Annotated in this window: 64 protein-coding genes and 1 pseudogene (2 of these 65 running past the window's edge); 12 read left to right on the top strand and 53 right to left on the bottom strand. The window is 57.3% G+C overall.

The window, feature by feature from the left end:
* From ttcA to ACR0KG_RS03095, 10 genes are all read left to right on the top strand, one after another.
* On the top strand, window positions 1-280 hold the final stretch of the coding sequence (gene ttcA, locus ACR0KG_RS03140) for a tRNA 2-thiocytidine(32) synthetase TtcA (protein WP_480501777.1). Its footprint begins 614 nt before the window's first position; only the last 280 of its 894 coding nucleotides appear in the window; its start codon lies off the left edge, out of view; its stop codon occupies window positions 278-280.
* A 64-nt stretch (window positions 281-344) separates the two neighbouring features.
* Window positions 345-1,898 carry a putative bifunctional diguanylate cyclase/phosphodiesterase gene (locus ACR0KG_RS03135; RefSeq protein ID WP_480551585.1) on the top strand — a complete coding sequence of 518 codons (1,554 nt, stop codon included), beginning with the start codon at window positions 345-347 and terminating at the stop codon, window positions 1,896-1,898.
* 111 nt (window positions 1,899-2,009) lie between these two features.
* A complete protein-coding gene (gene yidC, locus ACR0KG_RS03130) occupies window positions 2,010-3,839 on the top strand; it encodes a membrane protein insertase YidC (RefSeq protein WP_480826449.1) in 1,830 nt (609 codons plus the stop codon).
* On the top strand, window positions 3,836-4,573 hold the full coding sequence (locus tag ACR0KG_RS03125; protein ID WP_480826447.1) for an MOSC domain-containing protein: 738 nt from the start codon (window positions 3,836-3,838) through the stop codon (window positions 4,571-4,573). Before yidC ends, ACR0KG_RS03125 begins: the two co-directional genes overlap by 4 nt.
* Window positions 4,570-5,223, top strand: coding sequence for a ribosome biogenesis GTP-binding protein YihA/YsxC (yihA, locus tag ACR0KG_RS03120; RefSeq protein WP_480826446.1), 654 nt, complete (start codon window positions 4,570-4,572; stop codon window positions 5,221-5,223). Before ACR0KG_RS03125 ends, yihA begins: the two co-directional genes overlap by 4 nt.
* Window positions 5,220-5,588 (top strand): DUF2946 domain-containing protein, encoded by a 369-nt coding sequence (locus ACR0KG_RS03115; RefSeq protein ID WP_480826445.1) that lies wholly within the window; start codon window positions 5,220-5,222, stop codon window positions 5,586-5,588. The genes yihA and ACR0KG_RS03115 overlap by 4 nt, the downstream gene beginning before the upstream one ends.
* 67 nt (window positions 5,589-5,655) lie before the next feature.
* Complete coding sequence (locus tag ACR0KG_RS03110; RefSeq protein ID WP_480826444.1) at window positions 5,656-7,059, top strand: PepSY-associated TM helix domain-containing protein; 1,404 nt, start codon at window positions 5,656-5,658, stop codon at window positions 7,057-7,059.
* A 115-nt stretch (window positions 7,060-7,174) separates the two neighbouring features.
* The gene (gene argB / locus ACR0KG_RS03105; protein ID WP_480826442.1) at window positions 7,175-8,038 is read left to right on the top strand and encodes an acetylglutamate kinase; all 864 of its coding nucleotides are present in this window, start codon (window positions 7,175-7,177) and stop codon (window positions 8,036-8,038) included.
* A gap of 18 nt (window positions 8,039-8,056) precedes the next feature.
* Window positions 8,057-8,731, top strand: coding sequence for a ferredoxin (locus ACR0KG_RS03100; protein WP_480545372.1), 675 nt, complete (start codon window positions 8,057-8,059; stop codon window positions 8,729-8,731).
* The gene (locus ACR0KG_RS03095) at window positions 8,728-9,225 is read left to right on the top strand and encodes a SixA phosphatase family protein (RefSeq protein WP_480826441.1); all 498 of its coding nucleotides are present in this window, start codon (window positions 8,728-8,730) and stop codon (window positions 9,223-9,225) included. The genes ACR0KG_RS03100 and ACR0KG_RS03095 overlap by 4 nt, the downstream gene beginning before the upstream one ends.
* A 46-nt stretch (window positions 9,226-9,271) precedes the next feature.
* Here ACR0KG_RS03095 and ACR0KG_RS03090 read toward each other — a convergent pair whose 3' ends face one another.
* From ACR0KG_RS03090 to rpsL, 50 genes and pseudogenes are all read right to left on the bottom strand, one after another.
* Window positions 9,272-10,063: an amino acid ABC transporter ATP-binding protein gene (locus ACR0KG_RS03090; protein ID WP_280922860.1), complete on the bottom strand. Its 792-nt coding sequence runs from the start codon at window positions 10,061-10,063 to the stop codon at window positions 9,272-9,274.
* A 12-nt stretch (window positions 10,064-10,075) separates the two neighbouring features.
* Complete coding sequence (locus ACR0KG_RS03085; RefSeq protein ID WP_480545376.1) at window positions 10,076-11,374, bottom strand: amino acid ABC transporter permease; 1,299 nt, start codon at window positions 11,372-11,374, stop codon at window positions 10,076-10,078.
* Window positions 11,375-11,377: 3 nt separating this feature from the next.
* The gene (locus ACR0KG_RS03080) at window positions 11,378-12,610 is read right to left on the bottom strand and encodes an amino acid ABC transporter permease (protein WP_353010789.1); all 1,233 of its coding nucleotides are present in this window, start codon (window positions 12,608-12,610) and stop codon (window positions 11,378-11,380) included.
* A gap of 122 nt (window positions 12,611-12,732) precedes the next feature.
* On the bottom strand, window positions 12,733-13,749 hold the full coding sequence (locus ACR0KG_RS03075; RefSeq protein ID WP_480545378.1) for an amino acid ABC transporter substrate-binding protein: 1,017 nt from the start codon (window positions 13,747-13,749) through the stop codon (window positions 12,733-12,735).
* A gap of 207 nt (window positions 13,750-13,956) precedes the next feature.
* Window positions 13,957-14,664, bottom strand: a complete 708-nt coding sequence (locus ACR0KG_RS03070) for an ATP12 family chaperone protein (RefSeq protein ID WP_480826440.1) — start codon at window positions 14,662-14,664, stop codon at window positions 13,957-13,959.
* 3 nt (window positions 14,665-14,667) lie between these two features.
* Entirely contained in the window at window positions 14,668-15,339 is a 672-nt protein-coding gene (locus ACR0KG_RS03065; RefSeq protein WP_480826439.1) for an HAD-IA family hydrolase, read from the bottom strand.
* On the bottom strand, window positions 15,336-16,379 hold the full coding sequence (locus ACR0KG_RS03060) for an RluA family pseudouridine synthase (RefSeq protein WP_480826437.1): 1,044 nt from the start codon (window positions 16,377-16,379) through the stop codon (window positions 15,336-15,338). The genes ACR0KG_RS03065 and ACR0KG_RS03060 overlap by 4 nt, the downstream gene beginning before the upstream one ends.
* 181 nt (window positions 16,380-16,560) lie before the next feature.
* Window positions 16,561-17,874, bottom strand: coding sequence for a replication-associated recombination protein A (locus ACR0KG_RS03055; RefSeq protein ID WP_480826436.1), 1,314 nt, complete (start codon window positions 17,872-17,874; stop codon window positions 16,561-16,563).
* A 4-nt stretch (window positions 17,875-17,878) separates the two neighbouring features.
* The gene (locus ACR0KG_RS03050) at window positions 17,879-19,264 is read right to left on the bottom strand and encodes a trypsin-like peptidase domain-containing protein (protein WP_480551599.1); all 1,386 of its coding nucleotides are present in this window, start codon (window positions 19,262-19,264) and stop codon (window positions 17,879-17,881) included.
* 142 nt (window positions 19,265-19,406) lie between these two features.
* Window positions 19,407-19,826, bottom strand: coding sequence for a 50S ribosomal protein L17 (rplQ, locus tag ACR0KG_RS03045; RefSeq protein ID WP_170334079.1), 420 nt, complete (start codon window positions 19,824-19,826; stop codon window positions 19,407-19,409).
* A gap of 130 nt (window positions 19,827-19,956) precedes the next feature.
* Window positions 19,957-20,973 carry a DNA-directed RNA polymerase subunit alpha gene (locus ACR0KG_RS03040; protein ID WP_010437127.1) on the bottom strand — a complete coding sequence of 339 codons (1,017 nt, stop codon included), beginning with the start codon at window positions 20,971-20,973 and terminating at the stop codon, window positions 19,957-19,959.
* A gap of 115 nt (window positions 20,974-21,088) precedes the next feature.
* The gene (gene rpsK / locus ACR0KG_RS03035; protein WP_008757289.1) at window positions 21,089-21,478 is read right to left on the bottom strand and encodes a 30S ribosomal protein S11; all 390 of its coding nucleotides are present in this window, start codon (window positions 21,476-21,478) and stop codon (window positions 21,089-21,091) included.
* A 15-nt stretch (window positions 21,479-21,493) separates the two neighbouring features.
* Complete coding sequence (gene rpsM, locus ACR0KG_RS03030) at window positions 21,494-21,862, bottom strand: 30S ribosomal protein S13 (protein ID WP_008757392.1); 369 nt, start codon at window positions 21,860-21,862, stop codon at window positions 21,494-21,496.
* A 202-nt stretch (window positions 21,863-22,064) separates the two neighbouring features.
* The gene (locus tag ACR0KG_RS03025) at window positions 22,065-22,640 is read right to left on the bottom strand and encodes an adenylate kinase (protein WP_480545392.1); all 576 of its coding nucleotides are present in this window, start codon (window positions 22,638-22,640) and stop codon (window positions 22,065-22,067) included.
* The gene (secY, locus tag ACR0KG_RS03020) at window positions 22,637-24,001 is read right to left on the bottom strand and encodes a preprotein translocase subunit SecY (RefSeq protein ID WP_170531614.1); all 1,365 of its coding nucleotides are present in this window, start codon (window positions 23,999-24,001) and stop codon (window positions 22,637-22,639) included. The genes ACR0KG_RS03025 and secY overlap by 4 nt, the downstream gene beginning before the upstream one ends.
* Before the next feature lie 109 nt (window positions 24,002-24,110).
* Window positions 24,111-24,584 carry a 50S ribosomal protein L15 gene (rplO, locus tag ACR0KG_RS03015; RefSeq protein WP_480501802.1) on the bottom strand — a complete coding sequence of 158 codons (474 nt, stop codon included), beginning with the start codon at window positions 24,582-24,584 and terminating at the stop codon, window positions 24,111-24,113.
* A gap of 202 nt (window positions 24,585-24,786) precedes the next feature.
* Window positions 24,787-25,002, bottom strand: a complete 216-nt coding sequence (locus tag ACR0KG_RS03010; RefSeq protein ID WP_170531617.1) for a DUF1127 domain-containing protein — start codon at window positions 25,000-25,002, stop codon at window positions 24,787-24,789.
* A gap of 244 nt (window positions 25,003-25,246) precedes the next feature.
* Window positions 25,247-26,017: a VOC family protein gene (locus ACR0KG_RS03005; protein ID WP_480826435.1), complete on the bottom strand. Its 771-nt coding sequence runs from the start codon at window positions 26,015-26,017 to the stop codon at window positions 25,247-25,249.
* 192 nt (window positions 26,018-26,209) lie between these two features.
* Entirely contained in the window at window positions 26,210-26,398 is a 189-nt protein-coding gene (rpmD, locus tag ACR0KG_RS03000) for a 50S ribosomal protein L30 (protein WP_008757946.1), read from the bottom strand.
* 13 nt (window positions 26,399-26,411) lie between these two features.
* Window positions 26,412-26,990: a 30S ribosomal protein S5 gene (gene rpsE, locus ACR0KG_RS02995; RefSeq protein ID WP_480545400.1), complete on the bottom strand. Its 579-nt coding sequence runs from the start codon at window positions 26,988-26,990 to the stop codon at window positions 26,412-26,414.
* Window positions 26,991-27,108: 118 nt separating this feature from the next.
* Window positions 27,109-27,468, bottom strand: coding sequence for a 50S ribosomal protein L18 (rplR, locus tag ACR0KG_RS02990; protein ID WP_039523386.1), 360 nt, complete (start codon window positions 27,466-27,468; stop codon window positions 27,109-27,111).
* 11 nt (window positions 27,469-27,479) lie between these two features.
* Window positions 27,480-28,013, bottom strand: coding sequence for a 50S ribosomal protein L6 (gene rplF, locus ACR0KG_RS02985; protein WP_170356679.1), 534 nt, complete (start codon window positions 28,011-28,013; stop codon window positions 27,480-27,482).
* A gap of 11 nt (window positions 28,014-28,024) precedes the next feature.
* Window positions 28,025-28,417, bottom strand: a complete 393-nt coding sequence (gene rpsH, locus ACR0KG_RS02980; protein WP_039523381.1) for a 30S ribosomal protein S8 — start codon at window positions 28,415-28,417, stop codon at window positions 28,025-28,027.
* 13 nt (window positions 28,418-28,430) lie between these two features.
* Window positions 28,431-28,736, bottom strand: a complete 306-nt coding sequence (gene rpsN, locus ACR0KG_RS02975) for a 30S ribosomal protein S14 (RefSeq protein ID WP_010437098.1) — start codon at window positions 28,734-28,736, stop codon at window positions 28,431-28,433.
* Between the two features lie 19 nt (window positions 28,737-28,755).
* Window positions 28,756-29,316 (bottom strand): 50S ribosomal protein L5, encoded by a 561-nt coding sequence (gene rplE, locus ACR0KG_RS02970; protein ID WP_480501807.1) that lies wholly within the window; start codon window positions 29,314-29,316, stop codon window positions 28,756-28,758.
* Window positions 29,309-29,620, bottom strand: a complete 312-nt coding sequence (gene rplX / locus ACR0KG_RS02965; protein ID WP_170531626.1) for a 50S ribosomal protein L24 — start codon at window positions 29,618-29,620, stop codon at window positions 29,309-29,311. Before rplX ends, rplE begins: the two co-directional genes overlap by 8 nt.
* 2 nt (window positions 29,621-29,622) lie before the next feature.
* Window positions 29,623-29,991, bottom strand: coding sequence for a 50S ribosomal protein L14 (rplN, locus tag ACR0KG_RS02960; RefSeq protein WP_039523372.1), 369 nt, complete (start codon window positions 29,989-29,991; stop codon window positions 29,623-29,625).
* A gap of 75 nt (window positions 29,992-30,066) precedes the next feature.
* Window positions 30,067-30,297: a 30S ribosomal protein S17 gene (gene rpsQ / locus ACR0KG_RS02955; RefSeq protein WP_008757253.1), complete on the bottom strand. Its 231-nt coding sequence runs from the start codon at window positions 30,295-30,297 to the stop codon at window positions 30,067-30,069.
* Between the two features lie 4 nt (window positions 30,298-30,301).
* On the bottom strand, window positions 30,302-30,508 hold the full coding sequence (rpmC, locus tag ACR0KG_RS02950) for a 50S ribosomal protein L29 (protein WP_037311745.1): 207 nt from the start codon (window positions 30,506-30,508) through the stop codon (window positions 30,302-30,304).
* Window positions 30,509-30,777: 269 nt separating this feature from the next.
* The gene (locus tag ACR0KG_RS02945) at window positions 30,778-31,560 is read right to left on the bottom strand and encodes an SDR family NAD(P)-dependent oxidoreductase (RefSeq protein WP_480826434.1); all 783 of its coding nucleotides are present in this window, start codon (window positions 31,558-31,560) and stop codon (window positions 30,778-30,780) included.
* 75 nt (window positions 31,561-31,635) lie between these two features.
* Window positions 31,636-32,256, bottom strand: coding sequence for a 2OG-Fe(II) oxygenase family protein (locus ACR0KG_RS02940; RefSeq protein WP_480551607.1), 621 nt, complete (start codon window positions 32,254-32,256; stop codon window positions 31,636-31,638).
* Between the two features lie 92 nt (window positions 32,257-32,348).
* Complete coding sequence (locus tag ACR0KG_RS02935; RefSeq protein WP_480826433.1) at window positions 32,349-32,684, bottom strand: hypothetical protein; 336 nt, start codon at window positions 32,682-32,684, stop codon at window positions 32,349-32,351.
* Between the two features lie 139 nt (window positions 32,685-32,823).
* Window positions 32,824-33,237: a 50S ribosomal protein L16 gene (rplP, locus tag ACR0KG_RS02930; RefSeq protein WP_058283513.1), complete on the bottom strand. Its 414-nt coding sequence runs from the start codon at window positions 33,235-33,237 to the stop codon at window positions 32,824-32,826.
* A 12-nt stretch (window positions 33,238-33,249) separates the two neighbouring features.
* A complete protein-coding gene (gene rpsC, locus ACR0KG_RS02925; protein WP_008758042.1) occupies window positions 33,250-33,960 on the bottom strand; it encodes a 30S ribosomal protein S3 in 711 nt (236 codons plus the stop codon).
* A complete protein-coding gene (gene rplV, locus ACR0KG_RS02920; protein ID WP_039538267.1) occupies window positions 33,960-34,340 on the bottom strand; it encodes a 50S ribosomal protein L22 in 381 nt (126 codons plus the stop codon). Before rplV ends, rpsC begins: the two co-directional genes overlap by 1 nt.
* A gap of 3 nt (window positions 34,341-34,343) precedes the next feature.
* Entirely contained in the window at window positions 34,344-34,622 is a 279-nt protein-coding gene (gene rpsS, locus ACR0KG_RS02915) for a 30S ribosomal protein S19 (protein ID WP_005980699.1), read from the bottom strand.
* Between the two features lie 3 nt (window positions 34,623-34,625).
* Window positions 34,626-35,468, bottom strand: coding sequence for a 50S ribosomal protein L2 (gene rplB / locus ACR0KG_RS02910; RefSeq protein ID WP_120633917.1), 843 nt, complete (start codon window positions 35,466-35,468; stop codon window positions 34,626-34,628).
* 262 nt (window positions 35,469-35,730) lie between these two features.
* Entirely contained in the window at window positions 35,731-36,099 is a 369-nt protein-coding gene (locus ACR0KG_RS02905; protein WP_480826432.1) for a hypothetical protein, read from the bottom strand.
* A 2-nt stretch (window positions 36,100-36,101) separates the two neighbouring features.
* Complete coding sequence (locus ACR0KG_RS02900; RefSeq protein WP_480826431.1) at window positions 36,102-36,647, bottom strand: hypothetical protein; 546 nt, start codon at window positions 36,645-36,647, stop codon at window positions 36,102-36,104.
* Window positions 36,648-36,797: 150 nt separating this feature from the next.
* Window positions 36,798-36,863: pseudogene (locus ACR0KG_RS02895) on the bottom strand (50S ribosomal protein L23); the annotation flags it as partial.
* 184 nt (window positions 36,864-37,047) lie between these two features.
* Window positions 37,048-37,680, bottom strand: a complete 633-nt coding sequence (locus ACR0KG_RS02890) for a hypothetical protein (RefSeq protein ID WP_480826430.1) — start codon at window positions 37,678-37,680, stop codon at window positions 37,048-37,050.
* Entirely contained in the window at window positions 37,677-37,973 is a 297-nt protein-coding gene (locus ACR0KG_RS02885; RefSeq protein ID WP_008757532.1) for a 50S ribosomal protein L23, read from the bottom strand. Before ACR0KG_RS02885 ends, ACR0KG_RS02890 begins: the two co-directional genes overlap by 4 nt.
* Window positions 37,970-38,587, bottom strand: a complete 618-nt coding sequence (gene rplD / locus ACR0KG_RS02880) for a 50S ribosomal protein L4 (RefSeq protein WP_008756644.1) — start codon at window positions 38,585-38,587, stop codon at window positions 37,970-37,972. The genes ACR0KG_RS02885 and rplD overlap by 4 nt, the downstream gene beginning before the upstream one ends.
* Window positions 38,584-39,309, bottom strand: coding sequence for a 50S ribosomal protein L3 (rplC, locus tag ACR0KG_RS02875; protein WP_008758167.1), 726 nt, complete (start codon window positions 39,307-39,309; stop codon window positions 38,584-38,586). Before rplC ends, rplD begins: the two co-directional genes overlap by 4 nt.
* Window positions 39,310-39,327: 18 nt before the next feature.
* A complete protein-coding gene (rpsJ, locus tag ACR0KG_RS02870) occupies window positions 39,328-39,642 on the bottom strand; it encodes a 30S ribosomal protein S10 (RefSeq protein WP_008756422.1) in 315 nt (104 codons plus the stop codon).
* 379 nt (window positions 39,643-40,021) lie between these two features.
* Window positions 40,022-40,201 carry a hypothetical protein gene (locus ACR0KG_RS02865; RefSeq protein ID WP_170642065.1) on the bottom strand — a complete coding sequence of 60 codons (180 nt, stop codon included), beginning with the start codon at window positions 40,199-40,201 and terminating at the stop codon, window positions 40,022-40,024.
* 258 nt (window positions 40,202-40,459) lie between these two features.
* Complete coding sequence (gene tuf / locus ACR0KG_RS02860; RefSeq protein WP_170531293.1) at window positions 40,460-41,635, bottom strand: elongation factor Tu; 1,176 nt, start codon at window positions 41,633-41,635, stop codon at window positions 40,460-40,462.
* Window positions 41,636-41,695: 60 nt separating this feature from the next.
* On the bottom strand, window positions 41,696-43,813 hold the full coding sequence (gene fusA, locus ACR0KG_RS02855) for an elongation factor G (RefSeq protein ID WP_480826429.1): 2,118 nt from the start codon (window positions 43,811-43,813) through the stop codon (window positions 41,696-41,698).
* An 18-nt stretch (window positions 43,814-43,831) separates the two neighbouring features.
* Window positions 43,832-44,302 (bottom strand): 30S ribosomal protein S7, encoded by a 471-nt coding sequence (rpsG, locus tag ACR0KG_RS02850; RefSeq protein WP_039529242.1) that lies wholly within the window; start codon window positions 44,300-44,302, stop codon window positions 43,832-43,834.
* Between the two features lie 15 nt (window positions 44,303-44,317).
* Window positions 44,318-44,689, bottom strand: coding sequence for a 30S ribosomal protein S12 (gene rpsL / locus ACR0KG_RS02845; protein WP_005621086.1), 372 nt, complete (start codon window positions 44,687-44,689; stop codon window positions 44,318-44,320).
* 370 nt (window positions 44,690-45,059) lie between these two features.
* Here rpsL and ACR0KG_RS02840 point away from each other — a divergent pair, with 370 nt between their 5' ends.
* Together ACR0KG_RS02840 and ACR0KG_RS02835 are read left to right on the top strand one after the other, a co-directional pair.
* Window positions 45,060-45,875 carry a putative rhamnosyl transferase gene (locus ACR0KG_RS02840; RefSeq protein WP_480826428.1) on the top strand — a complete coding sequence of 272 codons (816 nt, stop codon included), beginning with the start codon at window positions 45,060-45,062 and terminating at the stop codon, window positions 45,873-45,875.
* Window positions 45,876-45,889: 14 nt separating this feature from the next.
* Window positions 45,890-46,696: a putative rhamnosyl transferase gene (locus tag ACR0KG_RS02835; RefSeq protein WP_480827322.1), complete on the top strand. Its 807-nt coding sequence runs from the start codon at window positions 45,890-45,892 to the stop codon at window positions 46,694-46,696.
* On the opposite strand, the gene ACR0KG_RS02830 is transcribed toward ACR0KG_RS02835, so the two are convergent.
* The 3 genes from ACR0KG_RS02830 to rpoB all read right to left on the bottom strand — a co-directional run.
* Window positions 46,681-47,550 carry a DMT family transporter gene (locus ACR0KG_RS02830; protein ID WP_480550852.1) on the bottom strand — a complete coding sequence of 290 codons (870 nt, stop codon included), beginning with the start codon at window positions 47,548-47,550 and terminating at the stop codon, window positions 46,681-46,683. The two genes, ACR0KG_RS02835 and ACR0KG_RS02830, sit on opposite strands and share 16 nt — an antisense overlap.
* A gap of 329 nt (window positions 47,551-47,879) precedes the next feature.
* Window positions 47,880-52,121 carry a DNA-directed RNA polymerase subunit beta' gene (gene rpoC / locus ACR0KG_RS02825; RefSeq protein WP_480826427.1) on the bottom strand — a complete coding sequence of 1,414 codons (4,242 nt, stop codon included), beginning with the start codon at window positions 52,119-52,121 and terminating at the stop codon, window positions 47,880-47,882.
* A gap of 50 nt (window positions 52,122-52,171) precedes the next feature.
* Window positions 52,172-54,562, bottom strand: the 3' portion of a protein-coding gene (gene rpoB, locus ACR0KG_RS02820) for a DNA-directed RNA polymerase subunit beta (RefSeq protein ID WP_480550848.1). Its footprint extends 1,746 nt past the window's final position; 2,391 of the gene's 4,137 nt are visible here — the last part of the coding sequence; its start codon lies beyond the right edge, outside the window; the stop codon is at window positions 52,172-52,174.

The raw sequence follows: 54,562 nt of genomic DNA, 5'->3' as shown, positions 1-54,562 counted from the left end.
GGCCGAAGCGGATTGCGAGAAATTTGCCAATGCAATGCGCTACCCGATCATCCCCTGCGATCTGTGCGGCAGTCAGGACGGGTTGCAACGCCAACAGGTCAAACAAATTCTCGATCAATGGGAAAAGAACAGCCCCGGTCGGCGGCAGGTCATGTTCCGCGCCCTGACTAATGCCCGACCGTCGCACCTGCTGGACCCCAAACTGTTCGATTTTGCAGGGCTTTCTTTGGATCCGGACAAAAAACCCGAAGATTTGGGTGAAATTCCGCATCTGCGTTAACGGCTGACTCAGATTGGTTTCATACGGTCGGGGCCTGTGATCATCTCTCAGGGCCTGGAAACCGATGCGGAACCTACCTTCTTTTGACCGTCTGTCGCGTAGCCTCGCGTCGCTGCTGAACTCCCCATCTGCTCTCGCCTTCATTCCCGCACTCAGCCTTGGTGCGTTCTGGATCGGGGGTGAACGTGCGCTTGTCGCCGCCGCTTTGGGCCTGCCGTTGATCGCCGCGGCAGTCGGCCGGTTTGGGTCAAAGGCTGGTGGGACGTTTGGAACTCACCAAGCAGGTGGTCTTCTCACCAACGACCGCTTCGATGCAGAGTTGGAGGCGGTCTTTCAAGGTTCAAAACAAAGCGGGGAAATGTCCGCTTGTATTGCCATTGCGCTCGACGATTACACACAGCTTCTTGACCTGCATGGCGAGGCCGCGACGAACCTGATATCGGAGCAGGTCTGCAATCGCATTCTCTCGGTCATTCGCAGCCAGGACTTTGTAACCCGGTTGGCAGGCAACAGGATTCTGATTGCTCTGCGCCCAGCGCAGCACCTGGATCTTGAGGCCTGTATACAAATGGCGGGGCGCATTCAGTCAGCCATCGAAGATCCGATACCGCTGAACGGCACCGGCATCTATGTCTCGTGCTCCATAGGGTTCTGCCTCAGTTCAGGCGAACCTAACGGGACCCCGGAAATGTGGAAGGACGCCGCCAACAACGCCTTGATCGAGGCGCAACAGAATGGCCCATCCACGATTCGCGCCTATTCGTCGGATACACGCCGCCGGTCGCGCATTCGTACCAATCTGAAAAAAGAGTTCGAGACCGCGCTGAACAGCGGCGAAATCCGCCCATGGTTTCAGCCTCAAATCTCTACCGATACCGGCAAGGTCACCGGGTTTGAAGCGCTGGCAAGATGGGAGCATCCGCAAAAAGGCGTATTGGGCCCGCACGTGTTTCTGCCCTTTGCGGAACAGGCCGAGATGATGGAACGTTTCGGACAGACCATCCGCCATCATGCGTTCAAAGCCATGCGTGACTGGGATCGGGCCGGAGTAATCGTGCCGCGGATCGGCATTAATTTCTCATCGGATGAGCTGCGAGACCCCGGCCTGATCGATCGCTTAAAATGGGAGATGGATCAATTCGACCTCACCCCAGACAGGCTGGCGGTTGAAATTCTGGAAACTGTTTTTTCCCGCAGACCCGATGACGTAATCACGCGGAATGTCACCAGCATGGCCGCGCTTGGATGCTGTATTGATCTGGACGATTTTGGCACCGGACATGCCTCAATCGCGTCGATCAAGCGGTTTCAGGTCTCCCGGATCAAGATCGACCGGTCCTTTGTTGCCAAATCCGATCAAGACCCAAGCCAGCAACAGCTTGCAAGCGCGATCCTGACCATGGCGGAGCGCCTGAAGGTTGAAACCCTGGCCGAAGGTGTGGAAACCCCAGGGGAACACGCCTTGATGGCACAGCTTGGTTGCAACCATGTTCAGGGCTTTGGCATTGGGAAACCCATGCCGTTCGAGAAAACACTGGATTGGATTGCCGCGCATCGCAACAAGGTCAACGGTGTTCCGAAGATTGGCCGGCAAACGGGATCACAAGGCGGATTTTAAGCCCTATATGGATGATCCGTGACGAATTGACAGCCGATTCCGCTTGACCTTTGGGCCTGCACTCTGTTGAACCCTGCGGGTGTCTTTCACTGCTCAAGGTGGCTGTCCCAGATGGACGATCAGAATAAGAACCTCATCCTCGCAACCGCGCTCAGCTTTCTGGTGATCCTGGTCTGGTTCGTGCTGTTTCCCCCGCCGGAGCCAAGCACTGTGGCAGAGGATGCTGAGATCGCGGCAATAGATGAGGCCGAGATTCAGACGCCCAGCGCAACTGCAAGTGGCACCGTAGGTGAAGCTACCGCCGCCGCCGAAGACACACTGCCCGAAGAACAGGCCCCGCGCGTCGAAATCGACACGCCCCGCCTAAAAGGCAGCCTGTCACTGTCGGGCGGACGTATCGATGAGCTGTTCCTGAAAGACTACAAAGTCTCGATCGAAGAAGACGCACCGATTGTCGAGCTGCTGTCGCCGGTTGGGTCAAACTCTGCCTACTACGCGCTGTATGGCTGGGCGCCGGGCGCGGGCGTTTCGGGCGAAGACGTCCCCGGCCCCAACACCTTGTGGACACTGGAACAGGGTGAAACCCTGAGCCCGGACAGCCCGGTAACGTTGGCGTGGGAGAACGGCAACGGGCTGACCTTCCGCCGCACCATTTCTGTCGACGACAACTACATGTTCTCGGTGACCCAATCCGTCGAAAACGCCACCGCGTCCGAAGTCAGCATGGCCCCCTACGGCATTCTGGCGCGCCATGGCATTGGCGAGGATGGCGATCTGCCGGGCTTGAAAAACTTCTTCATCCTGCATGAAGGGGCCATGGTCATGGCCGATGGCGTGCTGGATGAGATCGACTACGGCGATGTGCGCGATTTCGACATCGATCCGAACGAACGCGCGCAGGCCGAAGTTTTTCAGGTGAAAGAGGGTGGTTGGGTTGGTTTCACAGACCACTACTGGATGACAACCCTGATCCCTGCCGAAGGCGCGACGTTCAAGGCCGCTGCAAAATACGACGCTCGGCGCAAAATCTACCAGACCGAGACGGTGCTGCCCACAATCGCAGTCGCACCAGGCGCGACCGAACAGACCACAACGCGGTTGTTTGCTGGTGCAAAAGAGTGGGAAACCATTCGCGAGTACCAAGCCGAAGGTGTTCAGAAATTCATCGAAAGCATCGATTGGGGTTGGTTTGCCTTCCTGACCAAACCGATCTTCTGGCTGCTGCACAATATCAACCTGCTGATCGGAAATATGGGCTGGTCGATCATCAGCCTGACGCTGATCATCAAGGCGATCCTGTTCCCGCTGGCGTTCAAATCCTATGTCTCAATGGCGAAGATGAAGGAATTGCAACCGCAGATGGAGGCCCTGAAAGAGGCCGCAGGCGACGACCGTCAGAAGATGCAGCAGGGCATGATGGAGCTGTATAAGAAGGAAAAGGTGAACCCGGCTGCCGGCTGTCTGCCGATCCTGATGCAGATCCCTATCTTCTTCTCGCTCTATAAGGTGATCTTTGTCACCATCGAACTGCGGCAGGCCCCATGGTTCGGCCCGTTCCAAGACCTCAGCGCGCCGGACCCAACCTCGATCTTCAACTTCTTTGGTCTCCTGCCTTGGGCCGCACCTGCGCCCGAAAGCCTTATGGCACTGGTCTTCATTGGCATCCTGCCGTTGCTACTGGGTATCTCGATGTGGATGCAGCAGAAACTGAACCCGGCCCCAACCGACCCGACCCAAGCGATGATCTTTGCCTGGATGCCATGGGTCTTCATGTTCATGCTCGGCGGGTTTGCCAGTGGTCTGGTCGTCTACTGGATCGCGAACAACACCATAACCTTCACGCAGCAATATCTGATCATGCGCAGCCAGGGATATACGCCAGATGTGTTCGGCAATATCAAATCGGGCTTCAAGCGAACGCCAAAGACGGATGACAAATGACCGGCACCGTAACCTGCATATGGCGACACCCCATCAAAAGCCATGGGCGGGAGAGCCTGACTGATGTGACATTGACCCCCGGGCAGACCATGCCCGGGGATCGCGTTTGGGCAGTCGTGCATGAAGCCTCAAAGGCCGATGGATCAAAATGGGTGCCCTGCGCCAATTTCAGCCGTGGATCAAAAGCGCCCAGCCTGATGGCAATATCGGCTCAGCTTGAAGGGGAAACCCTCACCCTCAGCCATCCCGACAGGCCCGATCTGCGCTTTGATCCGGAGAACGAACAAGACGTGTTTCTGGACTGGGTGAAGCCTTTGATGCCCGCTGACCGAGCGGCTTCGGCACGGATCATTCGTGTTCCCGGTCGTGGTATGACCGACAGTGACTACCCCTCAATCAGCCTGTGCAACATGGCCTCGCACCGTGCAGTTTCGCAGAAGCTGGCGCAGGATTTATCGATTGCACGCTGGCGCGGCAATATCTGGTTCGATGGTCTGCCCCTGTGGGAAGAATTCGATTGGCTGGGCAAGGACGTTCAGATTGGCGAAGCCGTGCTGCATGTGCGCGAACGGATCGTGCGCTGTATGGCAACTACTGCCAATCCTGAAACTGGCGAGCGGGATGCAGACACGCTGGGCGCATTGAACAGCTGGGATCATCAGGATTTCGGCGTCTATGCCGAGGTGATCAAAGGCGGCAGGATCAGCCTGGATGACAAGGTTCAGGTGCTATGACCGCCCTGCCCTTTCCCCTAACCGAAGACCCAGATGAAATTTCGCTGGAGCGCGGGCGCAAGCTGTTTGCAGGCCCGTCGGAATTCGTCAAAGGCGTCGTGGCCATGAACGGCCTGCCTGCCCCTGACAGGCTCGAGGTCTGTTTTGCCGGGCGGTCTAACGTCGGCAAATCCAGCCTGATCAACGCGCTGACCGGGACCAAGGGTTTGGCACGCGCCTCAAACACCCCCGGCCGCACGCAAGAGATCAACTTTTTCACCCAAGGACCCGAGCTGTATCTGGTCGACCTTCCCGGCTATGGCTACGCGAACGCACCGATCAAAGCGGTTGAGAAATGGCAGCGGCTGCTCAAACAATATCTGAGCGGGCGACAAACCCTGCGCCGGGCCTTTGTGCTAATCGATTCACGCCACGGGGTAAAACCCGTCGATGATGAGATCATGAAACTGCTGGACACAAGCGCGGTGACTTTTCAATGCGTGATGACCAAGGCCGATAAGGTCAAAGCACAAGATCGGGAAAAGGTTCTGGATCAGGTCCGCACGGCCCTGTCCAAACATCCCGCAGCCTACCCCGAGATTGTGCTGACCTCGTCCGAGAAGGGTGACGGTATCCCAACACTCCGCTCTATAATTGCACATCTCGAATGACCCTGATCCTGCGTGCCATAGGCGCTCTGACGGTACTCGCAGTGCTGACAACCGGCGCAATCCCGCAAGGTTGGATGCCAGCGCAGGACATTGACGGCAAGATCCTGCTGGTGCTCTGCACCGGAGAAGGCACGGTTGAACAATGGGTCGACCTGGACACGGATGAACCGGTTCATGACGATAGCGACACGCGGACAATGTGCCCCTTTGCTGGGCTGACAGCTGGCGTAGATATCCTCGGGATCACCATGATCGTTCCGGCAGACTTCCACATTCAGTCTCGCTGGGATCATTCGGACTTCACCCATCGCAGCGCTGGTTTCTACACGCGCTACGACGCCCGCGGGCCACCCCAAATCTCCTGAAACAGCAAACACTTGTTCACCCTGCGTGCCACGCATGCGGGGCATGTCTGCATATGGAGATTTTCTAATGGCAATCGATAGCCAAAATCCGGGCACGGCCCAAGCGCAGGATACAATTGCGCAAAAATTTTACTTCGCTGCATGGCGGTGGCACTTCTACGCCGGGATTTTCGTGATCCCATTCCTCATCATATTGGCCGTGACCGGTTTGATGATGATGTTTATCACTCAGTTTGACGGACGTGACGGCGAAAAGATCGGCGTCACGATTGACGGCAACGCCCTGCCCGTCTCGCAACAGGCCGAGGTCGCGCTGAATGAAATGCCCGGTCAGGTCGTGGAATGGATCGGTCCCAAGGCAGAAAATCTGGCCACCGTGTTCCGCATCAAGACCGAAGCTGGGCACCGTATGGTTGCCGTCGACCCCTATGCCGGTCAGGTGATCGAGGTCTGGGACCGCCGCGCGGGTTGGTACGATTTGGCGGACAATATCCATTCAACCCTTTTGATCGGCACCACAGGCGACCGTATCCTTGAAATTGCTGCGGGTCTAAGTTTGGTTCTGGTCTTTACCGGCCTTTATCTGTGGTGGCCTCGTGGCAATACACTGGCCGCCCTTGTCCCGAACCTGAAGGCGCGCGGTCGTGCGCTTTGGAAGTCACTGCACGCCATGGTTGGCTTTTGGATGTCGTTTCTGCTGATCGTATTCCTGATCTCGGGCCTATCTTGGGCCGGGGTCTGGGGAGGCATGATTGTCCAACCCTGGAGCAGTTTCCCCGCCGAGAAATGGGACAACGTTCCGCTATCGGACGACACCCACGCCAGCATGAACCATGGGCATCAGAACGATGTCCCTTGGGTGTTAGAACAGACCCCAATGCCCGCCTCGGGTTCGGATGTGGGGATCACAGGCGTGCCAGAGGGCGCAAGCGTCGATATCGACGCATTGGTCGAACTCGGCACGGCTCTGGGCATGGCAGGGCGGTTCCGGGTGGCCTATCCCAGCGGGGAAGCGGGGGTTTGGACGCTGAACCGTGACAGCATGAGCAGTGACTCAACTGACCCGGTGAACGATCGAACCGTACATGTGGATCAGTACACAGGCAAAATCCTGGCCGATGTGCAGTATGCGGACTATTCGCTGATGGGCAAGGCCATGGCTGTTGGCATCCCGTTGCATATGGGGTTGATGGGCATTTGGAACTTTGTTCTGAACCTGGTTTTCTGCCTATCAGTGATCTTTGTCTGCGTCTCGGGCGTGGTGATGTGGGTTAAGCGACGTCCGCAAAAAGCCGGCCGTTTGGCCGCTCCACCCATGCCGGCAGAACTGCCCTTTTGGAAAGGTGCTGTTCTGATCGGGTTGTTCACGGCCATGGCTTTCCCATTGGTTGGTTTGACCCTAATGGCCGTTCTTGCCTTTGACTTGCTCATCCTCAGCAACATTCCCGCGATGAAACGCGCGATGAGCTGAGCTGAACACGGGCCGCGCCAAGCCGGCGCGGCCTCAGATTGCAGCAATTGCCCGGTATGGTCTTGGCAGCCCGGTCCAAACGCCCTAACAGGGTGGATCAAAGGACTGACAGCCAATGAAGACACGAGACATGAACCGGGACTGGATCGCCACTGCTGCAACCCTAAATAGCGCCTTGCCCTATTTGCAGCGCTATGACGGCGCCATCGTTGTTATCAAGCTGGGCGGTCACGCCATGGGCAGCGACGAAGCGATGGAGAGCTTTGCACGCGATGTTGTGCTGATGCGTCAGGTAGGTGTGAACCCGGTCGTCGTGCATGGCGGTGGGCCAATGATCAACGCGATGCTGAAGCAGCTGGATATCCAATCGGATTTCGTGAATGGTAAACGTGTCACGGACAAAGCCACTGTTGAGGTGGTTGAGATGGTCCTGTCTGGCCTGGTCAACAAACGCATCGTTCAAGCGATCAACCGTCAGGGCGGCACCGCAGTGGGCCTGTCGGGCAAGGACGCCAACCTGATGACTTGCGAGCAGACAGATGCCTCACTGGGCTTTGTCGGCACCCCATCCGAGATGAACCCGAAGGTCCTGCACGACCTGTTCTCGCATGATGTGATCCCGGTCATCGCACCGCTGGGCGCTGGCACGGACGGAGAGACATTCAACGTCAATGGCGATACAGCTGCCGGGGCTATCGCCTCTGCCCTGAAAGCGGATCGCCTGTTGCTGCTGACCGACGTATCTGGTGTTAAAAACGCGGCCGGTGACGTGGTCACCGAGTTGAAAGCCGGTCAAATCCGCGAAATGACCCGCGAAGGCACGATTGCAGGCGGTATGATCCCCAAAACCGAAACGGCGCTAGACGCTTTGCACAGTGGCGTTCGCGCGGTGGTCATTCTGGATGGGCGCGCACCTAATGCGGTGCTGCTGGAGCTGTTCACCGAACACGGTGCCGGGTCTTTGATCCGGCCCGATTGATCTGAGCGCGGAGGGGATATGACAGACCAGGCACACTCCGCAGAGGTCACATATGAACGCGTTGAACACGCGGCGCAGCAGGTCAGCCTGATTGTCATGGGCGCACTGCATCCGCATATGACCGACGCAAAGCAGCTTGAAGGGGGAACGTTGATCCTGCTGGGCGCGGGGCCAGAGTTCTGGCCAACGCTCAAAGCTGCGCCGGAATGGCAGGGCGACGATCCGGTAGACAGTTGGTCTCTACGCGTGATTGGGCAATTGGCGCAGCAGATGCAGGCACAGGCACATTTCCCATTCGGTGGCCCGCCCTATGCCCCATTCATCGATTGGGCACTGAAATCCGGGCGAACCTTCAGTAGCCCTGTTGGCGCCTTGGTTCATGATACTATGGGCATGATGATCTCATTTCGCGGCGCGCTGCATTTTGTGCAGGAGTTTGACATCCCCAAAGCCGAAGGGACATCTCCTTGCACCACCTGCCCTGCGCCTTGCGCGCAAACCTGCCCGGTGGGGGCCTTGAACGATCAAACCTTTTACAATGTGGATGCGTGCCACCAACACCTTTCCACCCCTGAAGGCCAGACCTGTATGACAGGTGGCTGTCTTGCGCGGCTGTCCTGCCCGATCAATGCCGGGGCCAAGCGCGACCCGGAACAATCCGCCCATCATATGAAGGCATTTCACCCGTCATGACCTTGACGCTGATCCTGACCCGCCATGCAAAATCCAGTTGGGACAGCCCAATGCTGCCGGATCACGACAGGTCCTTGAACAAACGTGGACGTAAATCCGCACCGGCAATCGCCGAATGGCTGCGCAGCAATGGCTGGGTGCCGGATGAGGTGCTTTGTTCCACCGCAGCTCGTACGCGCGAAACCTGGGACCGGATGGGGCTGCAAGCTGATACGGTGCGTTTTCTGCGCACGCTCTATCACGCGAGCCCGGAGGATATGCTAGACGCGCTATCCGGGGCCACCGAGCCCACCGTTCTGATGCTAGGGCACAACCCCGGCATTGCCGACTTTGCCAACCGCATAACTCGCCAGCCAGCGGATCACCCGCGCTTCTACGACTACCCAACCTGTGCGACGACAGTGATCCGCTTTGAAAGCGATGACTGGGCGCAAGTGAATTGGAACAGCGGGTTGGTTCTGGGCTTTATGATCCCGCGCGAGCTTCTGGCATGAAAAAAGGCGGGGTCAAACCCCGCCTTCTCTATTCGTTTCTCTGGGATCAGTGCCCCAGAATCTGGCTCAGGAACAGCTTGGTCCGTTCGCTCTGCGGATTGTTGAAGAACTCTTCCGGTTCATTCTGCTCAACAATCTGGCCAGCATCCATAAAGATCACGCGGTTGGCGACCTGACGGGCAAAGCCCATCTCGTGGGTCACGCACAGCATGGTCATGCCTTCTTCGGCCAGCTCGATCATGGTGTCTAGCACCTCTTTGATCATCTCAGGGTCAAGCGCCGATGTCGGTTCATCGAACAACATGATCCGTGGCATCATGCAGAGCGAGCGTGCAATCGCCACACGCTGCTGCTGACCTCCTGAAAGCTGACCGGGATATTTCAGCGCCTGATCGGGGATCTTCACCTTCTCAAGGAAATGCATCGCGCGCTCTTCGGCCTCTTTCTTGGGCGTCTTACGCACCCAGATCGGAGCCAGCGTGCAGTTTTCCAGAATGGTCAGGTGCGGGAACAGGTTGAAGTGCTGGAACACCATGCCAACCTCGGACCGGATTTTGTCGATGTTTTTCAGGTCATTCGACAGTTCGATCCCGTCCACCACGATCTTGCCCTGCTGGTGTTCCTCCAGCGCGTTCAGGCAGCGGATCAGGGTGGATTTGCCCGAACCGGACGGGCCCGCGATTACGATCCGCTCGCCTTGGTTGACGGTCAGATTGATGTCACGCAGTACGTGGAAAGACCCGTACCACTTATTCATGCCGTTGATTTCGATGGCGACTTCGTCGCTCACCTGCATCTTCGAGCGGTCGATTTCGCGTTCTACTGCAAGTTCAGACATGTGTTGAACTCCTTAACGATGATCTGTGGCAAGGCGACGCTCGAGCCACTGAGAATATTGAGAGATGCCGTAACAGACGACGAAGAACAGAAGCGCGGCAAAGCCCAGAAGCTCCCAATAGACGCCGTTCCATTCGGTCGACGCCAGGATGGGCCCCCGGATCATGCCCACCAGGTCGAACATCGAGATGACCGAAACCAGTGTGGTGTCCTTGAACAGACCAACGGCCACGTTCACGATACCGGGGATCGAGATCTTCAGAGCCTGCGGCAGGATGATCAGACGCATCGCCTGAGGGTAATCCAAACCAAGGCTGTCTGCTGCCTCGTACTGTCCGCGTGGAAGCGCTGCCAGACCGCCGCGGATCACCTCGGCGATGTAGGCGGCTGAGAACATGGTGATCATGATCACAACGCGCAGGAACAGATCGACCGTGCTGTCAGGCGGGAAGAAGTAGGCCAGCATCACCGAAGCCACAAACAGCAGCGTGATCAGAGGCACGCCACGGATAAACTCGATGAAGATGACACAGACCCACTTGATCAGCGGCATATCGGACTGACGGCCCAGCGCCAAGGCAATGCCCAGCGGCACCGACAGGGACACGCAGGTTACGCCCAGCATCATATTCAGCATGAAGCCACCCAGATCGCGGCTAGGCACATAGGTCAGCCAAGCATCCTCTGACGCCCCTTCCGGGATCAGAGCCCCGCCCACGTTCCAGACGACCAACGCGACAACGATGGCGCCAAAGAATCCAGCGGCAAAGCTGTTCTTACCGAACTTCTGGAACACGGCGCCAGCGGCCACACAGCCGACCAATGCCACCAACGGGGCCAGGATCGTACCGCCCCAGATCAGCCAGAAGGCAATGAAGGGATAGAGGCCGGTAAAGATCAGCATCTTGCGCGGCAGGTCGAAGAACAGCACAGGCGCGAATGCAACCAGCATCAGCACAAACGCCAGATTTGGGCGCCAATAGGCATCAGCAGGGTATTTGAACCCATAGATCAGCTGCGGCCAGCGTTCCGTCAGAACGGCGAAACACGCCCCTGTCTTACCCGCCAGAATCTCCCGGCATTCGGCCAGAGAGTTCGCGTTCCAGACTCCGTTCAGGATCCACGGCAGAGTGTTCTTCAGCAACAAGTAGATCAGGATCAGCGACAGAACGGTCAGGACTGTGTTTGCAACACCCGAGAACAGGTTATCCCGCAGCCATTTGACGGCGCCGGTTTGGTTGGCCGGAGGTGGCGATTCAGGAATATTCCCGTCTGCCACGAAAGCGATCGGATTTGTTGATTGATCAGCCATGGCTCAGCGCTCCTTCAACTTGACGGATGCGTTGTAGAGGTTCATCACCATCGAGATCAGCAACGAGGCTGTCAGGTAGAACAGCATCAGCAGCAGAACGCACTCGATCGCGCGACCTGTCTGGTTCAGCGTGATACCGCCCAAGGTTGCGGTGATATCCGCGTAACCCACGGCAATCGCCAGCGACGAGTTCTTGGTGATGTTGAGGTACTGCGAAATCAGCGGCGGGATGATCACCCGTAAGGCCTGAGGCAGAACCACAAGGTTCATGATCCGACCCGGGCGCAAACCCAGTGCCGCTGCGGCCTCGGTCTGGCCTTTGTTGATCGCCTGAATACCCGCCCGCACGTTTTCGGCGATGAAGGCACCGGTGTAGATCGACAAGGCAAACCATAGGGCGATCAGCGGACCACCAACTTTGATACCGCCACTGAAGTTAAAGCCCTTGAGCTCTGGAATATTCCAGGTCAGCCCCATCAGGACCATCAGAACCACAAAAGGAACAAGCCAAACGCCCAGTTTCACCAGAAGCGTCTGCGGTCGTTCACCTGTTTGTTCCTGCTTCAACGCCGCGCGTTTTTCAATCTCACGTGAGGCAAACCAGGACCCGACAAGGCCCGCTATCACCAGAAGCCAGCTTAGCAATGTTGAGCCAAACAACGCATTCGTGAATTCCGGCCGCGGAACATAGACACCCCGGTTGGTGAAGGCAAACGCGTCAAACAGCATCGTCGACGTTGGATCTTCACCCCGGAAGGCGCGTGGCCCCGGCAGCACGGCTGTCATGATGGTGAAAATGATGATGATCCAGATCAGAACCGGAATGTTCCGGAAAATCTCGACATACACCGCCATCAGTTTTGAAACGAGCCAGTTGTTGGACAGGCGCAAAACACCCGCGATCACACCGAATACCGTGGCCGTGATACAGGCCAGAAAGGCCACCAGCAGCGTGTTCAGGATCCCAACGACAGCAGCACGGCCATGCGAGGCCTGGCTGTCATATTCGATCAGACGCTGGTTGATGTCATACCCGGCGGCATCGCCAAGGAACGTGTATGAGATATTGAGCCCTGCGGCCCGAAGGTTCTGGATCAGGTTGTTGCCCAGATACCAAATGGATAGCGCAATAGCGATGGCCGCAATCACCTGGAATGTGAGTGATCTGTAGCGGGTATCGTTAATGAGCATCGACAACCGAAAATCAGCTTTCGGTGGGTCAGTCATAGTCGACATATATGGAATCCCCGTGGCTTGCGGACTTTTAACCCCGGCGAGGTATTCCCCGCTCTGCAGCGTCCGCAGCAGTTATGAAAGAAAAGGGCGCAGGTTTCCCCACGCCCTTTCCCATGGATGTCTTAGCGGAAAGGCGGCGAGTACAGCAGGCCGCCTTCGGTCCACTGTGCGTTCAGGCCGCGTGCCAGACCGATCGGAGTTTCTTCACCGATGTTCTTGGCAAACACTTCGCCGTAGTTGCCGTCCGCCTTGATGGCGCGCATGGCCCACTGTGCGTCCAGACCCAGCATCTCGCCCAGGGTACCTTCGGTGCCCAGCAGACGGTTCACTTCCGGGTTGTCGGTGCCAGCTGCCAGCTCGTCGATGTTCGCCGAGGTCACGCCCAGCTCTTCAGCCGAAACCAGCGCGTTCAGGGTCCAGCGGACAACATCGCCCCACTCGTGATCGCCGTGACGGACCAGCGGGCCCAGCGGCTCTTTCGAGATGATTTCGGGCAGCAGGACGTGGTCACCAGGGTTTTCGAACGTGGCGCGGGTTGCGGCCAGGCCCGAAGCGTCGGTGGTGTAAACGTCACATGCGCCAGCCAGGTATTGCTGCTGCGCTTCGGCGTTGGTTTCGATCGGAACCGGCTCGTAGCTGATGTTGTTGGCACGGAAGAAATCGGCCAGGTTCAGCTCGGTTGTGGTGCCGGTCTGGATGCAGACGGTTGCGCCGTCCAGTTCCTTGGCCGAGCTTACGCCCAGTGCCTTGGGAACCATGAAGCCCTGACCGTCATAGTAGTTCACACCGGTGAATTCGAATTTCAGGTCAACGTCGCGGCTGAAGGTCCATGTGGTGTTACGGGCCAGCATGTCGATCTCGCCCGATGCAAGCGCGGTAAAGCGCGTCTTGCCGGTGGTCGGCACGAATTCAACAGCGCTGGCATCGCCCAGAACTGCGGCTGCAACCGCACGGCACAGCGAGACGTCAAAGCCTTTCCATTCGCCATTCGCATCTGGTGCCGCAAAGCCAACCAGACCGGTGGTCACACCACAGTTCAGAGTACCGCGCGCCTTGACGTCATCGATAGTACCCGCCACTGCAGCGCTTGCGGCCAGACCGGCAACTGTTGCCGCGCCCAAGATTACGGATTTTTTCATTTTTACCTCTTCCTGATTTTCCGCCCCTTTGCGGGACGGCTCTATCCGGCAAAGTGGATGCCGGTAAGGTTACCCCAAAGGTGTCTCCCCTTTAGTGGGCACGAGTTTGGTCGCATTCATAAACAAACGTCAAGTGCCCGATCATGGAAATCGATTTATCACACCCTACGACAGCGTTAACACGGCCAGTTTTTTAGCCAAGAGCGATCAAAACGATAGATCAAAGAAGGATTTAGCATGCAGAAAGGCCGCTTTCTTGGTCTCGGCTGCGGCGTGGGCCTCGTCATCGTGGCCCCATTGTTCGATCTGCCAGTCTTCGTCCAGACGCGAAATGCGCCAAATCTCATCCGGTTCGCGCCAATTCAAGGCAGCTGCAAAGCCCAGAATCAACGATCCCGACAGACTCACCAGGTCATGGAATGCAGCCAATTGAAACGCATCCATCCCATGAACCCGTTCCCGCAGCCGCGCCAGCGCGTCTTCGGATTGCGGTTTGTGCAAGACGCCTGACATCGGGACCAACCGGGCTGACAGGGTTTCAGCGGCCCAATCCAAGGCCGGGTCCCATTCGGCCACTTGACGGTCTTGCAGCGCCTGAGGATGCGTTGCGCGATAGCAGAGCAGATCGGAATCCCCATAGTCGGACAACATCGCAGCCACTTCGCCATGCTGGGTTCGAACCTTATCAATAGCAGCATTGGCTGAACGCGTGTAAGGCATGGTGGCGGGATCCAACTCTTTCTCTTGCGCGTCCCATTCGGCGGCGATCTCCTTGGCCATGGCCTCTGTGGGCAGGATCAACGCCTGTTTTGCAGGGGTTTTGACCCGGCGGCCATCCAGCTCAACCGTATGCCCACCATCGACCTTGACCACCGCACTGTGCGTCCAAAAGCGTTTCGGTTTCCAATCGCTCATGTGTCAGTTCCAGATATGGGCCAGCGCCTCAGGCAACTGGTCGAAGGTTTCAATAACGCAGGCACCCGCGTTCAATGCAGATCGATCATGGTAACCCCAATCGACACCGATCCCGGCCACCCCTGCTGCGGCAGCCATATCCATGTCATAGCTGGTATCCCCGATCATCACAGCATTCACGGCCTCAACCCCAGTTTCGGCCAACGCGGTCTGAACCATCGAAGGATGCGGTTTCGACGGGTGATGATCGGCAACCTGACGAGTGACGAAATACCCTTGGAGCCCATGCGCCTCGATCAACGCATCCAATCCCCGCTTTGACTTGCCCGTCGCCACACCCAGCAGGATGTCCGGTGCCGCATGCAGGGCCTCGATCGCCGCGCGCGCACCGGGATAAAGCGGCGAACTGGCCGCCCCAAGGTTCAATCGATACGCGTGGAAGGCCTGCTTGTAGCCCTCGACCAACTGCGCCTGCACCGTGTCGGACTGATCCGGCGCAAGCCGCGCAATCGCTTGTGGCAGCGATAGGCCCACAATCGACAGGATCGCCTCACGCGACGGAGCTGGGACTGATGCGTCCTGAAAACTCGTGGTCATGCAATGAACGATACTGCCCTGACTGTCGACCAGTGTGCCATCGACATCGAACAGCACCAGCCGCAAGGGTGTACTCATTGCAGTTCCTCAAACGGGTCATCCAAGGCCAGATCCTCGGTCCAGCCAAACGTGTCCCAGCTGTGTTTCATATGCTCGGGCAATGGTGCTTCGATTGTGATCGGCTTGCGCGTCACTGGATGCTGGAACGACGCGCTGCGTGCGTGCAGATGCAGTTTCTTGCTGATAATCCCGCCCAGTTGCGCGCCCCAGCCATCACCAAGGTTCTCCTGACCAGATCCGCCATATTTGCCATCTCCGATGATCGGATGCCCGATCGCAGCCATATGTGCGCGCAGTTGATGGGTTCTGCCTGTAATTGGCTCCATTGCGACCCAGGCGGCACGACCTGCAACACGATAGAGCGTGGCGTAAAGCGTGTGGGCACGTTTCGCACCAGGTGTGCTGTCGATGTCGCCCATATGGACGGGGATCATCTTTTCACCCTCGCCCCGCTTGCCATGCCCCGATGCCTTAACCAAACCCGTCTTAATCTCGCCCAGATAAGGCGTCGGCACCCCAGCAACCAATGCCCAATAGATTTTGCGTGTGTCGCGGTGGCGGAACGCAGCAGTCAGCCCCTTGGCGGCCTCGCGCGTGCGGGCCAGCAGCAAAACACCCGAGGTGTCCTTGTCCAACCGATGGACAAGTCGAGGATTCTCCTCATAGCCAAAGCGCAGAGCCTCAGACAGGCTGTCCACGTGGCGCATCTGGCCGCTGCCACCCTGGACCGGCAGGCCGTGCGGCTTGTTCAGCGCCAAGACGTGATCGTCGCGATAGATCACGCACGACTGGATCATTTTTGCATCCGCATCGGAAACGCGTCGTTTCACCTCAACCGGTTTGTGATCCGCATCAGGCAAAGGCGGCACGCGCACAACTTGCCCCACCTCCAGCCGGGTCGAGGCCTTGGCGCGGCTGCCATCCACGCGCAGTTCACCCTTGCGGCACATTTTTTCTATGCGCCCCTGGCTGACATGCGGAAACAGACGGCGCAACCAACGGTCGACCCGCTGATCTCCGTCGCCCTCAGCGACCGTAATCATCTGAACACCGCTCATGTCATTGCCTCTTGCGCCGCGCGGCTGAACCGCCCGGTTTGTGCTGTTGCCACTTCCCTCGAAAACATGCGCGTCTGTCGCCTGCGGCGGCACAAGAGTCAAGCAATCAGCGGAACAACAGGTTTTAGAGGAATGCCCACTTTGCTGACTCTGTTGCGGAAGCATCCGATCTTATTCTGCACTACCCACTGTTCCGCTGCGCCCGGAGCTTGGCGAAATAGTCCAGCCGCTTCTTCAACTCACGCTCGAACCCGCGTTCGACCGGTTGATAAAGCGACTCTCGCTCCACGCCGTCGGGAAAGTAGTTCTGGCCAGAAAACCCATCCTCGGCGTCATGATCATAAGCGTAGCCAGCCCCGTATCCCTGATCCTTCATAAGTGATGTCGGCGCATTCAGGATATGTTTGGGCGGTGGCCTGCTGCCGGTTTTCTTGGCCAATCGCATCGCCGCCTTGTAGCCCACATAGGCCCCGTTCGATTTTGGTGCGAGCGCCAGATAGACCAGCGCCTGCGCCAGCGCCAATTCACCCTCGGGTGAACCGAGCCGTTCGTAGGTTTCCCAAGACTGCAGGCAAACGGCCTGCGCCTGTGGATCGGCCAGCCCGATATCTTCGACCGCCATTCGGGTGATGCGCCGCGCCAAGAAGCGCGGGTCCTCGCCCCCTGTCAGCATCCGGGCAAACCAATACAGCGCTGCGTCCGGGTCCGAGCCCCGCACGGATTTATGCAACGCCGAAATCAGATTATAATGCTCATCGCCCGATTTGTCGTATTTCGCCGCCCGGCGCATCAGGCGCGTCGCCAGCGCATTCGGGTCCAGCGGTGCATCCACCGTCCAGGCGGCCACCTGTTCGATCAGGTTCAGCAGGGCCCGCCCGTCCCCGTCTGCCATTTCCTGCAACGCATCCCGCGCAGCGGGCGTCAAAGGCAGCGCGTTGCCCAGTTCCTTTTCCGCGCGCTGTGTCAACCGCTCCAAATCAGCCAAACCCAGCCGCTCAAGCACCAGCACCTGAGACCGGCTGAGCACAGCGGCATTCAGTTCGAACGAAGGGTTCTCGGTCGTTGCCCCAACCAACAGGATGGTTCCATCCTCCATATGGGGCAGAAACCCGTCCTGTTGGGCTTTGTTGAACCGATGAATCTCATCAACGAACAACAACGTGCCCTGCCCATTCTGACGCCGGATCTTGGCAGCTTCGAACACCTTTTTCAGGTCCGGAACCCCGGTGAATATTGCGCTGATCTGAACAAAGTGCAGGTCGGTTTCCTGCGCCAGCAATCGGGCAATCGTTGTCTTACCAACACCCGGCGGCCCCCAGAAGATGAGGCTGGATAGGCTGCCTGAGGTCAGCATCACCCCAAGGGGCGCCTCCGGTCCCAGCACCTGTTTCTGCCCAATGACCTCGGCCAGTGTCTGCGGCCGCAGCCTGTCTGCCAGCGGACGGTGCTTGGCCGACGCGGGGTCTGAACCTGCAGTATCGAACAGATCGCTCATGCGCCTAGAGCCTGAACCGCAAGGATAAAGAGCGCCCATCACGCTCTAGCGTGATTTGCACCCGACGTCCGGGATCGGTCAGGGCACGAACCGCATCGCGCGGGCGCTCAATCCTGTCACCGTTGATTTCCCCCAAGATGTCACCGGTGCGCAGACCGGCACGCGCACCATACAGGCCGGGGTCAACAACAACGACTCCCGTTTGCGACATGCGCAAGCCCAGATCGGATGCCACCGCTGGATTGACCCGTGCAATCGTCAATTCGGGCAACACAGTAGTATCATTCAAAGTGGTCTCTTCCGCATCCGGTGTTTCGGGCGCCCGAATCAGCGCAACTTCAACCTCGGCACTCTCATCGCCGCGTAGCCGGGTCAGGATCGATGTCCCGCCAACACCCGCAACGGCCATGCGGAACTTCATTTCAGCGGGAGAGTTCACCTCATCCCCGTCCACATGGGTCACGACATCGCCAACCCTCAATCCGGCTTCTGCCAAAGGACTAAGCTCATGCAGGTGTGAGATCACGACACCCAATGGGATGGCTAGACCCAACGACTCGGCGATATCGGCACTCATGTGCTGGCCGGTTATCCCGGCCCAGGGGCTGATGAAACTGTCATTGCCTTCTTGCGCTTGCCGCAGGAATTCAGCCACCAGATTGGCCGGTATCGCAAATCCGATCCCGTTCGAGCCACCCGACCGGGTCAAAATCGAGGTATTGATTCCGATCAGGTCGCCATTCACATCGATCAGCGCGCCGCCCGAGTTGCCCGGATTGATCGCCGCGTCAGTCTGAATGAAATAGCCCCGTGCGTTACCCGTGGCCGTGCCTGTGCGGGCCAACCCTGAGATTATGCCCGATGATACGGTCTGCCCAACCCCGAAAGGGTTACCAATAGCCAACGCCAGTTCACCCACCTCAACTTGATCGGAATCCCGCAAGCTCAGGTGGGGTAAATCGGCAGCCTCTTCAAGACGCAGGATCGCGATGTCGCTTTCCTCATGCCCCAGAACAACGGTTGCTGAAAACTCCCTCCGGTCAGTGGTGACCACTCGGATTTCTGTTGCCGAGCCCACCACATGGAAATTCGACACAACATACCCGTCACCAGATAGGATAACGCCAGAACCCAGAGAATTCTGCACGCGCGGCTGTGGCGCCCCAAATCCACCGCCGAAGAAATCCTGAAAGAACGGATCCGAGAACAAGGAATTGCTGCGCCCCTGCCGAATGATCTTGGCATAAATGTTCACCACCGCCGGGGCTGCCTGTTTCACAACAGGTGCGAAGCCCAGGCTGATTTCGGCCTGAGATTGCGGAACCCGTGTTTCGGCCGTGGCAAAGGATGCCGACAAAATGGAGAAAGCTAATACTGTGGCGCGAAGCATTCCGACCTCAATCTTCAGAGACCCGTAGGATATGCGGCCAGACAGCCGGTATTGCAAGCGCAGGACCCTTGGCGGCCCCCGGGAAAAAGAAAACCCCCACGTCCGGGACGCAGGGGTTTGTCAGTCAGATCGATGGATCGACTTATTCTTCTGCAGCTTCTTCGGCGGCAACGCGGGCTTTGTCAGCTGCGCCTTTGGCGTCGACGTCACGATCAACAAATTCGATGATCGCCATCGGGGCCATGTCACCATAGCGGAAGCCGGCTTTCAGGATACGGACGTAACCACCCTGACGCTCGGCGTAGCGGGGGCCCAGAACTTCGAACAGCTTGGCGACGTCTTTGTCTTCTTTCAGCTGTGCGGCGGCCTGACGACGGGCGTGCAGGTCGCCGCGCTTACCCAGAGTGACAAGCTTTTCGATGATCGGGCGCAGTTCTTTTGCCTTGGGCAGAGTTGTTTTGATTTGTTCATGCTCGATGAGCGAGCCAGCCATATTCGCAAACAGAGCCTTGCGGTGCTCATGAGTACGGTTCAGGCGGCGGTAACCACGTGCGTGACGCATTTTCTAGTTCCTTCTTTCGCGTTTTGCTTTGTCTGGCCGGCGATGCGTGTCACCGGCTCTCCTTGGGGCGGAAGTGCCCATATGATCCCCGGATAGTCCCAATTCGGGCCGGGCATTGGGGAAGACGCGCTTAGAACGCGTCTTCGAATTTCTTCGCCAGATCTTCGATGTTGTCGGGCGGCCAGTCCTCGACATCCATGCCGAGGTGCAGACCCATGCCGGACAGCACTTCTTTGATCTCGTTCAGCGACTTGCGGCCGAAGTTCGGGGTGCGCAGCATCTCGGCTTCGGTTTTCTGGATCAAATCGCCGATGTAAACGATGTTGTCGTTCTTCAGGCAGTTTGCCGAACGGACCGACAGCTCCAGCTCGTCGACTTTCTTCAGCAGCAGCGGGTTGAACTCCAGACCATCGTCTTCGTCCTGGCGGCCAGCCGATTCCGGCTCGTCGAAGTTGACGAAGATCGACAGCTGATCCTGCAGGATACGTGCGGCAAAGGCCAGCGCATCCTCGGGTGTGATCGAACCGTCGGTGTCGATCTTCAGGGTCAGCTTGTCATAGTCCAGAACCTGACCTTCGCGGGTCGGCTGAACGTCATAGGCAACCTTTTTGACCGGCGAATAGATCGCGTCGATCGGGATCAGGCCGATGGGTGCGTCTTCGGGCTTGTTCTTCTCAGCCGAGACATAGCCTTTGCCGGTGTTGACGGTCAGTTCCATGAACAGATCGGCGCCATCGTCCAGGTGGCAGATGACGTGATCGCGGTTCAGAACCTCGATACCGGCGCTTTCGCTGATGTCGCCAGCGGTGACAACTGCGGGGCCTTTGGCATTGATCGACAGGCGTTTGGGGCCTTCGACTTCCATGCGCAGCGACACGCCTTTGAGGTTCAGGATGATGTCGGTGACATCTTCACGCACGCCCGCCACGCTCGAGAACTCGTGCAGGACGTTGTCGATTTGAACACTGGTGATGGCCGCACCTTGCAGGCTGCTCATCAGAACGCGGCGCAGCGCGTTGCCCAGGGTCAGACCAAAGCCACGCTCCAGCGGTTCAGCAACCAAGGTTGCCTGACGTGCGGGATCATTGCCCGGCTTGCCGTCAAGCTGGGTCGGCTTGATCAATTCTGCCCAATTCTTATGGATCATGTAATCCCTCCATTCCTGTCCGCGCCCCATGACCAACAAGGTGCAGACGCCCGAGGTTCAAAATGACATGCTGGGGCCGCGCAAAAAACGCAGCCCCAGCTGAATTCAAAATCGCTTAGACGCGGCGACGCTTCGGCGGGCGGCAGCCGTTGTGAGCGATCGGCGTCACGTCGCGGATCGACGTGATGTTGAAGCCCACGGCAGCCAGCGCACGCAGAGCCGATTCACGACCCGAACCGGGGCCCTGAACTTCGACTTCCAGCGTCTTGACGCCATGTTCCTGCGCCTTCTTGCCTGCATCTTCTGCAGCCATCTGAGCGGCGTAGGGTGTCGATTTCCGCGACCCTTTGAAGCCCATGGTACCGGCAGACGACCACGAAATGGCGTTGCCCTGCACGTCCGAGATCAGGATCTTGGTGTTGTTGAAGGTCGAGTTCACATGGGCGACGCCCGATGCGATGTTCTTACGCTCTTTGCGCTTAACGCGAGTCTTGTCACGTGCCATCAGTCAGACCCTCCCTTATTTCTTCTTACCAGCGATGGCCTTTGCGGGGCCTTTGCGGGTACGAGCGTTGGTGTGGGTGCGCTGACCGCGAACCGGCAGGTTGCGGCGGTGACGCAGACCGCGGTAGCAGCCCAGGTCCATCAGGCGCTTGACGTTCATTTGAACTTCACGACGCAAGTCACCTTCGACGGTGAAGTTTGCATCGATGTGCTCGCGGATGGCCAGAACTTCGGCGTCGGACAGTTCGTTGACGCGACGGTGCGCTTCAATGCCTACGGCTTCGCAGATCGCTTTGGCCGAAGTGTTTCCGATACCGGTGATATATGTGAGGGCGATAGGTACCCGCTTTGCAGTCGGGATGTTTACGCCGGCAATACGTGCCACGTTTCACTTTCCTTTTTTGTTGCGGTTCCGTAGCTCCAGAACCTTTTTTCACAACACTTGACCGTGGCAGTGAGGCCAGAGGGTCCAGCATTTGTACGAGGTATTAGATGCGACAGGGACGAATCCCGCACGCGATTGTGATTCCCATAGGGATGTGGGTCGATATGGGGTTTTGAAGGGGCCGTCAAGCCCCTTGATTCAATCAACCCAGCACGGCCTCGATTGAGGCTGTGACATCGCCGATATCCGCGAGACCATCCACCGGGCGCAAATCGCCCTTGGCGTGATAGTAGCCAATCAACGGAGCGGTCTTTTTGTAGTATTCCATCAGGCGTATGCGTACGCTGTCTTCGTTGTCATCTGCGCGTACAGGCTGACCAGCGGCGCGGGCTTCTTCGGCGCGGTTGACGATGCGCTGCACCAGCGTTTCGTCATCTACTTGAAGCTCGATCACGAAATCCAGTGTCTCACCCTTCTCGGCCAGCAATGCACCCAGTGCATCTGCTTGCGCCAGGGTCCGGGGAAAGCCGTCGAAGATAAAACCACCTTCGGCACCCTGCTCCAGCTTTTCGCGGATCAGGCCGATCACGATCTCATCCGTAACCAGTTCGCCCTTGTCCATCACTTCGGCGACGCGCTTACCCATTTCGGTACCGCTGCTTTTGGCTTCGCGCAGCATATCGCCGGTGCTCAGCTGAACCATGCCGCGTGTATTGACCAGATGGGAGGCTTGCGTCCCTTTACCCGCCCCCGGGGGGCCAAGAAGAATAATGTTCATCGACGAGAGGGTCCCTTCCTTCCGCGTTTCTTGCTTTTACCGCGCAATTGGGACTTTTCGATAAGACCTTCGTATTGGTGCGCGAGAAGATGGCTCTGCACCTGTTGGATGGTATCCATGGTCACAGAGACGATAATCAGAACCGAGGTGCCGCCAAAATAGAACGGAATGGCAAACTGGTTCCGCAGAATTTCCGGCAGCAAACAAACCGCTGCCAGATAGGCCGAGCCCAGAACCAGCACGCGATTGACCACGTATTCCAGATACTCGGCGGTCTTTTTGCCCGGACGGATACCCGGCACAAATCCGTTTTGCTTCTTCAGGTTGTCCGCCACATCATCCGGTTTGAACGACACGTTGAACGTATAGAAATAGGCGAAGAACACGATCATCGCGGCAAAGAACAGCAGATAAAGCGGCTGACCCGGGCCGAAATTGGCCAGCAGCCACGACATGATCGGACCGTTGGTCGCCCCGGCCGAGAAGGTCGATATGGTGACCGGCAGCAACAGCAGCGAGCTTGCGAAGATGGCTGGAATCACACCCGCTGGGTTGACCTTGACAGGAAGGTGGCTGGAGCCGCCCTCGTATACTTTCATACCGGCCTGACGGCGCGGGTACTGAATGTGGATCTTGCGCAAGGCGCGTTCCATGAACACGACAAAGGTGATCACGGCGATCACCATGACAATCACGCCAACGATAACAGCAGGGCTGATTGCGCCCGAACGGCCAGAGGCAAAGAACTGAGCCAGGGCAGCCGGAACCTCGGCGATGATGCCGACGAAGATGATCAGAGAGATACCGTTACCGATGCCACGTGCGGTGATCTGTTCGCCCAGCCACATCAGGAACATGGTGCCCCCAACCAGCGTGATCATGGTGGACATGCGGAAGAACAGGCCCGGATCGGTCGCCAGATCGCCCGATTCCAGCGAAACGGCCAGACCATAGGCCTGAACGGTGGCCAGTGCCACGGTACCAAAACGGGTGTATTGGTTGATCTTCTTGCGCCCCTGCTCACCCTCTTTCTTGAGTTGTTCGAGCGCGGGAACCATCGATGTCAGCAGCTGCACGATGATCGAGGCCGAGATGTAAGGCATGATGCCGAGGGCAAAGATACCCATCCGCCCCAGCGCCCCGCCGGTGAACATCGAAACCATGCCGCCGATGCCCTGCCCCGCCTGTTCCATGAACTCGCGCAGCGCTTGCCCGTCAATCCCCGGCACCGGAATGAAAGTGCCCAGGCGATAGACGATCAACAAACCCAGCGTGAACAGGATGCGGTTGCGCAGATCGGTGGCTTTGCCCAAAGCAGCCCAGCTTGTGTTGGCTGCCATTTGTTCTGCTGCTGATACCATAAATCGGTCTCTCTTATGCAAACGCCGCCCGGAACCGTTTTCCGGCTCGGACGGCGTCTTGGAAAACTCTGACGTCTATGTAAGCGGGTCTTGGCCCGCTCACAAGCGCTTACTCTGCCGCAGCAGCTTTTGTGACTTTCAGTGAACCGCCCGCTTTTTCGACTGCCTCGATGGCAGTTTTCGAAGCACCGGTCACTTCCAGGTTCACCTTGGCGGTGATTTCACCTTTGGCCAGAACGCGCACGCCATCCAATTTGCGGCGAACTAGACCGGATGCAACAAGCACGTCTTCGGTGATCGCGGCTTTGGCATCCAGCTTCTTGGCGTCGATGAATTTCTGGATCAGACCCAGGTTGATAACAGCAAATGCCTTGCGGTTCGGCTTGTTAAAGCCGCGCTTGGGCAGGCGCTGGTACAGGGGCATCTGGCCGCCTTCGTAGCCATTGATAGCTACACCCGAACGGGATTTCTGGCCTTTGATACCGCGGCCACCCATTTTACCTTTGCCGGAACCCGGACCACGGCCAACGCGAGTGCGTTTCGGGCTTGCGCCGGGGTTGTCGCGCAATTCATTCAGTTTCATTTCGCTTCTCCTTAGCCGGATGTGACCCCCGAAGCGTGATGGGCCAACCACGGCATTTCTTGGTTTTGATTCTCGTGGACGGAAATCCACCGGAGCGCTCTACAGCGTTGCGGCCTTTGATGCAAGGTTTGATATCAGTTGGGGCGCAATGCAAAAGAGGCGCTCGAATGGCGCCTCTTTCACTGTGAGTGGTGGGGTATTGTTAGGAGCAGTACGCATGCTCACGCGCGATATCCGCGATGTCGCAACGGCGGACGCCAATATCGTCCAGCTCACGGTTGGTGAGACGCTGCAGTTCAGTGTAAGTGCGCTGATATTCCGCCGCGCGTGCGCGGGCCGCTTTAACGCGCTCAACCAGGTTCGCGAAACGGGCGCTCAGGTTGAAGCCGCCATGTGTCAGTGTAGCTGTATGTGCCATATCTTTATTCCTTTCTGTGCCGAGGCGTATTCCCCGGTTGTTTCCATTTGTTCCTTTGTGGACAAGGCTCAGATAGGCATAGTCGATACCGCTAACAACGCGCGTTTTGGTCTAGCCGCTATGCGTGTTGCGAATAACTTTCGCTGGTTGGCTTGTTCCTAGCCTGGTTGCTATTCGTTTTGGCACGTAACTTGCAGCTGACCTGCTGATCAGCTCGATGGCCATCTGCGTTTTTTGAAGACCGCTAGCCTGTTGCTAGAATTGGGCCCACCTGCTGAAGTGCAAAGTAAAGTCCCGTCGGGTCATGAAACACACGCGGCACCTGCTGAGCACTTTGCCGTGATCGAACACGCGTTTCAGACGCTCCAAGCGTCAAAGCATCACGAACCGCCTTCTCGATTGCAACCACTTTGATCACAGGCAACCAGGCGCATCTTTCGCGCATCTCAATATCTGGCAAAGTAACCACAAGAATTTGCGAAAGCCACCGGCTTGGCTCGGCCCTCTCACTGCCATCCCTATTCGAATATGTGCGATCAAACAGCGCCTGGTAGAATTCAACTGGAAACTCTGAGCCTCCGCCTGAATAAACCTCTGCTGCAAACTGCTGCGTAGGTATTGGGTATTCGTGTTGTGAAACGGAGATGCCAAATCTGGCGCCCCTGGGGTCCGCCAATAGGCAGTTTCGCCCAACCCCAGGCACATCAAAGGGTCGCCGAATTATACGTGCGCCCAGCTTCTCAGCACGCCCTGAATACTCATCAACATCGGGAACCTCGAAATAGGGAAGCCATCCGGCATCAAAGCCCGTTGGAGTTTCGGTCAATCCGCTTCCGGCTTCCCCGTTTAGAAGAGCAAGAGTAAATTCCCCTTTCCCTTGGCCCCAGACGTATTCATCTGTGCTTTCCTTGATGAAATCCCACGACGCTACACTGCCATAGAACGTCTCAGAAGCGCTCAGATCAGGCGTGAAGAGGTCATGCCATACGATCTGACCGGTGCTATCCGCATTCATTTCAAAAAACCTCCTGCGTCACACGCGCTGGGTAGTCCAACGCAATCCAAATGGTCGTTGATACAAATCAATCAGAACATGGCACCTCGGAGGCCCGGGCTAGAAGAAGAGTTCCTCAACAAGCTAGAGTGCGAACAAAAAAACGCCCCCGACAATGTCGAGGGCGTTTCAAATTCTTCAATGAGCTCGCGCTTAGCCGCGCTCTTCGATGATCTCAACCAGATGCGGGATCTTGTTGACCATGCCGCGGACCGAAGGGGTATCTTCCAGCTCACGGGTCTTGTGCATTTTGTTCAGGCCCAGACCGATCAGGGTTGCGCGCTGTTCGGCGGGGCGGCGGATCGGGGAACCGATTTGCTTGACGACGATGGTTTTTGCCATTGCTCGCTACTCCTTACGCTTCGGCTTCAGCAGGCGCTTCGGCCGCAGGGGCTTCGTCCCGCTTGGGCAGGATGTCGGCAACTTTCTTACCACGACGCTGTGCAACCGAACGCGGGCTCTGCTCTTTCTGCAGGCCGTTGATGGTGGCGCGGATCATGTTGTACGGGTTCTGCGAGCCGATCGACTTGGACACAACGTCCTTTACGCCCAGCATTTCGAACACGGCACGCATCGGACCACCGGCGATGATACCAGTACCTTCAGGTGCGGTGCGCATAACCACTTTACCAGCGCCGTGACGGCCCTCGATGTCGTGGTGCAGGGTACGACCTTCGCGCAGTTGCACGCGGATCATCTGACGCTTGGCTTGCTCAGTCGCCTTACGGATGGCTTCAGGTACTTCTTTCGCTTTACCCTTACCAAAGCCGACGCGGCCTTTCTGATCGCCGACAACCACCAGAGCGGCGAAGCCAAAGCGCTTACCACCTTTTACGGTTTTCGACACGCGGTTGATTGCGACCAGACGATCTGCAAATTCCGGTGCTTCCTCACGGTCGCGGCCACGGCCCCGACGGTTTTCACGTTCTGCCATTTGGCATCCCTTTTCTCAATGTGGCGCTTGCGACGCCGTTTTATTCAATCCAAGTGAGCCCCGACTGCTGCCGAGGCCCCCGGATCATCGGGGTGGCCGTGAAGCCACCCGCAAGGTCTTAGATCTTCAGACCGCCTTCACGCGCGGCGTCGGCAACTGCCTTCACCTTGCCGTGGAACAGGAAGCCACCACGATCGAAATAGGCCTCTTCGACGCCTGCCTTCTTGGCACGCTCGGCGATGGCCGCGCCCACTTTGGTGGCCGCTTCGACGTTGTTCTTGCCAACAACACCCAGATCTTTTTCCAGGGTCGAGGCCGATGCCAGGGTCACACCACGAACGTCGTCGATCAGCTGAACGCTGATGTTCTTGTTCGAACGGTGAACCGACAGGCGTACACGGCCCGCGTTGACTTTGCGAAGTTTGTTCCGAACGCGCAGGCGGCGCTTCAGAAACAGGGTTCTTTTGCTGTTTGCCATTATTTGCGTCCTTACTTCTTCTTGCCTTCCTTGCGGAAGATGAACTCGCCCTTATAGCGGATGCCCTTGCCTTTGTACGGCTCGGGACGGCGCCATTCGCGGATTTTGGCCGCGACTTCGCCCACCTGCTGCTGGTCGATACCTTCCACAACGATCTCGGTCTGCTTCGGTGCGGTGATGGTGACACCTTCCGGAGCAGTGAAATCAACATCGTGGCTGTAACCCAGGTTCAGCTTCAGGGTGTTGCCCTGCATCTGCGCCCGGTAACCAACACCCTGGATCTCCAGCTCTTTTTTGAAGCCTTGGGTCACACCGGTTACCAGGTTGGCAACCATGGTGCGGCTCATGCCCCACTGCTGGCGCGCGCGCTTGGACATCCCACGAGGGTTGATCTGCACAACGTTGTCTTCGACCGACAGCGTTACGTCATCAGTCGCGGTGAAGCTCCGGGTGCCTTTCGGACCTTTGACTTCGATGGTCTGACCCGACACAGAGGCGGAAACGCCGCTGGGCAGCTCGACCGGTTTTTTACCAATACGAGACATTGCAGACCTCCTTAGAAGACGGTGCAGAGCACTTCGCCGCCAACATTGTTGGAGCGTGCGTTCTGGTCCGACATCACACCTTTCGGAGTGCTGACAATCGACACGCCCAGACCCTGACGGACCTGCGGGATGTCATTGACGCCCATGTACACGCGACGACCGGGTTTCGAGACCCGCTTCAGTTCGCGAATAACAGGGGTGCCTTCGTAGTATTTCAGGCTGATTTCGATGGCCGGATGACCGTTTTCACCGGTCGTCTTTTCATAGCCACGGATGTAGCCTTCGTCCGCCAGCACGTCCAGAACCCAACCGCGCAGCTTGGACGCCGGGGTGGAAACGGTGGACTTGCCGCGCATTTGCGCGTTGCGGATACGGGTGAGCATATCGCCGATAGGATCATTCATATCTATGTCTCCCTTACCAGCTCGATTTCACCATGCCGGGGATCTGACCAGCAGAACCCAGCTCGCGCAGCGCGATACGGCTGACCTTCAGCTTACGGTAGTAAGCGTGGGGACGACCGGTCAGCTGACAACGGTTGTGAAGACGGGTAGCCGAGCTGTTGCGCGGCAGTTTCGCCAGTTTCAGACGCGCTTTGAAACGCTCTTCCATCGGCTTGCTCTCGTCATTCGCGATTTCTTTCAGCTCGGCACGCTTTGCGGCATATTTGGCCACCAGGCGTTCGCGCTTCTTCTCGCGTTCGATCATTGCTTTTTTAGCCATGTCTCAATCCTCCCGGCGCTTATGCGTTGAACGGCATGTTGAACGCTTTCAACAATGCCTTAGCTTCAGCGTCGGTTTTCGCTGTGGTGGCAATTACGATATCCAGGCCCCAGACCTCGTCGACCTTGTCGAAGTCGATTTCCGGGAACACGATGTGCTCTTTCATGCCCATGGCAAAGTTGCCCTGACCATCAAAAGACGGTTTCACACCGCGGAAGTCACGAATACGCGGCATCGCGATCGTGATCAGACGATCCAGGAATTCGTACATCCGGTCACCGCGCAGGGTTACTTTCGCACCCAGCGGCATGTCCTCACGAACACGGAAACCCGCGATCGACTTCTTTGCCTTGGTTGCAACGGCCTGCTGACCGGCAATCGCAGTCAGATCCTCGACAGCAGCTTTCGCTTTCTTCGAGTCTTTGACCGCCTCAGCACCACAACCGATGTTCAGAACGATTTTTTCCAGCTTGGGCAGCTGCATGTCGTTCTTGTAGCCGAACTCTTCTTTCAGAGCGGCACGGATGGTTTCAGCGTACTGAGCCTTCAGACGCGGGGTATAGGTTGCGTTATCAAGCATCGATCACGTCCCCTGTGGTCTTGGCGAAGCGCACCTTCTTGTCGCCTTCCATGCGGAAGCCAACGCGGGTTGCTTTGCCGTTTTTGTCCAGCAGTGCCAGGTTCGATAGCTGGATCGGGTTTGCCTGAGGCAGACGACCACCTTGCGAAGCTTGCGACTGACGGGTGTGACGGATGGCAATGTTGATGCCTTCGACAACAGCTTTGCCGGCTTTCGGGTCAACCGAGGAAATGGTTCCCTCTTTGCCCTTGTCCTTACCGGCCAGCACGACGACCTTGTCGCCTTTGCGGAGTTTAGCAGCCATGATTACAGCACCTCCGGCGCCAGCGAGATGATTTTCATGAAGTTCTTGCCGCGCAGTTCACGCACAACGGGGCCAAAGATACGGGTACCGATCGGCTCGTTGTTGTTGTTCAGGATGACGGCGGCGTTCCGATCAAAACGGATCGCGGTGCCGTCTTCGCGACGGACTTCCTTGGCGGTGCGTACGACGACGGCCTTACGGACGTCACCTTTCTTCACGCGGCCGCGCGGGATGGCTTCCTTCACCGAGACGACAATGATGTCGCCGACGGAGGCGTATTTACGCTTGGAACCACCCAGGACCTTGATGCACTGAACTCGGCGTGCGCCGGAGTTGTCAGCGACATCCAGATTGGTCTGCATCTGGATCATGTGGTTTCTCCCGACCTGTGGGGGCTGGTCTAGTTAAATCCCCCAGGGTTTCGACAAATGGAAAATCCTGGGGGCTTACGCCTCCAGAACCTCCCAACGTTTCGTCTTCGATTTCGGCGCGCATTCGATGATGCGGACTGTGTCGCCGACCTTGAAGGCGTTCTTTTCATCGTGAGCCCGGTATTTCTTGGACTTACGGATGGTTTTCTTCAGAACCGGATGCGTAAAGCGGCGCTCGACGGATACGGTTACGGTCTGTTCGTTGGCGTCGCTGGTTACGGTGCCGGACAGGATACGCTTGGGCATCTGATTACTCCTCGGATGCCGCAGCAGCGGCCTTTTCGTTCAGAATGGTTTTGACACGGGCAGCGTTGCGGCGGGCCGCTTTGATGCCGGCTGTGCTTTCCAGCTGACCGGTGGCCTGTTGAAAGCGCAGGTTAAAGCTTTCTTTCTTCAGGTTGGCCAGTTCCTCGCGGAGCTGGTCCGGGGTCTTGTCACGCAGTTCTTGGGCGTTCATCGCCTTTTTCCTTTGCTCAAAACACCAGAAGGCCCCGTACACGGGTCACCTTTGACCTGGTGGATGAATGATAGACATACGAATCGCCCGACAACGCCGGGAGATCGTAGGATGCCGCCGTATAAGGGTTTGGGGGATGGGTGGCAAGGGAAAGTTTGGCACTGTCTTTGCAGCGGCTTCCGACAAATTTTGGCAATAGCCGAAAGCAGCACCGCGAATTAGCTCCGCTCGGGCAATCCAGTTTGATTCAAACCAGAACGACCTTCTGTTCAGGTCCCTTTCTCCTGCATCTTCCGAACCATCTTCAGACGAGTCCTGCGTGGCAGGAATGGAATGATCCAGCCCGTCATAAATGCGAGAGTCCTGTCATTTATCACGGCCAGCTTTCCATCAATCATGGCGTCATAGCCAAACTTGGCGACAGCTTCAGCAGTTGTCCCTTTCTGGGATACGAGTTTAGTACCCTCAAGATCAGCTGAAGCGGCGAACTCAGTTGCCACATAGCCGGGTTCCAGGGCTGTAACGGAGACACCTTTGTCTTTCAGTTCATCGGCCAAAGCCTGACTGAAACTAGAAACATAGGCCTTCGTGGCAAAATAAGTGGCTTGCAGCGGACCCGGCACATACGCCGCGGTCGAACTGACATTTAGTATCTTGCCACCGCCACTGCTAACCATATCCCTGCCAAACAAGTGACACAGGGAGACAAGCGCTTCAACGTTCAGGCGGATCATGCTCAGGTCCTCTGAAAGATCACGATCAAGAAAGGCACCGTGCCCGCCAAACCCGGCATTGTTGATAAGATAATCAACCTTCAGACCCTCGGCGTTGACAACCTCATATAGTTTTTCTGCCCCACTTTGTGCGCCCAGATCGAGCGCAATTGCAGTGACAGTAATACTGTAGGCAGCTTCAAGCTCTACCTTCAAAGCGTCTAACACGTCGGCACGCCGCGCAGTGATAATGACATTTCCGCCTTGCGACGCGTGATATCGGGCTATTTCACGACCAATTCCCGAAGATGCGCCGGTGACGAGTGCGGTTTTCGGCATGGTGTTCTCCGATCAATTCAGATTGAAATGATAATACTCCAGAACCGCGCGGTTTTCTTCAGGAGATTTACAAGCTCACTCCCACTTGTAGTTAAAACTCACTGAAATACGCTCTTCTTCCGCCATGTTCATCGGCACCTCATGGCGCAGCCAGCTTTCCCATAGAAGCACATCTCCAACTTTCGGCTTCATATAGATGAACGGCTGCAAATCGCGCCGCCCGCCCTTCATCCGCGTTGGTGCAGCCATCATGCGGCCTGAGCGGGGGTCTTCCAGTTTTAATGCACTCGCACCTTCGGGCATGGCCACATAAGTCGTGCCCGAGATCACGCTGTGCGGGTGTAAGTGGCTGGAATGCATGCCGCCCTCCGGCAGGATGTTGATCCACAGGTCTTCCAGCTTCAACTCGCCCTCGCCCAGATCGAACTCCAGGTCCTTTGCAAAGGCGGCCACGTGCTGATCCAGGGCCTTGACCAGATCGGCGAAGATCGGAAACCGCCAGGGCAGATCGGTCAGCGAGGCATAGCTGGTATAACCGGGATAGCCGTTCTCCTCACACCATTCCTGCCCGGCCTCATCATCCTCGGCGATGACAAGACAAGAGCTTTCCAACTCACCCGCGTCGATCTTGGGGTCGAATTCGGACAAAGAGGCACGATAAAGGCGGGTGACGAAGAGTGATTCAATCTGTGGCATGAGCGCGTTCTTATCCAAATCGATCACTAACTGCGAGAGACAAAATCCAGACGTTTCTTTGGCTGCGAGACCCCATCGCCACCCATATTCAGTCACTTGGACAATCTGACCTTTAGCTCCCACAGGAGGAGCAGAACAAGGATGGGCGGCGCCCAGAAAAGATAAGCCACCATGTTAATAACGTTCATGTGGCTGAATATCTCTGCAATGGTTTGCGGAAGGACACTACAACGGTAGTATAGAAACTTGTCTGTTTTACAGTCGGCCGCAAACAGCCAGCTCAGGTTCAACGCTAAGCCAAAATAGATACCGCCATAGCGCAAAAACAGTTTCAGGACTTTACTATGAACAAAGAAGCTCAAGGTGATTGCAGCTAGGGGTACCACGCCCAAAATTACCGTTTCCGCCAGAACTGTGCCTAGTGACATATGCGGTGAAGCCTCGACCGAGAAACTATTTTTTGACTATGTCTTAGGTAGTTATCAACTGAGTGGTCTTCAAACGGAGAACCCCCGCCGGTATCCCGACGGGGGTCAATCTTGTCACGAACGGGGTTACCCCAATCGCTTACCAGTCTTCGCGAACCACGACGCGAGTCTTGATCGGCAGCTTCATCGCGGCCAGGCGCAGGGCCTCGCGGGCGATGTCGTCATTGACGCCGTCGATCTCGAACATCACGCGGCCAGGCTTGACTTTGCAGGCCCAGCGGTCGACCGAACCTTTACCTTTACCCATGCGAACTTCGATCGGCTTAGCCGTGACCGGAGTGTCGGGGAAGATGCGGATCCAGACGCGGCCCTGACGCTTCATGTGACGCGTCATGGCACGACGTGCAGCTTCGATCTGGCGTGCGGTTACACGCTCAGGCTCAAGAGCTTTCAGGCCGTAAGTGCCAAAGTTCAGATCAGAGCCGCCTTTGGCGAGACCCTTGATCCGGCCTTTGTGCATCTTGCGGAATTTAGTACGCTTTGGTTGAAGCATATCTTTCCCTCCTTAGCGACGACCGCCACCAGCACCACGAGGTGCAGGGCCGTCCTGGAGTTCCTGTGCTTTACGGTCACGTGCCTGTGGATCATGCTCCATGATCTCACCTTTGAAGATCCAGACCTTGATCCCGATGATCCCGTAAGGGGTCATCGCTTCGGCATGTGCGTAATCGATGTCGGCGCGCAGGGTGTGCAGAGGCACGCGGCCTTCGCGGTACCACTCGGTCCGTGCGATTTCAGCGCCGCCCAGACGACCAGCGACGTTCACCCGAATACCCAGGGCGCCCATGCGCATGGCGTTCTGAACCGAGCGCTTCATTGCGCGACGGAACGAAACACGACGTTCCAGCTGCTGAGCGATGGACTCGGCAACCAGCTGCGCGTCAAGCTCGGGCTTGCGCACTTCGACGATGTTCAAGTGCAGTTCGCTGTCGGTCATCCGCGCAAGCTTTTTGCGCAGAACTTCGATGTCTGCACCTTTCTTGCCGATGATGACACCGGGACGAGCTGTGTGGATCGTGACGCGGCACTTTTTGTGCGGACGTTCGATGATCACACGGGCAACACCGGCCTGCTTGCACTCTTTGTTGATGAACTCACGGATCTTGAGGTCTTCCAGCAGAAGATCACCGTAGTCCTTGGTGTCGGCGTACCAGCGGCTGTCCCAGGTGCGGTTGACCTGCAGGCGCATGCCGATCGGATTTACTTTATGACCCATTAGGCTTGCTCCTCAACTTGACGCACCTTGATGGTGATCTCCGAGAACGGCTTCATGATCTTGCCGAAACGGCCACGGGCACGCGGGCGACCGCGTTTCATGACCAGGTTCTTGCCAACCCATGCTTCGGCGACGATCAGCTCGTCAACGTCCAGGTTGTGGTTGTTTTCGGCATTCGCGATTGCGGACTGCAGGCACTTCTTGACGTCCTGCGCGACACGCTTGTTGCTGAAAGTCAGGTCGGTCAGAGCCTTCTCAACTTTCTTGCCGCGGATCATTTGCGCAACCAGATTCAGTTTTTGCGGGCTGGTGCGAAGCATGCGGGTTTTCGCCATTGCTTCGTTTTCAGCCACGCGGCGGGGGTTCTTTTCCTTGCCCATGACTTACTTCCGCTTCGCTTTTTTGTCAGCGGCGTGGCCATAATAGGTCCGGGTCGGCGAGTATTCACCGAACTTCTGACCGATCATGTCTTCCGAGACGTTGACGGGAATGTGCTTCTGGCCGTTGTACACACCAAAGGTCAGACCCACGAACTGGGGCAGAATGGTGGAACGACGCGACCAGATTTTGATGACTTCGTTGCGGCCCGACTCGCGCGCTGCTTCGGCTTTTTTCAGCACGTAAGCATCGACGAAAGGACCCTTCCAAACAGAGCGAGACATAGATTAACGTCCCTTCTTCTTGGCGTGCCGCGAGCGGATGATCAGCTTCTGGGACGCTTTGTTCTTGTTGCGGGTACGCTTACCCTTGGTGTCCTTACCCCACGGTGTAACCGGTGTACGGCCACCCGAGGTACGACCTTCACCACCACCATGCGGGTGATCGATCGGGTTCATTGCAACACCACGAACCGACGGACGCACGCCCTTGTGGCGCATACGACCGGCTTTACCGAGGTTTTGGTTGCTGTTGTCGGGGTTGGACACGGCACCGATGGTGGCCATGCATTCCTGACGGACCATGCGCAGCTCGCCCGAGCTCAGACGGATCTGAGCGTAGCCGCCATCGCGACCAACGAACTGAGCGTAAGTACCGGCCGCACGTGCGATCTGACCGCCTTTGCCAGGCTTCATCTCGATGTTGTGGACAATGGTACCAATGGGCATGCCCGAGAACGGCATTGCGTTGCCCGGCTTGATGTCGGCCTTGGCGGATGCCACAACCTTGTCACCAACAGCCAGACGCTGCGGAGCCAGGATATACGCCTGCTCGCCGTCTTCGTATTTTACCAGTGCGATGAATGCGGTCCGGTTCGGGTCATATTCGATCCGCTCGACGGTTGCCGCGACATCAAATTTGTTCCGTTTGAAGTCAACGATCCGGTAGAGACGCTTTGCGCCACCGCCGCGGCGGCGTGAAGTGATCCGTCCGGTGTTGTTCCGGCCGCCCGATTTGGTCAAACCCTCAGTGAGAGACTTGACCGGACGTCCTTTCCAAAGCTCCGAACGGTCGATCAGCACCAGCCCGCGCTGGCCCGGCGTCGTCGGCTTGTACGACTTGAGTGCCATGCTTTCTGTCTTCCGTTTAGCAAGTGCGAGGGGGTTCCCCGCTATGTGAGAGGCCCCCGTAGGTGCCAAGGGTATAGGGCCCCGAAGGTCCCCGGTTACAAATATCAGAGGCCCCGGAACGAATCCGAGGCCGCAAGATTGGGAGCGTGTAACAGGGTTGGGGGTGGGTGTCTATAGGGTGCGAACAGATTCCACAGCGTCCTTAGATCAATGCCTTCGCATCCAGAGCATACAAAGCGTGAAAACATTCAACGCCAAAAAATCACTCGAGTAAATCACCTAAAGCATCGCTTTCAAACGCATAACTATCCTCAGCCGCTTCAAATAGGTTCCGCAAGATGCTCAACTCGCGTGGCGCAGAAGCCAGTCTCTCATCATCGTGGGACAACTTAAATACACTGAAATCATACCCTCCCTCCCAGACAAAATCCTCTTCATTAATAAAGTGCTTTTGCTTGGTTTCCGACACCACGTAAATCTTGCCACTCAAAACACACTCGAAGGAACGAGTAACGTCCAGCCACGCGTCACCTTGAAACATTCGCGACGGCGACCAAGTGGCTTCACCTTTTGAGGTTTTCTTAAGCAGATTTGTAATGGCATTGCGCCAATCTTGGGGTTTGTAGGACATACTCATAAGCTAGCCTTATTAGCTTGTTGAAATGCGTGGATTTCATCAGAAATCTCACTAAGTGAGGTGTACAAGTCCCAGAACTCCCCCAAGTCGTTTACTGCAAATTCGGTGCTTTCGTTTTCCTTCACCTTCTTTTCCACCTCTTTGCACAGTTTCTTCGTTCTTTTAACAACCTCAGAGAACCCTGGGGAACCGGCAATATTCAACTGCTTGGTTAGAACTCTCACTTCGCCCAAAAACCCGTCAGCTCGCAGTTCCATTAGTTTCAGATCCTTGAGTTCATCCATTCGCTTCCGAACACTTTGGATTTGCTTCTTTAGTTCTGGCAATCTCTGCTTTGCAAAGTACCGCTGAGAAAGTCGCCTAACTTCGATCAACGCGTAAGCCGAAAAAACGCAACCGACGTAGCCCAATACGATCCCTAGAAATCCCCAGAAACTTGGAACGTCAAGCTCGCCACCAACAACAAACAGCTCTGGCTCTAGTCGAAAGGATATCACTCCCAACACAATCGGCGTCAAAACAATAAAGAAGAGTATTTTCATTGGAATTTACTATTTCAATCAAAGTCATATGACGGCCATATATTCGCCATCTCCACCTCTCTGACAAGCAGGTTTATTTGATTGTCACATCGACAACAAAAAAAACCCGCTTACGCGGGGGCCTTTATCTCTCTCCTAGGACGGGTCCGATCAGAGACCGGTGCTCACGTCGATGGTGTTACCCTCCTCCAGGGTCACATATGTTTTTTTGACATCTGTAAAGCCCCAAGCGCGGGACAAGGCCGAAGGCCGCCGCGCCAGCGACTGCCCGTCCCGGCGGGCTGGCGCTTTGGGGACATTTGCGCCTCGCTATGATTTCGGATGTAATTGGCACCATAAAGCGCACTGATCAGGCGTGACAGCGCCATCCCACAGGCAGTCGCTGGCGCGGCTTGTGCTCTTATCCGAGGGAGCGCCTGCGGCATAGCGGCTCAGACTCCACAGCGGTCCTCTGCTTGAGTTTGATATGGCCCAGCACCTCGCGAAATGCGCGGTGTTTGGGTTTGCCTTCCAGATAGTCCGCCAGTTTGAGCAGGTTGATCGGGTGCTTCGCGATCAACGCCTCGATCCGCTGCACGGCCTCGTCCAACTCATAGTGATCCACGTACTGACAGGCCACCTGCGTGGGCGTCAGCAGGCAGTAATCCTGCGGGCGTTTCTCAGTATAGCGCGCGATGTCGAAGGGCGACGCGCCGAGGGCGTGGAACTTGGGGATGTGCACCCGCATATCGGCCTCGGCGTGCTCCAACACCGTGCCCGAGGTCTGGCGAAACCCCAGCAGACCAAGCTTGCCCACTACATGCTTGCGCATCGCCGGAGAAATCATGTCCACATCCGCCCGGTCATATTTCAAATCATCAAAAACCGACAACAAACCCAGCTTTTCATCGGCGATCTGAAAATAAGGCTCAGCGCTGAACGCCCGCATTTGATCCAGAACCTGCGCACGCACCGCTTCAGGGTCCGAAACGAAATCGGCCCCGGCGGGTTGAACCGCCGAGGCCGTGAATGCTCGCAGTAAGCGTCGAATCAAAGACCGGTGCTCACGTCGATTGTGTTGCCCTCTTCCAGGGTCACATATGCTTTTTTGACGTCTTTCCGACGGCCCAGCTGGCCGCGGAACCGCTTGACTTTGCCTTTGGTCACGGTGGTGTTCACCGCTTTGACCTTCACACCAAACAGCGCCTCAACGGCCTCTTTGATCTGCGGCTTGTTGCTGTCGATCGCCACTTCAAAGACAACCGCGCCGTTTTCGGACGCCATGGTCGACTTTTCGGTGATGATCGGCTTGCGGATCACGTCGTAGTGTTCTGCCTTCGCGCTCATTTCAGACGAGCCTCCAGTGCTTCGACAGCCGCTTTGGTGAGCACCAGGGTGTCACGCTTGAGGATGTCATAGACGTTTGCGCCCATCGACGGCAGGATATCCAGGCCTTCGATGTTCTTGGACGCTTTCAGGAACCCTTCGTTCACGGTCGCGCCGTCGATGACCAGAGCGCGTTTCCAGCCCAGGTTTGCAACCTGTTTGGCCAGAGCGGCGGTCTTGCCTTCGGCTTCGGCGTTCTCGATCACAACCAGTTCACCTGCCTTGGCTTTAGCCGACAGAGCGTGGCGCAGGCCGAGCTTGCGGAACTTCTTGGGCAGGTCGTGGCCGTGCGAGCGCACGACGGGGCCTTTGTAGATACCACCACCACGGAAGATCGGCGCGTTGCGGTCACCATGGCGTGCGCCACCGGTGCCCTTCTGGCGATAGATCTTCTTGGTCGAGTAGCTGGTTTCCGAGCGGGTCTTCACCTTGTGGGTGCCGGCCTGCGCGTTGTTGCGCTGCCAACGGACCACACGGTGCAGGATGTCCGCGCGCGGCTCGAGACCGAACAGATCGGCGTTCAGCTCGATGTCGCCGGCTTTGCCGCCGTCCAGTTTGATTACATCAAGTTTCATGCTTCACCACCTTCCGCGGGAGCTTCTTCCGCAGGTGCTTCGGTTGCAGCCGATTTCACAGCAGCCGGGAAAGGCAGGCCTTCCGGTGCTTTCTTCTTCACGGCGTCCTTGACGGTGACCCAGCCCGATTTCGGTCCAGGAACGGCGCCTTTGATGAAGACCAGGTTCCGGTCGGCGTCGGTTTTGACAACTTCCAGGTTCTGAGTGGTAACACGGGCAGCACCCATGTGACCGGCCATCTTCTTGCCTTTGAACACTTTGCCCGGGTCCTGACACTGACCGGTCGAACCGTGCGAACGGTGGCTGATCGAAACACCGTGCGAGGCGCGCAGACCACCAAAGTTCCAACGCTTCATCGCACCGGCAAAGCCTTTGCCGATCGAGGTGCCCGAAACGTCAACCTTCTGACCTTCCAGGAAGTGTTCTGCCGAAATCTCGGCGCCCACATCAATCAGGCCATCTTCGGAGACGCGGAACTCGGCCAGCTTACGCTTGGGCTCAACCTTCGCAGCGGCATAGTGACCGCGCATGGCTTTCGAGGTGCGTTTTGCCTTGGCAGCACCGGCGCCCAGCTGAACGGCTGTGTAGCCGTCTTTGTCAGCAGTACGCTGTGCAACAACCTGCAGGTTGTCCAGGTGAAGAACGGTTACAGGGATCTGTTTGCCGTCTTCCATGAACAGGCGGGTCATGCCAACTTTTTTTGCGATAATACCAGAGCGCATAATCTATACCCTCCGATCTTACGACTGCAGCTTGATCTCGACGTCCACACCAGCTGCGAGGTCGAGCTTCATCAGCGCGTCAACGGTCTGGGGGGTCGGATCAACGATGTCCAAGAGACGCTTGTGCGTGCGGATCTCGAACTGGTCGCGGGATTTCTTGTCAACGTGAGGGCCACGGAGAACCGTGAACTTCTCAATCTTGTTCGGCAGCGGGATCGGGCCGCGCACGTTCGCGCCGGTCCGCTTGGCAGTGTTGACGATCTCTTGCGTGCTGGCATCCAGAACGCGATAGTCAAATGCCTTCAGCCGAATACGGATATTTTGGCTTTGCATATTAACAGCCTTTTATCAGGCGTTGAGGTTGAGAGGAGGACAGACGCGCATCGCCAACCCTCTTCGAACCCAAAAGGCGGGAATCACCCCGCCTTGACGTTCTTGTCGAGAACTCGCGCGTATTAGTGGGGTTGTTGGGGTTTGGCAAGGGGTTTGTTGGCTTTGTCCCACCTCAAAGAGCGACACGACCCAGTACCAAAAACTAATCTTCAGGACCAACTTCGCAACAAGAATGCGCTAAAGAACTATGGGCGAGGTGTACAGCCTACACGCGACAATTGAGCATTCAGAGAAAACCGACTTGGTCTGGAAGGTTTTCACCCCACGCTACAGTGAATACGCTGGTTGACGACACAGGTTCTGGACGTGCTTTAGCGCTTCAGATTCTGTTAGGCTGCTCGGCAAGCCGGACGTCAAACCGCTTACGCTCGCGGCTAAACTCACTGATATCACAGTCGACTTCCTGGTCGTCGTCACTAAGGATCGCAGCACGCATGTCCTCCAGATCCTTGCTGTGAAGGATTTGCGTTCCATAGTTCAAGAATTCAAAACCTAACATGATTTCCTCCTGATTGCGTCAACGGATCGGCCTGAGTACGCCCCGCTTTTTGTTTCAGATCACATGTGGGTTTCCTGTCTTTGGGTGAGGTGGAGTTTGGATTAAGAAACCTCAATCCGTTTTGCCCTTAACGACAGCGAACTTTCCAAGCGTCATCTCGGTTCGAACACGTTTAGGCCCACCTCGGAACCGTATTGCTCAAACGAAAAAGGGCGTCCCGAGGGACGCCCTTTCCGTCTGATCATTCGCTTGCGCGAGTTATTCAGTGATTTTCGACACAACGCCGGCGCCGACGGTGCGGCCGCCTTCGCGGATCGCGAAGCGCAGGCCCTGCTCCATCGCGATCGGTGCGATCAGCTCAACGCCGAACGACACGTTGTCGCCAGGCATGACCATCTCGGTGCCTTCCGCCAGGGTCACGGTGCCGGTCACGTCAGTTGTACGGAAGTAGAACTGCGGACGGTAGTTCGCGAAGAACGGGGTGTGACGACCGCCTTCTTCCTTGGTCAGGATATAGGCTTCAGCTTCGAACTTGGTGTGCGGTGTAACCGAACCCGGCTTACACAGAACCTGGCCACGCTCAACGCCGTCACGGTCAACACCACGCAGCAGGGCACCGATGTTGTCGCCTGCTTCACCGCGGTCCAGCAGCTTGCGGAACATTTCAACGCCGGTGCAGGTGGTTTTAGAAGTGTCACGGATGCCGACGATTTCAATCTCGTCGCCAACATTGATCACGCCACGCTCAACACGACCGGTCACAACGGTACCACGGCCCGAAATCGAGAACACGTCTTCGATCGGCATCAGGAACGGCTGGTCAACAGCACGCTCGGGGGTGTCGATATACTCATCAACAGCCGCCATCAGTTCCTTGATTTTCTCTTCGCCGATTTCCGGGTTGTTGCCTTCCATCGCGGCCAGAGCCGAACCTGCGATGATCGGAATATCGTCGCCGGGGTATTCATACGAAGACAGCAGCTCGCGGATTTCCATTTCCACCAGTTCCAGCAGCTCTTCGTCGTCAACCTGGTCCACTTTGTTCATGAACACGACCATCTTCGGGATGCCAACCTGGCGGCCCAGCAGGATGTGCTCACGCGTCTGCGGCATCGGGCCGTCAGCGGCGTTCACAACCAGGATCGCACCGTCCATCTGGGCAGCACCGGTGATCATGTTCTTGACGTAGTCGGCGTGGCCGGGGCAGTCGACATGCGCATAGTGGCGGTTGTCGGTCTCGTATTCCACGTGGGCGGTCGAGATGGTGATGCCGCGCGCTTTCTCTTCCGGCGCACCGTCAATCTGGTCATACGCTTTGAAGTCACCGAAATACTTGGTGATTGCTGCGGTCAGCGTCGTCTTGCCGTGGTCAACGTGGCCAATCGTGCCGATGTTGACGTGCGGTTTTGTACGCTCAAACTTTTCCTTTGCCATGATGGCCTCCTTTTTCGGTAATGAAGGGAGCCCCTGACCGGAGCTCCCTCAAATCTTCGCTTATGCGTATTTCGCCTGGATCTCGTCCGAGATGTTCTGCGGAACCGGATCGTAGTGGTCGAACTGCATGGTGAACTGGGCACGGCCCGACGACATCGAACGCAGAGTGTTGATGTAGCCGAACATGTTCGCCAGCGGAACGAACGCGTCGATCGCGATCGCGTTGCCGCGCGGTTCCTGACCAGACACCTGGCCACGACGCGAGGTCAGATCGCCGATGATACCGCCGGTGTATTCTTCCGGGGTGATCACTTCGACCTTCATGATCGGTTCCAGCAGTTTCGCGCCAGCTTTGCGCATGCCTTCACGCATACACATACGGGCCGCGATTTCGAACGCCAGAACGCTCGAGTCAACGTCGTGGAACTTACCGTCCAGCAGGGCAACCTTGAAGTCGATCACAGGGAAGCCAGCCAGCGGGCCGCTATCCATGACCGAGTTGATGCCTTTTTCAACACCTGGGATGTATTCCTTCGGAACGGCACCACCAACGATGCGGCTTTCGAACGAATACCCTTCGCCCGGCTCGGTCGGCTGGATTTCCAGCTTAACTTCGCCGAATTGACCCGAACCACCCGACTGTTTCTTGTGGGTGTAGGTGTGCTCGACCGGCATCGAGATGGTTTCGCGATAGGCCACCTGCGGTGCACCAATGTTCGCTTCAACCTTGAACTCACGCTTCAGACGGTCAACCAGGATGTCCAGGTGAAGTTCGCCCATGCCCTTCATGATGGTCTGACCCGATTCCAGGTCAGTTTCCACGCGGAAGGACGGGTCTTCAGCGGCCAGACGGGCCAGACCCTGGGACATCTTCTCTTGGTCGCCCTTGGTTTTGGGCTCCACCGCGATCTCGATCACCGGATCGGGGAAGGTCATGGTTTCCAGAACCACAGGCTCTTTCGCATCACACAGGGTGTCACCGGTGGTGGTGTCTTTCAGACCCGCCAGCGCGATGATGTCGCCTGCAAACGCTTCTTCGATCTCTTCCCGGTTGTTCGAGTGCATCATCATCATACGACCGATGCGCTCTTTCTTGCCTTTGGTCGAGTTCAGGATCGAGTCACCCTTGTTCATGGTGCCTGAGTAGATCCGGGTGAAGGTCAGCGAGCCAACGAAGGGGTCGTTCATGATTTTGAACGCCAGACCCGAGAAGGCCATGTTGTCATCGGCACGACGGGCGATGTCACGAACTTCGTCCTCGTCGCCAGGCTTAAAGCCCATGTAATCAACAACGTCCAGCGGGCTGGGCAGATAGTCGATCACAGCGTTGAGCAGCGGCTGAACGCCTTTGTTCTTGAACGCCGAACCACCCAGAACCGGAACGAACGCGATGTCCAAGGTGCCTTTGCGCAGCAGGGCGCGCAGGGTCTCAACGTCGGGCTCATTGCCTTCCAGGTATTCCATCATCGCGTCGTCGTCCATTTCGACGGCCGCTTCGATCATCTTGCCACGCCATTCGTCAGCCATGTCTTTCAGGCTGTCGCGGATCGGAGCTTTGATCCAGCTTGCGCCCAGATCTTCGCCCTGCCACAGCCACTCTTCCATGGTGACCAGGTCGATCAGACCTTCCAACTCGGACTCGGCGCCGATCGGAATACCAACCGGAACAGCGCGTGCGCCGGTGCGGTCTTCGATCATGCGAACGCAGTTGAAGAAGTCTGCGCCGATCTTGTCCATCTTGTTGACGAAAACCATACGCGGAACCTTGTAACGATCAGCCTGACGCCACACGGTTTCGGTCTGGGGTTCAACACCGGCGTTTGCGTCCAGAACGCAGACGGCACCGTCGAGAACCGCCAGCGAGCGTTCGACTTCGATGGTGAAGTCAACGTGGCCGGGGGTGTCGATGATGTTCAGGCGGTGCTTGGGGGTATCGGCGGTCTGACCGTCTTCGGTGCGTTCCCAGAAGGTGGTGGTCGCAGCCGAAGTGATGGTGATGCCGCGTTCCTGCTCCTGCTCCATCCAGTCCATGGTGGCTGCACCATCGTGCACCTCACCGATGTTGTGGGATTTACCAGTGTAATACAGGATACGCTCCGAGCAGGTGGTCTTACCTGCGTCGATGTGCGCCATGATACCGAAGTTACGGTATAGTTCTAGCGGATATTCGCGTGCCATTTTTGATAAGCCTCTGAATTACCAACGGTAGTGGCTGAAGGCTTTGTTCGCCTCGGCCATCTTGTGGGTGTCTTCGCGCTTCTTCACGGCGGTACCGCGGGACTGTACAGCGTCCAGCAGCTCACCGGCGAGGCGTTCTTCCATGGTGTTTTCGTTACGGCCACGGGCAGCAGTGATCAGCCAGCGGATGGCCAGTGCTTCGCGGCGCTCGGGGCGGACTTCGACCGGAACCTGATAGGTCGCACCACCAACCCGGCGCGAGCGAACCTCGACCGACGGTTTGATGTTGTCGAGCGCTTCGTGGAACACTTCGACAGGGGCGCGCTTGATCTTGTTCTCAACGCGGTCAAAGGCGTTGTAAACGATGCGCTCTGCGACCGACTTCTTGCCGTCGATCATCAGGTTGTTCATGAATTTGGTCAGTACCTTGTCGCCAAATTTGGCGTCAGGCAGGACTTCGCGTTTTTCGGCGGCGTGACGACGTGACATATCAGCCTCTCCTTCTTACTTGGGACGCTTCGCGCCGTATTTCGAACGGCGTTGCTTACGGTCTTTGACGCCCTGAGTATCCAGAACACCGCGCAGGATGTGGTAACGCACACCGGGAAGGTCTTTCACACGGCCGCCACGGATCAGAACAACCGAGTGTTCCTGCAGGTTGTGGCTTTCACCGGGGATGTACGAGATCACCTCGAACCCGTTGGTCAGGCGCACCTTGGCAACCTTACGCATAGCCGAGTTCGGTTTCTTCGGTGTGGTGGTGTACACGCGGGTGCAGACGCCGCGTTTCTGCGGGCACTGCTCCAGGTGCATGGACTTCGAGCGTTTTACTTTGGGCTGCCGCGGCTTGCGGATCAGCTGTTGAATAGTTGGCATTCCGGTTTCTTCCCCGTTTTGCAACACACATGACATGCACGCGGGTTGCGTGCGGTTAAATTTGCTGCACTCATGCGTCCACAAGCGCAAAATCCGCGAGCGTTCCCATTCCGAGGTGAACGTCGCGGTTGGTTATCAGAGGGCGCGAACGGCAAAATTGTCCGGGCCTTGACCAGTTCATTACTGAAATCGGTTTTGGGGCGGCCCCCGGTACCGAGATGACGCGCGTAATAGGGGGAGTCGGGGCAAGTGTCAACAGCCCGGCATTTACAGGGTAGTCCCCACCAGCTCGTACCCTGCGCGTCTTTCGGTTGCCGCGAGTCTAAAGCAACGCCATAGTGGCCGGAAGAGCGAAAATAACAGGTTCTCAATGCAAGTCATCGGACTGTGCCGTTTCTCGTTTCCGGCCTTGGGCAGCTTTCAGATCGAACATGAAACGATCGAAGAGCGGCGGCACCATCTGTACAATCCAGACCGGCTGGAAGAACGGTTCCGCCTGTTCGAATCCTCGACCCTGCCGTGTTTCCGCGAACAGACGGATGAGGATTTTGTGCTTCTGATCGTGACAGGCGACTGTCTGCCCAAACAGGCGCGCGACCGGCTGCATGATCTGACAGCAGATGTGAAACAGGTTCAGATTATTTCCAAGCCTGCCGATAGCGGGTTGAAGACGCGGCAAGTGATGCGTGAGGTCCTGAACAAGGCCCGCACAGACCCGGATCAGCCCTGCATTCAGTTCCGGCATGATGATGACGATGCCGTATCCGTTGATCTGGTTGAACGCCTGCGCATCGCCATCCACGAAGGCCGCGGCCTGGTCCAAACTCATTCAACTGTTGCCGTGGATTTTTGCCAAGGGTTTCTGGCGCGTTGTGATGCAGATGGTATTCAAGCCGCGCGTGTTTTTATCAATCAATTGGGCGTCGGACTGGGTATGTATGTTGCTGGCGGCTGCGACAAAGCAATCATTAGCTATACCCATAACAAGATCGGGCGGTCGATGCCCGTGATCTCATACGGGGACGCGCCGATGTGGGTGCGGACGCTGCATGGATTTAATGACTCTCCTCACGCCCGCAAGAACAAGGTCGACCTGCAGCCTCTGACCCCCGAGATGGAAGGTGAGTTTATCGCCCGCTACGCCATTGATCAGGAGGTCGTGCGCAAGGTGCATGGCGCAGCATGACGCGCCCGACCTCCATGCCGGTCATTGGCCTGTGCCGGTTTTCCTACCCCGCCATTGGTGGTTTTCAGGTCCAGCATGAGACAACCGAGGATCGGCGGCGCTACCTCTATGCTCCTGCACGTCTTGAAGAGAGGTTTCGTTTGTTCGAAGCCTCGACCCTGCCCTGTTTCCGAAACCAAACGGATCAAGAGTTTCAACTGCTGATCCTGATCGGGGACTGCCTGCCCAAACCCGCCCATGATCGTCTGCGTGATCTGACCGCTGGAATGTCGCAAGTGCGGATCATACAAAAACCCCCTGCCCGACACCGGCGTTTGATGAAAGAGCTTCTAAACAACGCCCGCACCGACCCGAACCAAGCGTGCCTGCAATTTCGCCATGACGACGATGATGCCGTCTCGGTAGATTTTGTGGAGCGTCTGCGCCAAGCCGCTCAGGATTGCGCCGGTTTGATGCAAACTCATGAGACTGTGGGGATCGACTTCAATTGCGGGTATCTTGCGCGCATGAGTGCGGATGGCGTGCAGGCCGCAATGGTGCATCGGCCTCTGGTCACTGCTGGCTTGGGTATGTATGTGCGCGGTCGAAGCTCTGCCACCATCATGAGCTATACCCATAACCGGCTGGGTCGCATCATGTCGGTCGTCAGCTATCCGGACGCTCCAATGTGGGTGCGCAGCCTGAACGGGTTCAACGATTCACCTGCCACACGCAATGCGCAGATCGAATTGAAACCTTTGGACACGGCCCACGAAGCAGAGTTTCGCACCCGCTTTGCCATCGACATACAGACCGTGCGGCGCGTTCACACCTCGGGCTGACGCGCACGCGTCCGAAACAGCGTAAACAGGCCCGAGCCAACCACAAGCATCGCACCCATCATGGTAATCGCATCCGGCCAGTCCCCAAAGACCAGCCAGCCCAACCCAAGCGCCCACAGTAAACCGGTATAACGAAACGGCGCGACGAATCCGACCTCACCGACCCGCATCACCATGACACTGCACAAATAGGCAACCAGAACGAAAATTGAAGCCGAAACAACCAATCCACCCGTGGCGACAGAGACCGGCACCCATCCTTCAAAGATCGATACAATCGCGGCCGTCGCCGTGATCGAGAATGACGTCGCAAGCGTAACGACCATCGAAGGCACCTCGGCCGACATTCGGCGCGTAATTAGGTCTCGCGCAGTGACCGAAAGCACCGCAACCAACGCATAGATCGCGTAAAGGTCAAACCCCTCGGGGCCGGGCCGAACGATCAGCAGCATCCCGGCAAACCCCATCGCAATCGCCACCATGCGCCGCCAGCCGATTGCTTCGTGAAAGAACAACGCGGCCCCAAGCGTTACCGTGAGGGGCAAGACCTGCAAAACCGCCGTCACATTCGCCAAAGGCATATGTTTCAACGCAGTCAAAAAGAAGAAGGTTGCTGACAGCTCCGCCACACAGCGCAGGGCAATCAACCATCTGTCATGCCGTGGAAATCGTAGATGAAACGCGCCCAGATGCCGGGCCAACAGATAGACAAGCGACGTCGCCAACAATCCACGTAAGGCAATCAACTGAAACAGCGGCAGATCCTGCAAGGCGACCTTCACCAGCGTGTCATTGATGGTAAAGGCCATCATGCTGCCCATCATCAGCAGCGCGCCTTTCAGGTTCGGGGTCATGAAAAACTGTCCAGTCTCGATTCAATCTCGCTATTGGCTCAGCAGCCCGAAAAAATGTCAATTCCCAGCAATATCTTGGAGGGTACCCAGGTCCTTTTCAAAGATGTCTGGAAGGCCTCCAAGCCAGTCCTTGAGCCGGCATTCCTAATTTCAAAGACCAGTGCATTGGGCCAAGGGCTACACGAGCGAGCACTGGCGTTGAACAATTTGTTTTCGATATCTTTGCTGTATTGCCCCCTTAAACCTGCAAAGTGCCGAACGCTCATCGCATGAAAACAAAAAAGGCCCCGCGAAACTGCGGGGCCCCTCCTATTCGTAAACTGCAAGCCTTACTCGCGGCTTTCCGGGGTTTCCACCAGAACGTCCAACTCGTCGCCCACCATGTCGTCGTCGAAGGTCGGAGCTGCCAGGGCAGCGGCGGCTTCGGCCTCTTCCCGGCGGGCTTCGATCACGACGTTGTCGCGCGATTGCGCCACCTGACGCACGGCCTGAGTTGCCCCACCTGTACCGGCGGGGATCAGACGACCGACGATGACGTTCTCTTTCAGGCCAACCAGCTTGTCCTTCTTGCCCTGCACGGACGCTTCGGTCAGCACGCGGGTGGTTTCCTGGAACGACGCCGCCGAGATGAACGAACGCGTTTGCAGCGAGGCTTTGGTGATCCCCAGAAGGATCGGCTCGCCCTGTGCCGGACGACCACCGCGGGCGATGGTCTTCTCGTTGGCCGCGTCGAACTCCTGCTTGTCCACATGCTCGCCTTTCAGCAGGGTGGTGTCGCCTGAATCCAGGATCTCCCACTTCTGCAGCATCTGGCGCACGATGACCTCGATGTGCTTGTCGTTGATCTTCACGCCCTGCAAACGATAGACGTCCTGCACCTCGTCAATCATGTAATCCGCCAGCGCTTCGACACCCATGATGGACAGGATGTCATGCGGAGCCGGGTTGCCGTCCATCAGGTATTCACCCTTCTGGATGAAGTCCCCTTCGGCGACCGGGATGTGCTTGCCCTTGGGCACCATGTACTCGATGGTCTCCATGGACTCGTCCGCCGGTTCGATGCTGATGCGGCGCTTGTTCTTGTAGTCGCGGCCAAAGCGCACGTAACCATCGGCTTCTGCGATGATCGCGTGATCTTTCGGACGACGCGCTTCGAACAGTTCGGCCACACGCGGCAGACCACCGGTGATGTCCTTGGTCTTGGCACCTTCACGCGGGATACGCGCGACAACGTCACCGGCTTCGACGGTTTGACCGTCTTCAACCGACAGGATCGCATCCACCGACATCGGATAGTGAACCGGGTTGCCCGCATCGTTGCGGACTGGCTCGCCATCTTCACCGACCAGAATGATCTCGGGCTTGAGGTCGCTGCCTTTGGGGGCCGCGCGCCAGTCGATCACGATCTTCTGGGTCATACCAGTTGCGTCGTCGGTCTCGTCACGGACAGCAAGGCCCGAAACAAGGTCGACATATTTCGCGGTACCGGCTTTCTCGGCGATGATCGGCAGAGTGTAGGGATCCCATTCGAACAGCTTGTCGCCACGGGCAACCTTGGTGCCGTCCTTGACGAACAGCTTCGAGCCGTAGCCCAGCTTGTGGTTGGCACGCTCTTCGCCGTGTTCGTCCTTGATCACCAGCTTCATGTTTCGGCCCATGACCAGGCTTTCGCCTGCGGCATTGACCAGAATCTGCGGGTTCTCGAAGGAAACGACACCGTCCTGGCTGGCTTCCTGGAACGACTGCTGACCACCTTGCGCAACACCACCAATGTGGAAGGTCCGCATGGTCAGCTGTGTACCGGGTTCACCGATCGACTGCGCGGCGATGATGCCGACAGCTTCACCTGTGTTCACCATGGTACCGCGGGCTAGGTCACGACCGTAGCAGGTTGCACAGACGCCTTCCTCGGACTCACAGGTCAGAGGCGAGCGGATGCGCATCGACGCAACACCGGCTTCGTCGATGGTGTCCGCCATACGTTCGTCGATCAGCTGACCTGCAGCCACGATCACCTCATCGGTGCCCGGACGCAGAACATCATCAGCCGCGACACGACCCAGCACCCGCTCAGCCAGCGAGGCGACAACCTCACCGTCGTTCACGGCTGCTTCGGCAGTGATCGCACGCTCGGTGCCACAGTCGATCTCACGAACGATACAGTCTTGTGCCACGTCCACCAGACGACGGGTCAGGTAACCCGAGTTCGCCGTTTTCAGAGCGGTATCCGACAGACCCTTACGAGCACCGTGGGTCGAGTTGAAGTACTCGAGAACGGTCAGACCTTCTTTAAAGTTCGAGATGATCGGCGTCTCGATGATGTCACCGTTCGGCTTGGCCATCAGGCCGCGCATGCCGCCCAGCTGTTTCATCTGAGTGACCGAGCCACGCGCACCGGAGTGGGCCATCATGTAGACCGAGTTTGGTTCCTGTTCGGAGCCGTCCTCGGCCCGATCTGACGAAGAGATCGTGCTCATCATCGCATCAGTGACGCGGTCGTTACACTTCGACCAGGCATCGACAACTTTGTTGTACTTTTCGCCCTGAGTGATCAGGCCGTCCATGTACTGCTGTTCAAAGTCTTTCACCTGACCGCGGGTGTCATCAACGATGCCCCACTTGTCGTCCGGAATGACCATGTCGTCCTTACCGAACGAGATGCCCGCCTTGAACGCTTCTTTGAAGCCCATCGACATGATCTGGTCACAGAAAATGACTGACTCTTTCTGACCGCAGTAGCGGTAGACGGTGTCGATCACCTGCTGCACTTCTTTCTTCCGCAGCAGGCGGTTGACCAACTCGAACGGCGCTTTGTTGTTCATCGGCAGCAAGGCACCCAGACGCAGACGGCCCGGAGTGGTTTCATACCGCTTTTGAACTTCGTTGCCTTCGTCGTCGATCTGCGTGATCCGCGCAGTGATTTTCGAGTGCAGGTGCACCTCACCGGCGTCCAGCGCGTGCTGAACTTCTTCGATCGACCCAAAGACCTTGCCTTCGCCCGGCATGCCTTCGCGTTCCAGGGTCACATAGTAGAGACCCAGGATCATATCCTGCGACGGAACGATAATCGGCGCGCCGTTTGCAGGCGACAGCACGTTATTGGTCGACATCATCAGAACACGCGCTTCCAGCTGGGCCTCAAGGCTCAGCGGGACGTGAACGGCCATCTGGTCCCCGTCGAAGTCGGCGTTAAAGGCCGAACAGACCAGCGGGTGCAGCTGGATGGCTTTACCTTCGATCAGGACCGGCTCGAACGCCTGAATGCCAAGACGGTGCAGCGTCGGCGCACGGTTCAGCATGACAGGATGTTCGCGGATCACCTCGTCGAGGATATCCCACACTTCGGGACGCTCTTTTTCGACCAGTTTCTTCGCCTGTTTCACGGTCGAAGACAGACCCTTGGCTTCAAGGCGCGAATAGATGAACGGCTTGAACAGCTCCAGCGCCATCTTCTTGGGCAAGCCACACTGGTGCAGCTTGAGTTCCGGACCAGTCACAATGACCGAACGGCCCGAGAAGTCGACGCGCTTACCCAGAAGGTTCTGACGGAAGCGACCCTGTTTCCCTTTCAGCATGTCCGACAGCGATTTAAGCGGGCGCTTGTTAGCGCCGGTGATCACGCGGCCACGACGGCCGTTGTCGAACAGAGCATCCACGGATTCCTGCAGCATCCGCTTTTCGTTGCGGACGATGATGTCAGGCGCGCGCAGCTCGATCAGACGCTTCAGACGGTTGTTCCGGTTGATGACGCGGCGATACAGATCGTTCAGATCCGAGGTCGCGAAACGGCCACCATCCAGCGGAACCAGCGGACGCAGTTCCGGCGGAATGACCGGGATCACGGTCATCACCATCCATTCGGGCCGGTTGCCCGACTCGAGGAAGGATTCAACAACCTTCAGACGCTTGATGATCTTCTTGGGCTTCAGCTCGCCGGTTGCTTCGGCCAGATCAGCGCGCAGCTGCTCGGCTTCGGCTTCCAGATCGATCTGGGCAAGCATCTCACGGATGGCTTCGGCACCGATATTCGCGGTGAACGCGTCCATGCCATAGGCATCCTGAGCGTCCATGTACTCTTCTTCGGTCAGCATCTGGCCATAGGTCAGGTCGGTCAGACCCGGCTCGATGACGACATAGTTTTCAAAGTACAGAACGCGTTCCAGATCGCGCAGCGTCATGTCCAGCATCAGACCGATCCGGGACGGCAGCGATTTCAGGAACCAGATATGCGCAACGGGCGCGGCCAGTTCGATGTGGCCCATACGCTCACGGCGAACTTTCTGCAGAGTGACTTCCACACCGCATTTCTCGCAGACAACGCCGCGATACTTCATCCGCTTATATTTGCCGCACAGACATTCGTAATCTTTGATCGGGCCAAAGATACGAGCGCAGAACAGACCGTCACGTTCGGGCTTGAACGTCCGGTAGTTGATGGTTTCGGGTTTCTTGATCTCGCCATAGGACCAAGACAGAATCCGCTCGGGCGACGCCAGCGAGACCTTGATCTCGTCGAAGACCTTCGGGGGCGTCAGCGGGTTAAACGGGTTGTTGGTGATTTCCTGGTTCATTTGTTACCTCAAATCTTGCGGAAGGGGGGACGGGAGAAAGGGCAGCGCCCTCACTCCTCAACCTCCGCATCCAGGAGTTCCATATTCAGGCCGAGGCCACGGACTTCTTTAACCAGAACGTTGAACGATTCCGGTACGCCCGCTTCAAAGTTATCCTCGCCCTTGACGATCGACTCATAGACCTTGGTCCGGCCGGCGACGTCATCCGATTTCACCGTCAGCATCTCCTGCAGGGTGTAGGCGGCGCCATAAGCTTCCAGAGCCCAGACTTCCATCTCACCAAAGCGCTGACCACCGAACTGCGCCTTACCGCCCAGCGGCTGCTGGGTCACCAGGCTGTACGGCCCGGTCGAACGCGCGTGGATTTTGTCGTCCACCAGGTGGTGCAGTTTCAGCAGGTACTTGATGCCCACGGTCACCGGACGCGCGAATTGCTCACCGGTACGACCGTCGAACAGAACCGACTGACCGCTTTCCGAGAAGCCTGCACGCACCAGCGCGTCGTTGACGTCCGCCTCTTTGGCGCCGTCGAAGACCGGGGTTGCGATCGGAACACCGCGGGTCACGTTGCCCGCAGCCTCGATCAGGCCATCCTCGTCCAGACCGGTGATGCCTTCTTCGTAGACATTCTCACCGTAAGCCAGCTTCATCGCTTCGCGCACCGGGGTCAGGTCGCCAGAGCGGCGGTATTCACCCAGAGCGTCATCGATGTTCAGACCCAGACCGCGCGCGGCCCAACCCATATGGGTTTCAAGGATCTGACCAACGTTCATACGCGAAGGCACACCCAGCGGGTTCAGACAGAAGTCGACCGGAGTACCATCGGCCAGGAACGGCATGTCTTCCATCGGAACAACCTTGGAGATCACACCTTTGTTCCCGTGACGACCGGCCATCTTGTCGCCCGGCTGCAGCTTGCGCTTCACGGCGATGAAGACTTTGACCATCTTCATCACACCCGGCGGCAGGTCGTCGCCACGGCGGACCTTTTCGACCTTGTCTTCAAAACGGGCGTCCAGAGCACGCTTTTGCACTTCGTACTGCTCGTTCAGAGCTTCGACGATCTGTGCGTCCTGCTCACCTTCCAGCGCCAGCTGCCACCACTGTCCACGGGTCAGGGTTTCCAGCAGGTCCTCGGTGATCACCGACCCTGCCTTGACGCCTTTCGGGCCTTTCACAGCGGTTTTACCCAGGATCAGGCCCTGTAGACGCGCATAGATGTTGCGGTCAAGGATTGCCAGCTCGTCGTCCCGGTCACGGGCCAGACGTTCAACTTCCTCACGCTCGATCTGCAGCGCACGTTCGTCTTTCTCGACGCCGTGACGGTTGAAGACGCGGACCTCAACGACCGTACCGTAGTCGCCCGGCTTCACGCGCAGCGAGGTGTCGCGCACGTCAGATGCTTTCTCACCAAAGATGGCGCGCAGCAGCTTTTCTTCCGGGGTCATCGGGCTTTCGCCCTTCGGAGTGATCTTGCCGACCAGAATATCGCCCGGCTCAACATCCGCACCGATGTAAACGATGCCCGCCTCGTCGAGGTTGCGCAGCGCTTCTTCACCAACGTTCGGGATGTCGCGGGTGATCTCTTCCGGGCCCAGCTTGGTATCACGGGCGGCGACTTCAAACTCCTCGATATGGACCGAAGTAAAGACGTCATCACGCGCGATACGTTCCGAAATCAGGATCGAGTCTTCGTAGTTGTAACCGTTCCACGGCATGAACGCGACAACCACGTTCTTACCCAGGGCCAGTTCACCCATATCAGTCGACGGACCGTCGGCAATGACCTCGCCCTTCTGGACGGTGTCACCCACCTTGATCAGCGGACGCTGGTTGATGCAGGTGTTCTGGTTCGAACGCTGGAACTTGCGCAGACGATAGATGTCAACGCCAGCGTCGCCCAGTTCCAGATCTTCGGTGGCGCGGATAACGATACGCTGGGCATCGACCTGGTCGATGATACCGGCGCGTTTCGCCTGAATCGCAGCACCCGAGTCGATCGCAACCTTTTCCTCGATCCCGGTACCGACCAGCGGTGCCTCGGCCCGCAGCAGCGGAACCGCCTGACGTTGCATGTTCGAGCCCATCAGAGCGCGGTTGGCGTCGTCATTTTCAAGGAACGGGATCAGCGATGCAGCGACCGATACCAGCTGTTTCGGGCTTACGTCGATCAGGTCCACATTCTCGCGCGGGGCGAGGGTGTAGTCACCGGCCTGACGGGTCGACACCAGATCGTTGATGAACTTGCCATCCGCATCCAGCGTCGCGTTCGCCTGCGCCACAGTGTGACGCATTTCCTCGGTCGCGGACATGTAATGAACCTCATCGGTCACCTCGGCGTCTTTGACGACGCGATACGGTGTTTCGATGAAGCCATACTTGTTCACGCGGGCAAAGGTGGCCAGCGAGTTGATCAGACCGATGTTCGGACCTTCAGGCGT

This window comes from Ruegeria sp. H4, assembly GCF_056533065.1.
This window is presented reverse-complemented; position numbering and strand designations above follow the sequence as displayed.

What these genes read in the sequence shown, in the direction of transcription:
- ACR0KG_RS03135 (WP_480551585.1), top strand. Translation starts at nt 345, where the DNA reads ATGCGGAACCTACCTTCTTTTGACCGTCTGTCGCGTAGCCTCGCGTCG.
- yidC (WP_480826449.1), top strand. Translation starts at nt 2,010, where the DNA reads ATGGACGATCAGAATAAGAACCTCATCCTCGCAACCGCGCTCAGCTTT.
- ACR0KG_RS03125 (WP_480826447.1), top strand. Translation starts at nt 3,836, where the DNA reads ATGACCGGCACCGTAACCTGCATATGGCGACACCCCATCAAAAGCCAT.
- yihA (WP_480826446.1), top strand. Translation starts at nt 4,570, where the DNA reads ATGACCGCCCTGCCCTTTCCCCTAACCGAAGACCCAGATGAAATTTCG.
- ACR0KG_RS03115 (WP_480826445.1), top strand. Translation starts at nt 5,220, where the DNA reads ATGACCCTGATCCTGCGTGCCATAGGCGCTCTGACGGTACTCGCAGTG.
- ACR0KG_RS03110 (WP_480826444.1), top strand. Translation starts at nt 5,656, where the DNA reads ATGGCAATCGATAGCCAAAATCCGGGCACGGCCCAAGCGCAGGATACA.
- argB (WP_480826442.1), top strand. Translation starts at nt 7,175, where the DNA reads ATGAAGACACGAGACATGAACCGGGACTGGATCGCCACTGCTGCAACC.
- ACR0KG_RS03100 (WP_480545372.1), top strand. Translation starts at nt 8,057, where the DNA reads ATGACAGACCAGGCACACTCCGCAGAGGTCACATATGAACGCGTTGAA.
- ACR0KG_RS03095 (WP_480826441.1), top strand. Translation starts at nt 8,728, where the DNA reads ATGACCTTGACGCTGATCCTGACCCGCCATGCAAAATCCAGTTGGGAC.
- ACR0KG_RS03090 (WP_280922860.1), bottom strand. Translation starts at nt 10,063, where the DNA reads ATGTCTGAACTTGCAGTAGAACGCGAAATCGACCGCTCGAAGATGCAG.
- ACR0KG_RS03085 (WP_480545376.1), bottom strand. Translation starts at nt 11,374, where the DNA reads ATGGCTGATCAATCAACAAATCCGATCGCTTTCGTGGCAGACGGGAAT.
- ACR0KG_RS03080 (WP_353010789.1), bottom strand. Translation starts at nt 12,610, where the DNA reads ATGTCGACTATGACTGACCCACCGAAAGCTGATTTTCGGTTGTCGATG.
- ACR0KG_RS03075 (WP_480545378.1), bottom strand. Translation starts at nt 13,749, where the DNA reads ATGAAAAAATCCGTAATCTTGGGCGCGGCAACAGTTGCCGGTCTGGCC.
- ACR0KG_RS03070 (WP_480826440.1), bottom strand. Translation starts at nt 14,664, where the DNA reads ATGAGCGATTGGAAACCGAAACGCTTTTGGACGCACAGTGCGGTGGTC.
- ACR0KG_RS03065 (WP_480826439.1), bottom strand. Translation starts at nt 15,339, where the DNA reads ATGAGTACACCCTTGCGGCTGGTGCTGTTCGATGTCGATGGCACACTG.
- ACR0KG_RS03060 (WP_480826437.1), bottom strand. Translation starts at nt 16,379, where the DNA reads ATGAGCGGTGTTCAGATGATTACGGTCGCTGAGGGCGACGGAGATCAG.
- ACR0KG_RS03055 (WP_480826436.1), bottom strand. Translation starts at nt 17,874, where the DNA reads ATGAGCGATCTGTTCGATACTGCAGGTTCAGACCCCGCGTCGGCCAAG.
- ACR0KG_RS03050 (WP_480551599.1), bottom strand. Translation starts at nt 19,264, where the DNA reads ATGCTTCGCGCCACAGTATTAGCTTTCTCCATTTTGTCGGCATCCTTT.
- rplQ (WP_170334079.1), bottom strand. Translation starts at nt 19,826, where the DNA reads ATGCGTCACGCACGTGGTTACCGCCGCCTGAACCGTACTCATGAGCAC.
- ACR0KG_RS03040 (WP_010437127.1), bottom strand. Translation starts at nt 20,973, where the DNA reads ATGATCCATAAGAATTGGGCAGAATTGATCAAGCCGACCCAGCTTGAC.
- rpsK (WP_008757289.1), bottom strand. Translation starts at nt 21,478, where the DNA reads ATGGCACGTGACAAGACTCGCGTTAAGCGCAAAGAGCGTAAGAACATC.
- ACR0KG_RS03025 (WP_480545392.1), bottom strand. Translation starts at nt 22,640, where the DNA reads ATGAACATTATTCTTCTTGGCCCCCCGGGGGCGGGTAAAGGGACGCAA.
- secY (WP_170531614.1), bottom strand. Translation starts at nt 24,001, where the DNA reads ATGGTATCAGCAGCAGAACAAATGGCAGCCAACACAAGCTGGGCTGCT.
- rplO (WP_480501802.1), bottom strand. Translation starts at nt 24,584, where the DNA reads ATGAAACTGAATGAATTGCGCGACAACCCCGGCGCAAGCCCGAAACGC.
- ACR0KG_RS03010 (WP_170531617.1), bottom strand. Translation starts at nt 25,002, where the DNA reads ATGGCACATACAGCTACACTGACACATGGCGGCTTCAACCTGAGCGCC.
- ACR0KG_RS03005 (WP_480826435.1), bottom strand. Translation starts at nt 26,017, where the DNA reads ATGAATGCGGATAGCACCGGTCAGATCGTATGGCATGACCTCTTCACG.
- rpmD (WP_008757946.1), bottom strand. Translation starts at nt 26,398, where the DNA reads ATGGCAAAAACCATCGTCGTCAAGCAAATCGGTTCCCCGATCCGCCGC.
- rpsE (WP_480545400.1), bottom strand. Translation starts at nt 26,990, where the DNA reads ATGGCAGAACGTGAAAACCGTCGGGGCCGTGGCCGCGACCGTGAGGAA.
- rplR (WP_039523386.1), bottom strand. Translation starts at nt 27,468, where the DNA reads ATGGCAAACAGCAAAAGAACCCTGTTTCTGAAGCGCCGCCTGCGCGTT.
- rplF (WP_170356679.1), bottom strand. Translation starts at nt 28,013, where the DNA reads ATGTCTCGTATTGGTAAAAAACCGGTCGAGCTGCCCAGCGGCGTTTCC.
- rpsH (WP_039523381.1), bottom strand. Translation starts at nt 28,417, where the DNA reads ATGAATGATCCTATCGGCGATATGCTCACCCGTATCCGCAACGCGCAA.
- rpsN (WP_010437098.1), bottom strand. Translation starts at nt 28,736, where the DNA reads ATGGCTAAAAAAGCAATGATCGAACGCGAGAAGAAGCGCGAACGCCTG.
- rplE (WP_480501807.1), bottom strand. Translation starts at nt 29,316, where the DNA reads ATGCTTGATAACGCAACCTATACCCCGCGTCTGAAGGCTCAGTACGCT.
- rplX (WP_170531626.1), bottom strand. Translation starts at nt 29,620, where the DNA reads ATGGCTGCTAAACTCCGCAAAGGCGACAAGGTCGTCGTGCTGGCCGGT.
- rplN (WP_039523372.1), bottom strand. Translation starts at nt 29,991, where the DNA reads ATGATCCAGATGCAGACCAATCTGGATGTCGCTGACAACTCCGGCGCA.
- rpsQ (WP_008757253.1), bottom strand. Translation starts at nt 30,297, where the DNA reads ATGCCCAAGCGTATCCTGTCCGGCACCGTAACCAGCGACGCCAACGAA.
- rpmC (WP_037311745.1), bottom strand. Translation starts at nt 30,508, where the DNA reads ATGAACGCCCAAGAACTGCGTGACAAGACCCCGGACCAGCTCCGCGAG.
- ACR0KG_RS02945 (WP_480826434.1), bottom strand. Translation starts at nt 31,560, where the DNA reads ATGCCGAAAACCGCACTCGTCACCGGCGCATCTTCGGGAATTGGTCGT.
- ACR0KG_RS02940 (WP_480551607.1), bottom strand. Translation starts at nt 32,256, where the DNA reads ATGCCACAGATTGAATCACTCTTCGTCACCCGCCTTTATCGTGCCTCT.
- ACR0KG_RS02935 (WP_480826433.1), bottom strand. Translation starts at nt 32,684, where the DNA reads ATGTCACTAGGCACAGTTCTGGCGGAAACGGTAATTTTGGGCGTGGTA.
- rplP (WP_058283513.1), bottom strand. Translation starts at nt 33,237, where the DNA reads ATGCTTCAACCAAAGCGTACTAAATTCCGCAAGATGCACAAAGGCCGG.
- rpsC (WP_008758042.1), bottom strand. Translation starts at nt 33,960, where the DNA reads ATGGGTCATAAAGTAAATCCGATCGGCATGCGCCTGCAGGTCAACCGC.
- rplV (WP_039538267.1), bottom strand. Translation starts at nt 34,340, where the DNA reads ATGGGCAAGGAAAAGAACCCCCGCCGCGTGGCTGAAAACGAAGCAATG.
- rpsS (WP_005980699.1), bottom strand. Translation starts at nt 34,622, where the DNA reads ATGTCTCGCTCTGTTTGGAAGGGTCCTTTCGTCGATGCTTACGTGCTG.
- rplB (WP_120633917.1), bottom strand. Translation starts at nt 35,468, where the DNA reads ATGGCACTCAAGTCGTACAAGCCGACGACGCCGGGCCAGCGCGGGCTG.
- ACR0KG_RS02905 (WP_480826432.1), bottom strand. Translation starts at nt 36,099, where the DNA reads ATGTCCTACAAACCCCAAGATTGGCGCAATGCCATTACAAATCTGCTT.
- ACR0KG_RS02900 (WP_480826431.1), bottom strand. Translation starts at nt 36,647, where the DNA reads ATGAAAATACTCTTCTTTATTGTTTTGACGCCGATTGTGTTGGGAGTG.
- ACR0KG_RS02885 (WP_008757532.1), bottom strand. Translation starts at nt 37,973, where the DNA reads ATGAGCGCGAAGGCAGAACACTACGACGTGATCCGCAAGCCGATCATC.
- rplD (WP_008756644.1), bottom strand. Translation starts at nt 38,587, where the DNA reads ATGAAACTTGATGTAATCAAACTGGACGGCGGCAAAGCCGGCGACATC.
- rplC (WP_008758167.1), bottom strand. Translation starts at nt 39,309, where the DNA reads ATGCGCTCTGGTATTATCGCAAAAAAAGTTGGCATGACCCGCCTGTTC.
- rpsJ (WP_008756422.1), bottom strand. Translation starts at nt 39,642, where the DNA reads ATGCAAAGCCAAAATATCCGTATTCGGCTGAAGGCATTTGACTATCGC.
- ACR0KG_RS02865 (WP_170642065.1), bottom strand. Translation starts at nt 40,201, where the DNA reads ATGTTAGGTTTTGAATTCTTGAACTATGGAACGCAAATCCTTCACAGC.
- tuf (WP_170531293.1), bottom strand. Translation starts at nt 41,635, where the DNA reads ATGGCAAAGGAAAAGTTTGAGCGTACAAAACCGCACGTCAACATCGGC.
- fusA (WP_480826429.1), bottom strand. Translation starts at nt 43,813, where the DNA reads ATGGCACGCGAATATCCGCTAGAACTATACCGTAACTTCGGTATCATG.
- rpsG (WP_039529242.1), bottom strand. Translation starts at nt 44,302, where the DNA reads ATGTCACGTCGTCACGCCGCCGAAAAACGCGAAGTCCTGCCTGACGCC.
- rpsL (WP_005621086.1), bottom strand. Translation starts at nt 44,689, where the DNA reads ATGCCAACTATTCAACAGCTGATCCGCAAGCCGCGGCAGCCCAAAGTA.
- ACR0KG_RS02840 (WP_480826428.1), top strand. Translation starts at nt 45,060, where the DNA reads ATGCAAGTCATCGGACTGTGCCGTTTCTCGTTTCCGGCCTTGGGCAGC.
- ACR0KG_RS02835 (WP_480827322.1), top strand. Translation starts at nt 45,890, where the DNA reads ATGCCGGTCATTGGCCTGTGCCGGTTTTCCTACCCCGCCATTGGTGGT.
- ACR0KG_RS02830 (WP_480550852.1), bottom strand. Translation starts at nt 47,550, where the DNA reads ATGACCCCGAACCTGAAAGGCGCGCTGCTGATGATGGGCAGCATGATG.
- rpoC (WP_480826427.1), bottom strand. Translation starts at nt 52,121, where the DNA reads ATGAACCAGGAAATCACCAACAACCCGTTTAACCCGCTGACGCCCCCG.